This is a genomic window from Nitrospinota bacterium (genome assembly GCA_027619975.1).
Lineage (GTDB): Bacteria > Nitrospinota > Nitrospinia > Nitrospinales > VA-1 > JADFGI01.
In genome coordinates this window covers 1-57,671 of record JAQCGX010000013.1, presented here as the reverse complement: position 1 = coordinate 57,671, position 57,671 = coordinate 1, and the positions used below count along the sequence as shown (strand labels likewise).

55 protein-coding genes, 1 tRNA gene and 2 pseudogenes (1 of these 58 running past the window's edge) are annotated in these 57,671 nt (G+C 49.4%); 24 read left to right on the top strand and 34 right to left on the bottom strand.

What is annotated here, in order from left to right; all coding sequences use genetic code 11:
* A protein-coding gene (gene recN, locus O3C58_06520) for a DNA repair protein RecN (protein MDA0691512.1) crosses the window boundary here: on the top strand, positions 1 to 329 show its 3' end. Its footprint begins 1,366 nt before the window's first position; only the last 329 of its 1,695 coding nucleotides appear in the window; the start codon falls outside the window, past its left edge; its stop codon occupies positions 327 to 329.
* A 285-nt stretch (positions 330 to 614) separates the two neighbouring features.
* Here the strand turns inward: recN and gpmA are convergent, their stop codons facing one another.
* Positions 615 to 1,367, bottom strand: coding sequence for a 2,3-diphosphoglycerate-dependent phosphoglycerate mutase (gene gpmA / locus O3C58_06515; protein ID MDA0691511.1), 753 nt, complete (start codon positions 1,365 to 1,367; stop codon positions 615 to 617).
* 300 nt (positions 1,368 to 1,667) lie between these two features.
* Here gpmA and O3C58_06510 point away from each other — a divergent pair, with 300 nt between their 5' ends.
* The 5 genes from O3C58_06510 (at position 1,668) to O3C58_06490 (ending at position 5,331) form a co-directional block, all read left to right on the top strand.
* Complete coding sequence (locus tag O3C58_06510; protein MDA0691510.1) at positions 1,668 to 2,654, top strand: hypothetical protein; 987 nt, start codon at positions 1,668 to 1,670, stop codon at positions 2,652 to 2,654.
* 157 nt (positions 2,655 to 2,811) lie between these two features.
* Entirely contained in the window at positions 2,812 to 3,216 is a 405-nt protein-coding gene (locus tag O3C58_06505; protein MDA0691509.1) for a hypothetical protein, read from the top strand.
* Between the two features lie 129 nt (positions 3,217 to 3,345).
* Positions 3,346 to 4,356, top strand: a complete 1,011-nt coding sequence (locus tag O3C58_06500; GenBank protein ID MDA0691508.1) for a hypothetical protein — start codon at positions 3,346 to 3,348, stop codon at positions 4,354 to 4,356.
* Positions 4,343 to 4,924, top strand: a complete 582-nt coding sequence (locus O3C58_06495; GenBank protein MDA0691507.1) for a TlpA disulfide reductase family protein — start codon at positions 4,343 to 4,345, stop codon at positions 4,922 to 4,924. The genes O3C58_06500 and O3C58_06495 overlap by 14 nt, the downstream gene beginning before the upstream one ends.
* Before the next feature lie 50 nt (positions 4,925 to 4,974).
* On the top strand, positions 4,975 to 5,331 hold the full coding sequence (locus O3C58_06490; GenBank protein ID MDA0691506.1) for a hypothetical protein: 357 nt from the start codon (positions 4,975 to 4,977) through the stop codon (positions 5,329 to 5,331).
* Between the two features lie 85 nt (positions 5,332 to 5,416).
* Here O3C58_06490 and O3C58_06485 read toward each other — a convergent pair whose 3' ends face one another.
* From O3C58_06485 to O3C58_06465, 5 genes are all read right to left on the bottom strand, one after another.
* Positions 5,417 to 6,127, bottom strand: a complete 711-nt coding sequence (locus O3C58_06485; protein ID MDA0691505.1) for a TlyA family RNA methyltransferase — start codon at positions 6,125 to 6,127, stop codon at positions 5,417 to 5,419.
* 75 nt (positions 6,128 to 6,202) lie between these two features.
* Positions 6,203 to 6,445, bottom strand: coding sequence for an exodeoxyribonuclease VII small subunit (gene xseB, locus O3C58_06480; GenBank protein ID MDA0691504.1), 243 nt, complete (start codon positions 6,443 to 6,445; stop codon positions 6,203 to 6,205).
* 259 nt (positions 6,446 to 6,704) lie between these two features.
* The gene (gene xseA / locus O3C58_06475) at positions 6,705 to 8,207 is read right to left on the bottom strand and encodes an exodeoxyribonuclease VII large subunit (GenBank protein MDA0691503.1); all 1,503 of its coding nucleotides are present in this window, start codon (positions 8,205 to 8,207) and stop codon (positions 6,705 to 6,707) included.
* 258 nt (positions 8,208 to 8,465) lie between these two features.
* Complete coding sequence (folD, locus tag O3C58_06470) at positions 8,466 to 9,317, bottom strand: bifunctional methylenetetrahydrofolate dehydrogenase/methenyltetrahydrofolate cyclohydrolase FolD (protein MDA0691502.1); 852 nt, start codon at positions 9,315 to 9,317, stop codon at positions 8,466 to 8,468.
* A 147-nt stretch (positions 9,318 to 9,464) separates the two neighbouring features.
* The gene (locus O3C58_06465) at positions 9,465 to 10,979 is read right to left on the bottom strand and encodes a sigma-54-dependent Fis family transcriptional regulator (protein ID MDA0691501.1); all 1,515 of its coding nucleotides are present in this window, start codon (positions 10,977 to 10,979) and stop codon (positions 9,465 to 9,467) included.
* Positions 10,980 to 11,369: 390 nt separating this feature from the next.
* Here O3C58_06465 and O3C58_06460 point away from each other — a divergent pair, with 390 nt between their 5' ends.
* The 4 genes from O3C58_06460 to O3C58_06445 all read left to right on the top strand — a co-directional run bounded on the left by O3C58_06460 (position 11,370) and on the right by O3C58_06445 (position 18,706).
* Positions 11,370 to 13,661, top strand: coding sequence for a tetratricopeptide repeat protein (locus O3C58_06460; GenBank protein MDA0691500.1), 2,292 nt, complete (start codon positions 11,370 to 11,372; stop codon positions 13,659 to 13,661).
* Positions 13,662 to 13,663: 2 nt separating this feature from the next.
* On the top strand, positions 13,664 to 15,592 hold the full coding sequence (locus O3C58_06455; protein ID MDA0691499.1) for a tetratricopeptide repeat protein: 1,929 nt from the start codon (positions 13,664 to 13,666) through the stop codon (positions 15,590 to 15,592).
* Between the two features lie 20 nt (positions 15,593 to 15,612).
* Positions 15,613 to 17,358, top strand: a complete 1,746-nt coding sequence (locus O3C58_06450; GenBank protein MDA0691498.1) for a tetratricopeptide repeat protein — start codon at positions 15,613 to 15,615, stop codon at positions 17,356 to 17,358.
* Between the two features lie 199 nt (positions 17,359 to 17,557).
* Complete coding sequence (locus tag O3C58_06445; protein ID MDA0691497.1) at positions 17,558 to 18,706, top strand: hypothetical protein; 1,149 nt, start codon at positions 17,558 to 17,560, stop codon at positions 18,704 to 18,706.
* Positions 18,707 to 18,792: 86 nt separating this feature from the next.
* Here the strand turns inward: O3C58_06445 and O3C58_06440 are convergent, their stop codons facing one another.
* The 3 genes from O3C58_06440 to O3C58_06430 all read right to left on the bottom strand — a co-directional run bounded on the left by O3C58_06440 (position 18,793) and on the right by O3C58_06430 (position 20,706).
* Positions 18,793 to 19,110 (bottom strand): transcriptional regulator, encoded by a 318-nt coding sequence (locus O3C58_06440; GenBank protein MDA0691496.1) that lies wholly within the window; start codon positions 19,108 to 19,110, stop codon positions 18,793 to 18,795.
* Positions 19,111 to 19,112: 2 nt separating this feature from the next.
* Positions 19,113 to 19,436, bottom strand: a complete 324-nt coding sequence (locus O3C58_06435; protein MDA0691495.1) for a type II toxin-antitoxin system RelE/ParE family toxin — start codon at positions 19,434 to 19,436, stop codon at positions 19,113 to 19,115.
* Between the two features lie 118 nt (positions 19,437 to 19,554).
* Complete coding sequence (locus O3C58_06430; GenBank protein MDA0691494.1) at positions 19,555 to 20,706, bottom strand: CDP-alcohol phosphatidyltransferase family protein; 1,152 nt, start codon at positions 20,704 to 20,706, stop codon at positions 19,555 to 19,557.
* Positions 20,707 to 21,201: 495 nt separating this feature from the next.
* On the opposite strand from O3C58_06430, the pseudogene O3C58_06425 reads away from it, so the two are divergent.
* From O3C58_06425 to O3C58_06415, 3 genes and pseudogenes are all read left to right on the top strand, one after another.
* Positions 21,202 to 22,290 (top strand): annotated as a pseudogene (locus O3C58_06425) (inositol-3-phosphate synthase).
* The gene (locus O3C58_06420; GenBank protein MDA0691493.1) at positions 22,267 to 23,088 is read left to right on the top strand and encodes an NTP transferase domain-containing protein; all 822 of its coding nucleotides are present in this window, start codon (positions 22,267 to 22,269) and stop codon (positions 23,086 to 23,088) included. The pseudogene O3C58_06425 and the gene O3C58_06420 overlap by 24 nt, the downstream one beginning before the upstream one ends.
* A 72-nt stretch (positions 23,089 to 23,160) precedes the next feature.
* Positions 23,161 to 23,244 (top strand) — tRNA-Leu (locus O3C58_06415).
* A 599-nt stretch (positions 23,245 to 23,843) separates the two neighbouring features.
* Here the strand turns inward: O3C58_06415 and O3C58_06410 are convergent.
* Positions 23,844 to 25,532: a sulfatase gene (locus tag O3C58_06410; protein ID MDA0691492.1), complete on the bottom strand. Its 1,689-nt coding sequence runs from the start codon at positions 25,530 to 25,532 to the stop codon at positions 23,844 to 23,846.
* A gap of 217 nt (positions 25,533 to 25,749) precedes the next feature.
* Here O3C58_06410 and O3C58_06405 point away from each other — a divergent pair.
* Positions 25,750 to 26,385: pseudogene (locus O3C58_06405) on the top strand (L-lysine dehydrogenase).
* 16 nt (positions 26,386 to 26,401) lie between these two features.
* On the opposite strand, the gene O3C58_06400 reads toward O3C58_06405, so the two are convergent.
* Positions 26,402 to 26,812, bottom strand: coding sequence for a hypothetical protein (locus tag O3C58_06400; GenBank protein ID MDA0691491.1), 411 nt, complete (start codon positions 26,810 to 26,812; stop codon positions 26,402 to 26,404).
* A 299-nt stretch (positions 26,813 to 27,111) separates the two neighbouring features.
* Positions 27,112 to 27,888: an endonuclease gene (locus O3C58_06395; protein MDA0691490.1), complete on the bottom strand. Its 777-nt coding sequence runs from the start codon at positions 27,886 to 27,888 to the stop codon at positions 27,112 to 27,114.
* Between the two features lie 50 nt (positions 27,889 to 27,938).
* Between O3C58_06395 and msrP the strand changes: the two genes are divergently transcribed.
* Positions 27,939 to 28,928 (top strand): protein-methionine-sulfoxide reductase catalytic subunit MsrP, encoded by a 990-nt coding sequence (gene msrP, locus O3C58_06390; GenBank protein MDA0691489.1) that lies wholly within the window; start codon positions 27,939 to 27,941, stop codon positions 28,926 to 28,928.
* 209 nt (positions 28,929 to 29,137) lie between these two features.
* Here the strand turns inward: msrP and O3C58_06385 are convergent, their stop codons facing one another.
* The 16 genes from O3C58_06385 to O3C58_06310 form a co-directional block, all read right to left on the bottom strand.
* Complete coding sequence (locus O3C58_06385; GenBank protein ID MDA0691488.1) at positions 29,138 to 31,234, bottom strand: tetratricopeptide repeat protein; 2,097 nt, start codon at positions 31,232 to 31,234, stop codon at positions 29,138 to 29,140.
* Positions 31,235 to 31,282: 48 nt separating this feature from the next.
* A complete protein-coding gene (locus tag O3C58_06380) occupies positions 31,283 to 31,537 on the bottom strand; it encodes a hypothetical protein (protein ID MDA0691487.1) in 255 nt (84 codons plus the stop codon).
* Positions 31,538 to 31,761: 224 nt separating this feature from the next.
* On the bottom strand, positions 31,762 to 31,965 hold the full coding sequence (locus O3C58_06375) for a hypothetical protein (protein MDA0691486.1): 204 nt from the start codon (positions 31,963 to 31,965) through the stop codon (positions 31,762 to 31,764).
* A gap of 35 nt (positions 31,966 to 32,000) precedes the next feature.
* Entirely contained in the window at positions 32,001 to 32,678 is a 678-nt protein-coding gene (locus O3C58_06370; protein ID MDA0691485.1) for a DUF115 domain-containing protein, read from the bottom strand.
* Between the two features lie 12 nt (positions 32,679 to 32,690).
* Positions 32,691 to 33,905, bottom strand: a complete 1,215-nt coding sequence (locus tag O3C58_06365) for a flagellar hook protein FlgE (GenBank protein ID MDA0691484.1) — start codon at positions 33,903 to 33,905, stop codon at positions 32,691 to 32,693.
* Positions 33,906 to 33,929: 24 nt separating this feature from the next.
* Entirely contained in the window at positions 33,930 to 34,592 is a 663-nt protein-coding gene (locus O3C58_06360; protein ID MDA0691483.1) for a flagellar hook assembly protein FlgD, read from the bottom strand.
* A gap of 58 nt (positions 34,593 to 34,650) precedes the next feature.
* A complete protein-coding gene (locus O3C58_06355) occupies positions 34,651 to 36,219 on the bottom strand; it encodes a flagellar hook-length control protein FliK (GenBank protein ID MDA0691482.1) in 1,569 nt (522 codons plus the stop codon).
* Positions 36,220 to 36,424: 205 nt separating this feature from the next.
* On the bottom strand, positions 36,425 to 37,234 hold the full coding sequence (locus O3C58_06350; GenBank protein ID MDA0691481.1) for an SUMF1/EgtB/PvdO family nonheme iron enzyme: 810 nt from the start codon (positions 37,232 to 37,234) through the stop codon (positions 36,425 to 36,427).
* Between the two features lie 66 nt (positions 37,235 to 37,300).
* Entirely contained in the window at positions 37,301 to 39,037 is a 1,737-nt protein-coding gene (locus O3C58_06345; protein MDA0691480.1) for an ATP-binding protein, read from the bottom strand.
* Between the two features lie 308 nt (positions 39,038 to 39,345).
* Complete coding sequence (locus O3C58_06340) at positions 39,346 to 40,545, bottom strand: type II secretion system F family protein (GenBank protein ID MDA0691479.1); 1,200 nt, start codon at positions 40,543 to 40,545, stop codon at positions 39,346 to 39,348.
* A gap of 25 nt (positions 40,546 to 40,570) precedes the next feature.
* Positions 40,571 to 40,981 (bottom strand): cyclic nucleotide-binding domain-containing protein, encoded by a 411-nt coding sequence (locus O3C58_06335; GenBank protein MDA0691478.1) that lies wholly within the window; start codon positions 40,979 to 40,981, stop codon positions 40,571 to 40,573.
* Positions 40,978 to 41,676 carry a hypothetical protein gene (locus tag O3C58_06330; GenBank protein ID MDA0691477.1) on the bottom strand — a complete coding sequence of 233 codons (699 nt, stop codon included), beginning with the start codon at positions 41,674 to 41,676 and terminating at the stop codon, positions 40,978 to 40,980. The genes O3C58_06335 and O3C58_06330 overlap by 4 nt, the downstream gene beginning before the upstream one ends.
* 24 nt (positions 41,677 to 41,700) lie before the next feature.
* A complete protein-coding gene (locus O3C58_06325; GenBank protein MDA0691476.1) occupies positions 41,701 to 42,870 on the bottom strand; it encodes a PilT/PilU family type 4a pilus ATPase in 1,170 nt (389 codons plus the stop codon).
* A 10-nt stretch (positions 42,871 to 42,880) separates the two neighbouring features.
* Positions 42,881 to 43,954, bottom strand: a complete 1,074-nt coding sequence (locus tag O3C58_06320) for a type IV pilus twitching motility protein PilT (GenBank protein ID MDA0691475.1) — start codon at positions 43,952 to 43,954, stop codon at positions 42,881 to 42,883.
* A gap of 4 nt (positions 43,955 to 43,958) precedes the next feature.
* Positions 43,959 to 44,894, bottom strand: coding sequence for a DUF4115 domain-containing protein (locus tag O3C58_06315; protein MDA0691474.1), 936 nt, complete (start codon positions 44,892 to 44,894; stop codon positions 43,959 to 43,961).
* Positions 44,895 to 45,256: 362 nt separating this feature from the next.
* Complete coding sequence (locus O3C58_06310; GenBank protein MDA0691473.1) at positions 45,257 to 45,703, bottom strand: hypothetical protein; 447 nt, start codon at positions 45,701 to 45,703, stop codon at positions 45,257 to 45,259.
* A gap of 664 nt (positions 45,704 to 46,367) precedes the next feature.
* On the opposite strand from O3C58_06310, the gene O3C58_06305 reads away from it, so the two are divergent.
* The 4 genes from O3C58_06305 to O3C58_06290 all read left to right on the top strand — a co-directional run bounded on the left by O3C58_06305 (position 46,368) and on the right by O3C58_06290 (position 49,115).
* Positions 46,368 to 46,787, top strand: a complete 420-nt coding sequence (locus O3C58_06305) for a hypothetical protein (GenBank protein MDA0691472.1) — start codon at positions 46,368 to 46,370, stop codon at positions 46,785 to 46,787.
* Between the two features lie 59 nt (positions 46,788 to 46,846).
* Positions 46,847 to 47,500 (top strand): hypothetical protein, encoded by a 654-nt coding sequence (locus O3C58_06300; GenBank protein ID MDA0691471.1) that lies wholly within the window; start codon positions 46,847 to 46,849, stop codon positions 47,498 to 47,500.
* An 86-nt stretch (positions 47,501 to 47,586) separates the two neighbouring features.
* On the top strand, positions 47,587 to 48,432 hold the full coding sequence (locus O3C58_06295; protein ID MDA0691470.1) for a tetratricopeptide repeat protein: 846 nt from the start codon (positions 47,587 to 47,589) through the stop codon (positions 48,430 to 48,432).
* Positions 48,433 to 48,635: 203 nt separating this feature from the next.
* On the top strand, positions 48,636 to 49,115 hold the full coding sequence (locus O3C58_06290; GenBank protein MDA0691469.1) for a pentapeptide repeat-containing protein: 480 nt from the start codon (positions 48,636 to 48,638) through the stop codon (positions 49,113 to 49,115).
* A 69-nt stretch (positions 49,116 to 49,184) separates the two neighbouring features.
* On the opposite strand, the gene hpnH is transcribed toward O3C58_06290, so the two are convergent.
* Positions 49,185 to 50,192, bottom strand: coding sequence for an adenosyl-hopene transferase HpnH (hpnH, locus tag O3C58_06285; GenBank protein ID MDA0691468.1), 1,008 nt, complete (start codon positions 50,190 to 50,192; stop codon positions 49,185 to 49,187).
* 189 nt (positions 50,193 to 50,381) lie between these two features.
* Here hpnH and O3C58_06280 point away from each other — a divergent pair, with 189 nt between their 5' ends.
* Entirely contained in the window at positions 50,382 to 50,579 is a 198-nt protein-coding gene (locus O3C58_06280; protein ID MDA0691467.1) for a hypothetical protein, read from the top strand.
* A gap of 24 nt (positions 50,580 to 50,603) precedes the next feature.
* Here O3C58_06280 and yegQ read toward each other — a convergent pair whose 3' ends face one another.
* The 5 genes from yegQ to O3C58_06255 all read right to left on the bottom strand — a co-directional run bounded on the left by yegQ (position 50,604) and on the right by O3C58_06255 (position 55,133).
* Complete coding sequence (yegQ, locus tag O3C58_06275) at positions 50,604 to 51,974, bottom strand: tRNA 5-hydroxyuridine modification protein YegQ (GenBank protein ID MDA0691466.1); 1,371 nt, start codon at positions 51,972 to 51,974, stop codon at positions 50,604 to 50,606.
* A gap of 111 nt (positions 51,975 to 52,085) precedes the next feature.
* A complete protein-coding gene (locus O3C58_06270) occupies positions 52,086 to 52,535 on the bottom strand; it encodes a YbhB/YbcL family Raf kinase inhibitor-like protein (protein MDA0691465.1) in 450 nt (149 codons plus the stop codon).
* 205 nt (positions 52,536 to 52,740) lie between these two features.
* Complete coding sequence (locus tag O3C58_06265) at positions 52,741 to 53,133, bottom strand: cyclic nucleotide-binding domain-containing protein (protein MDA0691464.1); 393 nt, start codon at positions 53,131 to 53,133, stop codon at positions 52,741 to 52,743.
* Between the two features lie 184 nt (positions 53,134 to 53,317).
* Positions 53,318 to 54,070 carry a thermonuclease family protein gene (locus tag O3C58_06260; protein MDA0691463.1) on the bottom strand — a complete coding sequence of 251 codons (753 nt, stop codon included), beginning with the start codon at positions 54,068 to 54,070 and terminating at the stop codon, positions 53,318 to 53,320.
* Positions 54,071 to 54,080: 10 nt separating this feature from the next.
* Positions 54,081 to 55,133, bottom strand: a complete 1,053-nt coding sequence (locus tag O3C58_06255; protein ID MDA0691462.1) for a DUF4325 domain-containing protein — start codon at positions 55,131 to 55,133, stop codon at positions 54,081 to 54,083.
* Positions 55,134 to 55,675: 542 nt separating this feature from the next.
* Here O3C58_06255 and O3C58_06250 point away from each other — a divergent pair.
* From O3C58_06250 to O3C58_06235, 4 genes are all read left to right on the top strand, one after another.
* Positions 55,676 to 56,239, top strand: a complete 564-nt coding sequence (locus O3C58_06250) for a glycine zipper family protein (GenBank protein MDA0691461.1) — start codon at positions 55,676 to 55,678, stop codon at positions 56,237 to 56,239.
* A 233-nt stretch (positions 56,240 to 56,472) separates the two neighbouring features.
* Positions 56,473 to 56,769: a BrnT family toxin gene (locus tag O3C58_06245; protein MDA0691460.1), complete on the top strand. Its 297-nt coding sequence runs from the start codon at positions 56,473 to 56,475 to the stop codon at positions 56,767 to 56,769.
* Entirely contained in the window at positions 56,750 to 57,019 is a 270-nt protein-coding gene (locus O3C58_06240; GenBank protein MDA0691459.1) for a BrnA antitoxin family protein, read from the top strand. Before O3C58_06245 ends, O3C58_06240 begins: the two co-directional genes overlap by 20 nt.
* A 99-nt stretch (positions 57,020 to 57,118) precedes the next feature.
* Positions 57,119 to 57,349 (top strand): hypothetical protein, encoded by a 231-nt coding sequence (locus tag O3C58_06235; GenBank protein MDA0691458.1) that lies wholly within the window; start codon positions 57,119 to 57,121, stop codon positions 57,347 to 57,349.
* Positions 57,350 to 57,671 lie beyond the last annotated feature (322 nt).

Genomic DNA, 57,671 nt, shown 5'->3' with positions numbered 1-57,671 from the left:
CCATTCTGCACGAACAGGACCCTGTGCCGGTGATGGTTTTCGACGAAGTGGATACCGGAATCGGCGGGCAGGTGGCGGAAAAAGTCGGCATCAAGCTCGAAAAGGTCGCCCAGGGCAAGCAGGTGTTCTGCATCACCCATCTGCCGCAAATCGCAGGCTTAGCCTCGGCGCATTATCTGGTGCAGAAAACCGTGAAAGGCAACCGCACCCACTCCAGCATTGAAGAGTTAAACTATGACCAGCGCGTGGAAGAGATCGCCCGTATGTCCGGCGGCGAGAAAATCACTGCGGCCACCTTGAAATTCGCCAGGGAAATGATCAAAAAATAACCCCCGCTATGCAGGAAGAAACGTGGGGCAGACGCTTGCGATCTCCTTTCCATTGCTTTCATGCCCTGAGTACATGAAGTCGTCGCGCGCCGCTAAAAGCAGCGCGGCCGTTATAATATTCCCAAGCTTTCGTGCCCCGCAGGGGTGGATCCAGGTCTCTGGATTGCTTCGCCAGGCTCGTAATGGCGATCAGAAGAAACGTTAAACACCGATGCTGACAAAAATCATTAAAATTCCAACCCGGGTCCAGCGTCACGCTGGTCGCACGGTAATATTTGCTCCGCCCTAGGCGGGGCCGCCTTTGGCCTGCTGGGCCACTTTCTCTGCGGCTTTTTTAGCGGCTTCCGGGTCACCCAGATAATAATGGGTGATCGGCTTCAAGTCGTCGTCCAGCTCATAGACCAGCGGAATCCCTGTGGGAATATTCAGGTTGACGATGTCCTCCTCGCTGACGCCGTCCAAGTGCTTGACCAGGGCTCGCAGGCTGTTGCCGTGCGCACAGATCAAAACTTTTTTCTTATCCTTCAAGGCTGGAACGATCGTTTCAAACCAATAAGGTAAAAACCGATCCACCGTATCACTCAGGGCTTCGGTCCGCGGCAGATCTTCTTTGCTAAGGTCGGCGTAGCGAGGATCTGTGTCCGGTAATCGCTCATCGCCTTCTTCCAAGGCCGGTGGCGGGATCGAGTAGCTTCGTCTCCAGATCAGGACCTGGTCTTCCCCGTGCTTGGCGGCAGTTTCGGCTTTATTGAGCCCCTGCAGGGCGCCATAATGCCGCTCGTTCAACCGCCAGGACCGCACCACAGGAATCCACATCAAATCCATACCATCGAGAGCAATCCAAAGCGTCCGTATCGCCCGTTTGAGCACCGAGGTGAAGGCGACGTCAAAGGTATAACCCTCCGCCTGCAACAGTTTGGCGGCTTCCCGCGCTTCCTCTTGCCCTTGGGCCGTGAGGTCCACATCTTTCCAACCGGTGAAACGATTGTCCAGATTCCATTGACTTTGACCATGACGAAGCAGAACCAGTTTCAACATCCTCAAGCGTCTCCTGAATTGAAGGTTTTTTCTTAAAGTCGGTCTGAAGGATTCAACCTCCCTGTTCTTCCCGAAAACCCTATTTAAACATATTTTTTTGGTCGGGTTTAAATTCATTAAAGAAAAACTGGAAACTACCGAAAGAGCCAGATGATTTGTAACAAATTTCGCACTAACTATTTGACTTATAATTGATTATCTATTATCCTAATTCTAAATTTCAACATTTTTCTTAGGAATATGGGGGTAAATTCTTTTACAACTGCCGATATTTCAATGAAAACTTGAATCACGTGATTTATGGCAAATTCTATTGCGGACTATTACCGGGAAATCAACCCAACCTTCCTCAACAGGGCCTGGCACAACAGCCCGACTCTCGATTTTGAACTCTTTTACAAGGCTGAAAAAAAGGGAGTGAGTCCCCAGTTTATTAAATTCTGCTCTTACAATCCCAACACCCGAGAAAAAATCCAGCAATTGATGACGTCCAAGGACAGTCATACACTTTTTATCCATGAAACGGACCTGATCAAGTACTACGATGAATTCCTCATCGAAAATCTGCGTAAAAATGTGAGAAGAGAAGAACCCTTTAAAAAAATTCTGGTGGATGCCTACCAGATAAACAGAAACATTCTTGAAGAGTATTTTGAAAACATCGGCTCCTCAAGAATCCTCCGGTGCCTGAATAAAGTGGTTCAAATCATGGCATTGTGCATGGCCGAGGGCAATTTAGAGCCCGTCGATGTTTTTGAAACCACCAGTAAAGACAATACCCATCCTGCGCATTGTTCAAACGCCGGTCTCTACAATATATTTTTTGGAGAGCAGTTAAAATTGTCCCCTGCTGAAATCCAGGAACTGGGCCTCGGCGGAATGCTGTATGACATCGGCAAAAAGGGAATTCCTCTGAACGTCCTGGAAAAAGGGGAGGAACTTTCCCCTCAGAATTGGCAGGCCATCCGAAAGCATCCCAGCGCCGGTAAAAAAGTGCTGAACGACATGAAATGCTACAGCCAGAACATATTAAAAATGGCGACGGAACATCATGAAAAGTACGACGGGTCCGGGTATCCGTTTGGAATCCAGGGGAACCAGATTTCGTTTTCGGCTCAGGTGTGCGCCATTTCCGACGTTTTCAACGCCCTGGTTTGCAAACGCTTTTACCACGAACCCCGCACCGCTTTTGAAGCCCTCATAGAAATGAAAAACAACATGCCCGGCCATTTCGACCCTCAGATTTTGGTCAATTTTATCAAAGCCTTTGCCCGCCCCCAGCAATAACTTTCCTGAATTCACTCCTGGGGCCAAATAGCCCCCGCTTAGAAAAACCTTGAAGTCTTAAAAAGTATGACGTAGCATCTGGCTATTGTTAATATCTCTTTACAATTGATCCGATGGCTCACTTGCAACGCATTTTTTTAGTATCTTCAGTGTCCTTTTGCTTGGGCTCGGCTGGAATGTAGCAGTTTCCGAGGCCCATCCATCCGGTCATTCGCACGAGCATATTTTTTCTTCCCACGAAAAACACAACCAAAGCGGTGAAAACTCAGGGGAAGCTAAATTTTATTGCCTCATGCACAAGCATTATTCATTAATGCCCTGTCCGCATAAGCACACGCAAGAAGACATGGCGCATCCGAAACAATTTAAAATCGGTCCGGACTGTGGCGGAAGTTCTCAAAAGTCCCTCCCTGGCAATTCAGCCACGGACCACAACCGGGGCCTGAACGACGCGGTCACTCCTCTTGATCCGCCTGCAATCACCGAAGCTCCTTTTTCCCAAGGGTTGACGCACAACTCCCCCCAGCCCGATCTACCCTGGCACCCTCCTCAATCTCTGTAATAGCAATTCAATCCGTTTAACCCAACACTATTTCGATTCGCCGCCAACTGGTAGCTGTTTCGCAGACTCTTTCTGTGAGATCTGTTTGCAGACGGACGAATCTATATTGCTATTTTTGGAGATTTTGTAATGAAACACGTAACATCCTTGAAAAATATTTGTGTGGTTTTCTCATCCTTTTTATTTCTTCTGACTTTCATTGCATTTGCGGAAGCCACTTGCGGGTCCGCCAATTGTTCTCTGATAAGGGGGTCTCAGTCAGGACTCGTCAATAAAGGCAGGTTTATTTTTGATCTATCCCACAGCTATATCCTTATGGACGATAAGCAGAAAGGGTCGAGTTCCACCTCTGAAGTGTTGACGCCCAAAGTCGATTTCGAAAACCGGACGTTAGAACTGGACCATCATCGAGAAGTTCAAACCATCAACCAACTCACTCAAATGGACGTCAGTTATGGAATAACCGAAAAACTGACGGCCAGCCTGAACGTGCCCTTTCGCAACGATCGTCGTCATGAGCATTACGATGAAGTGAATACAGTTGACGAAAAATTCACCAATGCGGATGGCACGACCGGCATGGGCGATATCACGTTATTGCTAAAATACGCGCTGTTGCAGACCCTCAAACACCAGTTCATCCTGGGCGCCGGGGTGAAGTTTGCTTCGGGAGAATACCAGCTAAGAGACAGCGATGGGACAATCAACGAACCCACATTAATGCCTGGCACCGGGTCTTACGATGCGATCTTATCCGGGCTTTATATTTTCTCTCTCATACCCAACCGGCTGAACCTGTTTACATCCGTATCGCATCGCTTCACCACCGAAAATCCGTTGGATTATGAATTGGGGGACACCACCTTGGTTGATGGGGGCATGATATATGTGTTGACGGACAGTGTCAGTCTCAGCGCGCAAATAAACGCAAGAATTGCAAGGCGCGATGAATTCATTGGTATGCCTGTTCCCAGCACGGGCGGAGAGTTCGTCAATTTGACTCCGGGGGTCACTCTGGCCGCATCGGAAAATTTGTCTCTATATACCCATGTGCAAATACCGATATACCAGAGAGTCAACGAAGTGAACCTGGTCCCCAATTATGGATTATTATTTGGAGCGTCCTATGGGTTTAATTAAATCCATCTTATTTTCGCGAAGTCTTCTGATTTTATTTTTAAGCATTTTTTTATCAGCAATGGCCAAGGCCCCACCCCTTGTGGGTGGGCCGGCGCCACAATTTGAATTGCAGACCGTCGATGAGCAAACCATTAAACTGTCCGACTTCAAAGGTCAGTTTGTCGTTCTTAATTTTTGGGCAACCTGGTGTGTTCCCTGTATGCAGGAAATGCCTGAATTGCAAAAGACTCATCTGTCTTCAGGCAATGACACTATTAAAATAATAGCAATCAATCTTAGCGAATCCCAAAAACGGGTCGATAAATTCATTCAGGATCATCAGTTGAGTTTTTCCGTTTTATTGGATGGTTTTGGCAACACTTCGGAAAAATACAAAGTTAGAAGCTTGCCCGTGACCTATATCATTTCACCAGACGGTATCATACGGGAAGAAATCCAGGGCGGCGGTTTGACCCAGGAAATAATTGAAGCCAAAATTAATCAAATAAAAAATTTCGCTTTTAACGACAACACGGCCTCTCCTGATTCGTCCCTGGAAGCTCATTCAACAGGACGACCTGGCCTATAACTCGAGATATGGTAAGATTAAAGGAAATCCTTTTCTCTGATAGGTTTGAAATGTTTATCGAAGTGGAACCGAATCCAAACACCGAAATCAGTTTCAATATGGTTTACCGGAATGTCTCCGAGGCGCGGGAGGTGTTCTGCATCAAATACCAGGTGGGTACGGAGGATCAGCCGGTGCAGGTCACCGGATGGGATGCCGGTACCAACACCCCCTGCCCGGCCTATGCCTGCAAAGTCGAAGAATCGGGCGACGGCATAGCGCTCCTGATCTACGGCGGATCGGGCGGCATCCGCATGAAACCCTTCGAAGACGAATCCCCCTGGGATGCGATGTCTTCAAACCAATGGGGGGAATCCCACCTCGTCTATCCCGTCGACAGCTTTATTGTCTACAAGGATGAGTTTTAAAAGCGATCATCCCCACACACCCGCCCCGGAACAGATGATGGGAGCCGATGGCCGGCATCACGCCGCAAAAGTGCACATCGCAGACTCATGAAAATACCTGCTTTTGGATTTCTTCGTCGCTGACCGATTCTCCCCGGTCGCTGGCAACGCAATGAATCAGAAATTCCTTGTTTCCCTTTTGGCCGAATATCGGCGAAACCGTGAGAGCCTGCATCACCCATTCCTGAGTTTCCAAAAATGTTTTCAAAGTGAGCAACACGTTCCGGTGCTTGGCGGGGTCCTTGATGATGCCCTTGTTTTCGACTTCATCCTTACCCACTTCAAATTGCGGCTTCACCAAGGCAATCAAATCCCCATGGGATTTGAGCACTTTTATAACGGCAGGAATCACAAGCTTGAGCGAGATGAAGGAAACATCGATCACCACGAGGTCAACCGATTCGCCGAAATCTTCCGGCGTCAAGTGGCGGACGTTTTTTCGCTCCAGACAAATCACACGATCGTCCTTGCGCAGTTTCCAATCCAGTTGACCGTAGCCCACGTCCACCGCAAAAACTTTTTTCGCGCCCTGTTGCAGCAGGCAATCGGTGAAGCCGCCGGTGGATGCGCCGATGTCGGCGGCTATTTTATCTTGCGGAGAAACGGCAAAAACCTGAAGTGCGTGCGCCAGCTTCACCCCGCCACGGCTCACATAAGGATGGAGGTCTTCCAGAACGGTGATCGAAATATCCTGAGAAACCATGCGGCCCGGTTTGTCGGCCACCTCATCGCCCAAACGAACTTTACCTGCGAGAATCAGTCCCTGGGCGCGTTCCCGCGAAAAAACCAGTTTTTTTTTACCAGCAACTGATCCAGCCTGATTTTCGGGGTCTTATTGTTCATCCTTCTCTTTTTCCACCGGAAACAATTCGGTGACCAACTCGCCTTTTTGGTCTGTGGTCAGTTTTTCTATTTTTGCTTCCGCTTCGTTGAGTTTTTTAGTGCAGAGGCGGGACATCTTGATTCCCTCCTCGAAAATTTCCAGGGACTTGTCGATATCGAGTTCTCCTTTTTCCAACTCTTCAACGATATCTTCCAACCGTTTCATTGCTTTTTCCAGTTTTATTTCCGCCATGACGCACCTGATTAAATGTTGTAAATATTATTAGAGCATCTCTAAAAATTGATTAAACACACCTAATCGTCAATTCAAAGAGGCGACTTTTTTAGCAGAACAGGCGACCTACCCTTAAAGGTTATACGGAAGTGCGGAATTTAATTCCGCCTTTCCAGCCTGTCCGCACGGGCTGGAAAGTCCGTGCCACCGATTTAAGAAACCCTTGCTCAACGTTCGATTTCCTTTTAAAAACTAATTTTCAGAGATGCCCATTAGCCTAATTATCTATTACCTTATCCACCGTGCAGGCCAGTCGGCCTTTGGATAGCCGCACCTGGATCGAATCCCCCGGTGACACCTCCTGGCTCGATTTCAAGGCCTTCCCGGCAACAGTGGTGATGCTGTAGCCCCGGTCGAGGATGGTCAACGGACTGAGAGCATTCAGGTTTTTCACGAGCCCGTTAAAACGATTCTTTTCAAGTTGCAGCAGGGACCGGTTTTTTTCGATCAAACGATGGCGCAGGGAAAATTTTTTCTCCTGCAAGCGCAGAATTCCCCTAAGGGGCGAGGCTTGCAACAACCGCTCGATTCGGTCTCGCAATTGCTGATTCTTGAGAACCACCGATTGCCGAAGTCCGCGCACCAGTCGCGGGCGCAAATCTCGAAAGCGCTCTTCCAGCCGTTGCATAGCCCTTTTGGGCGAGGCCTGAAACAGCCGCGCCACCCGGTTTTCCAGATGCTGTTTTTGCAACCCCACTCCCTGGTTCAATCCACGCACCAGCCTGAGATTCAAGTCGTCCACCCGCTGTTGGAGGGGTGCTAAAATGTGCTGCGGGTCGCGGAAAAACCGCCGGTCCACGAGCCGGTTCAAGTGCAGGCGTTGATTTTCAATCGGCCTTTTAACAGCGACCAGCAGTTGACGGGTCATCGTGGCCAGTTGTCCTACGATATCATCCAAAACAGGAACCGTCAGTTCCGCCGCTGCGGAAGGTGTCGGCGCGCGCAGATCGGCGACAAAGTCCGCAATGGTGAAATCAATTTCGTGGCCAACGGCTGAGACCACGGGGATTTCAGATGCGGCGATGGCACGGGCCACGACTTCTTCATTAAAGGCCCACAAATCCTCGATCGATCCGCCTCCGCGGCCAACGATCAACACATCGACATCTTTGACCCTGTTCATCTCGTGAATCGCCTGGGCAATTTCTTCCGCCGATCCCTCGCCCTGCACCTTCACCGGGTAGATCAATACGGAAACTTTGGGGTTTCGCCGCCGGATGATATTGAGAATATCACGGACCGCGGCTCCTGTGGAGGAGGTGATCACCCCCACCTTCCAGGGAAATTCAGGGATCGGTTTTTTGCGGTCGGCATCAAACAAGCCTTCTTTCGCCAATTTTTCTTTTAACTGGTCAAACGCTTTCTGCAACGCGCCGAGGCCCACCGGCTCCATCGTTTCCACGATGATCTGATACTCGCCCCGGGCATCGTAAACCGTCACTCTGCCGAACAATATGACGTGGTCGCCGTCTTCCGACTGATATTTCAGTTTGGACCTGGAACCTTTGAACATGACACAGCGGACCTGGGATTTTTCATCCTTGAGGACGAAATACGCGTGGTTGGAAGCCGGCACCCGGAGGTTGGAGATTTCCCCTTCCACCCAGATCGCGTCAAATTCCGTCTCGAGGATGCCTTTGACGGTGCGGGTCAGCTCGGTGACCGAATACACTCGCGGCTTGTCTTCCTCCGCCTCATTAAAATTTAAGGATAGATTCAAATTTCAAACTCCGGATTTCACTATTCGCACTAAAATCAACCATCGGGATGATTTGCCAAAACAGTATGCCAGAAGAGGGTGGGGAGTAAAAATGATTCCGAACGGAAAAAGTGAAGATGAAGAATAAACGATTGTTATTTATAGCCAGCGGGACGCTGGCCCCAACCAGCCAAGGGGCTGGCCCCAATATTGACGTGCGATGGCTTTATGGCTGACTGAATCCTGATAAGTTCCGAATATTTCATCCTGATATTTTCATCAGGAGGTTTCAAGACCCGCTTCAAACGCTTTCAGCGTATTCTGCATGAGCAGAGCGATGGTCATCGGCCCCACCCCGCCCGGAACGGGAGTGATGAGCGCGGCTTTGGGTTCCACTTCGTCAAAAGCCACATCGCCCACCAGTTTGCCATCCACCCGGTTGATGCCGACATCGATGACCACGGCGCCTTCCTTGACCATATCTCCAGTCACAAAATTGGGTTTTCCTACAGCGGCGATCAACAGATCGGCTGTCCGGGTGACTGCGGGCAGATCCTTGGTACGGGAATGACAGATCGTCACCGTCGCGTTCCTGTGCAAAAGTAACAGCGCCACCGGTTTGCCGACGATATTGCTCCTGCCCAGCACCACCGCATGTTTGCCTTCTATTTCGACGCCATAATGATCCAGCATTTCGATGATCCCCGATGGCGTGCAGGGAGCCAGCACGGCGGACCCCATCATCAGGCGGCCCATGCTGACCGGATGAAAGCCGTCCACATCTTTCGCAGGGTCGATGGCCTCCAGCACCTTGTCGGAGTCGATGTGTGCGGGAAGCGGCAATTGCACCAGGATTCCGCTGACCTGGTCGTTGGCGTTCAATTCAGCCACCAGAGCCAGAAGATCCGCTTCTTTGGTATCCTCCGGCAGGGTGTGTTGAAAGGAAGCGAAACCCAGGTCCTTGCAGGTTTTATTTTTATTGCGGACATACACGGCTGACGCCGGATCTTCCCCGACAAGCACCGTGGCCAGACCTGGAACTCTGCCGGTTTGCTCCCGGAGTCGTTCGACTTCCCGGCCAATGCGGTCCTTTATTTCTGCGGCTACTTTTTTTCCATCGATGAGAGACATGTTTCACTCTTGGCTGGTTAAGACGGCTGGCATGATAACAGAACAGCAATTGCGATGCTATAAAAGGTGGGAAGGTTCAAAAAAATTCGTACATAAATCAGAAAACGTTGTACGGCGTGAGCAAAACCGCTCCAGTCCGGAGCCTGGTCAATCGATTTGCAGTTCCTTTATCAACCGGGAAAGATAGGAACGCTGGACGTCGAGAATTTTTGCGGCCTTGGTGCGATTGCCATTGGTGGATTTTAAAGTATTGGTGATGAAGATTTGCCGAAAGGCATCATTCGCATCCTTCAGGGTCGCGCCAACGCTGACTTCAATGGGCGCATCCTGCGAGTTGAAAGGAAAGGCATCCGGAGTCAGTTCGTCGCCATCAATGAGAACGATCGCCCGTTCCAGGGTATTTTCCAGTTCGCGGATGTTCCCCGGCCAGGAATAACCCATCAGATGCGTCAGCAAACCTTTGCTGATTTTTTTGACCTTCTGGCCTTCCTCGTCATCGGATCGTCGCCTTTGGGGCGTGTGTTTTTTAATAAAATAGGTGACCAGATCGGGAATGTCCTCCCAACGGTTGCGCAAGGGCGGAAGCTCAATGCCAATCACATTGATCCGGTAAAATAAATCCTGGCGGAATTTACCTTCCTGCACCATTTGTTCCAGATCGCGATTGGTGGCCGAAATGATCCTCACGTCCACATGGATGGTTTCCGTTCCCCCAAGACGTATGAAAGATTCCTCCTGAATCACCCGGAGCAGTTTCACCTGCATGTCCGGCGGCATTTCGCCGATTTCATCCAGAAACAGGGTCCCTGTGTGCGCCGCCTCGAACAATCCTATTTTGGCGGTGTCGGCACTGGTGAAGGCTCCCTTTTCGTGACCAAAAAGCTCGCGCTCCAGAATTGATGCCGGCAATGCGCCACAACTCACGGAGATAAAAGGATTGTTTTGTCGCGGGCCGCGGTCGTGGATCAAATGCGCAAATAATTCTTTTCCCGTACCGCTTTCTCCGGTGATCCACACGGAGGCCTTGGAATCGGCCACGCGCTCGGCCAGCTTGATACACTTCTGGATCGCCGGGCTTTCCCCCACGATCGTGTAGCGGCGCATGGAAGTTTCCTTGAGCCGGTCGAATTCTTTTCCCAGGGCCATGCGGTTTTGGGAGGCCTGAAAAAATTTCGGAATCATGCGGGCAAACTTTTTGAGGATCTCGATATCCATATCCGAGAACCCATCACCCGACTTTTTATCGCGGAATTGCACGACACCGATGACTTTTTTATCGACAAAAAGCGGCAGACAGGCAATGGATTGCACCTGATCGTTGCCCTCTTCGCTCACTTTTTTGTACCATCGGGGGTCGTTTTGCGCATCATTCGAGATGATGGCTTTTCCCATCTTGGAAACCGTCCCGGCAATTCCAACTCCCGGAGGAATCTCAATATCCTTGAGTTCCCCCATATGGTCCCCAGACGACTGATAGTATTGCAGCTTTTTGGTTTTTTCGTCCTGCACCAGGAGCAGCGAGGCATGCTTCGCGCCCACAATCTCGGTGGCGGAATTGATGACCATGCTAAGCAGCTCATCAATTTCCATGGAGACGGTTTTGAACTGCGAAGATATCTTGCGGATCGCCTGAATATTGGCCTGGTTATCAATTAGTTTCATGGGTTTCTTAAAAAATTAAGGGCCGAGTGTTTAGCGATGAAAATATGGGTAATTTCGGACATCAATAAACCATAAGTATGCATAAAAGTATACACCTTTTAAACTGAAATTAAAAGTACTAAAAATTCAATGGTTTATAACATTAATTAATGCACGCTTTATGTAAATTTATAATTTTTCGCCAAGATTATCATACAAGCGGACAATAGTTTACAATTTTGATGAGTTAACTTCAAAGATCATGGTTGTGCTGAACCCTCCTTTCCCTGATAATGCATGGCAGAATATCCTTGCTGGCAAGGGCCGCAAATGCCAATTTCTGCGGCCCCAAAGACACTTCTATTTCCTGGTTCCCTAATCAATCTCTGCCTCACGCTGTGATGCTTTGAAATGCCGATGACCCCCGTGGCTCCTTCCGTAAAAACACAGGTCGGGAGTATCCTTGCCCTGATATTACTTGTACTGCTGGTCTATTTTAATTCGCTCCAGGGATCGTTTCATTTTGATGACCGGAATTTGATCGACCGTGAGTGGATTGCCGATCTGGATGCTTTCAATAAAAATGTCCATATCCCGGAATTTGAAAACCGCCCCGTGTTGCTGTGGACCTTTGCTCTCAACAACACCCTGCACAAAAATAAAGTCTTCGGATTCCATCTGCTCAACCTGCTGTTGCATGCGTTCGTTTCCATCCTGATTTTTGTCATTCTTGTGCAAACGCAGAAGTTATTCCATCCGCCCTCCGCCGGAAGAGCTTTGCAAAACATGGTAAAGAATCCCAATTCTCCCTCACCTCTATCCTCTCCCCCTTGGGGGGAGAGGAAGAAACTCCTTCGCCCCTCTGGGGAGAAGGCTGGGATGAGGGGTTCTTCCTCTTACACAAAACTCTCACCCGGCGCCTTCGAGAACCGACCGGGAAATCTCTCGTTGCAACTGCCCTTGTTTGCGTCGCTGTTGTTCGCGGTCCACCCGCTGAACACCGACTCCGTTTCCTATATATCTTCACGATCCGCCGTTCTGGCGACGTTTTTTTATCTGCTCAGCCTGTATGCTTTTCTGAGAGTATTCACTCCCGCTACCCGCCGCTGGCAAAAACCCGCTCAGGTCGGTTGGGGACTCTTGACCGCCGTCGGCATGTATCTTGCGATCGCATCCAAGTTGATCGCCGTGACGCTTCCGGTTCTGCTGGGCCTTTGGTTTTTGATCTTCATCTGCCCCGCCCGCTTTCCGGGGCTTTCAACCGCACTGTTTTCCAGAAAAATGATCGCAGGTTATGCAGGCGTTTTTGCCATCCTTTTGGCGGCGGCTCTGTTTATCGGCCCCGACATTCTTTACACTCCCAAAGATCAGGGGCTGATGCTGTTTGGCAGAATTCCTTATTTGCTGGTCGAAGCCAAGGTGATCATTTTTCATTACCTGAAATTATTTTTCGTCCCCATCAATCTCAATGTAGACATCGGGTTTCCCTTCACCGCTTTTCATTACGATCCTCAAATTGCCCTGGCTATTTTGGGAATCGGCACGCTCCTTTATGTTGCCTTAAAATCCAAAAACACATGGTTCCGGGCCGGCGCTCTCTGGTTCATCCTCACCTTGATGCCCACCTCCAGTCTCGTGCCCTTGAGCGATCTGGCTGTGGAACACAGGATGTACCTGCCAATGACTCTGGGATTGTGTCTTATTATCGGCGGGGCCATCGCCAACCTTCGGACCGCATGGGGATCGGGATTCTTGGTGGTGACAATCGCTTTACTCAGTTTATTGACCCTCGCAAGAAACGGGGTGTGGACCGATGAGGTTCGACTGTGGCAGGATGCGGTTAAAAAGAATCCGCTGTCATCCCGGACCCACAATAACCTGGGCAAAGCTTATTATGAAAAGGGTCAGCTGGACGAGGCGCTGTTTCATTTTAAGAAAAGCAACGAGAATATTCAAAATCACCTAACCAAACAATACAATTTTCAAAACAAGGAAGATGCCCCCTCAATGTCAATCGCGGCTAATATTGCGGAACCGCATTACAACCTGGCGAGCGTGTATCTGGACAAAGGCCATCTGCAACAAGCCGAACGCGAATACCAGACCGCCATCCGCCTGAACCCGAATTATTTCAGCGCGTATTTTGGCCTCGGCTCCGTTTATGCTCGTTTGGGCCAATCAGATCAGGCCATCAATGCCTTCCACACCGCCATTCAGAAAAGAAAATCGGCAACGGGCAAAGAAGACTATCCTCTGGCGCGGCTCAACCTTGGGGAAATTTATGGCCGCACCGGAAAGTTTGACGATGCCATCCGCGAACTTGCTCTGGCAGTCCAGCACGATCCGTCCCTGGTTCTCGGTCATTACAATCTGGGGCTGGCCTACTTGATGACGGGAAAGTTCAGCGAAGCCGAACAGGCGCTCACCACCTGTCTGGCTCTCGACCCCCGTTTCGAGCCTGCGCTTTTCACTCGCGCCAGGGTCACTCAGGCCAAAGGCGAATGGCAACGATCGACCCGGCAGTTTGAAGAATTCCTGGCGGTCAAAGGCGAGGATGCCGGGGCTCATTATCAGATCGGATGGAATTATAATCAGGCCGGACAACACGATCTTGCTGTAAAACATCTTGAGAGGGCTTTAGCGTCCTATCCGCCGCCAAAACTGGCGGAAGAAATTACCCGACTGTTGCGGAAACTGTCCTGAGCATGAAAAATATTACTACCCAGCTGAAAGTTATTGCCGTTTTGAGTCTGCTGGGCATCCTGACTTTTTTCGGCACCTTACGTTCTCCTTTTTTATATGATGACGCACACGCCATTGTGGAGAACCCTCACATCCGCAACCTGTGGGATTTTCAGAACACGATCGGGATTGAAAATATTTTCAACCGCTCGGTGGTTCTCCTGACTTATGCCGTCAATCGAGAAGTCGGACGTCTGGATGCAGGACATCTTGATGTCTTTGGATTTCATCTCGTCAATATCCTGATCCACATTTGTGTCGGCATCGTGCTTTATTTTTTAACCCAGGCCCTGCTCGCAATCGAAACCCGGCAACTGCAAGCCCGGCTCAGGCCCCTGCCTCTGTTTGCGGCATCCATCCACCTGCTGCATCCCCTGACGGTGCAACCGGTCGCGTATCTTTCCAATCGGTCCTCGCTCCTTGTCACCTTGTTTTTTCTGCTCGGGTTTTATTTTTTCATACAAAGCGTCCGCGGATGGAAGCCGGGCGATGAAATGCGCAGTCTGTCCCACGCCGGCATCGCGCTCCTGTTTTTTTTCCTGGGCGCTGGCAGCAAGGAGACCATTGTCACCCTGCCGGTGATGGCGATGGCCTACCTCTGGTTTAAAACTCCGCGCATGGAAACCAACAAATTTGTTATCGTCGGCATGCTCATTCTTTTCCCGGTGCTTGTTTACCTGGGCGCTCGCTACATGCAAATGGGCAATCTGCTCGTTCTGAAAGCCGACCCCGGCTCCCTCATGATCGACCGCGGGCTGTATTTTCTGACGCAGATGAAGGCGCTGGTGTTTTATTATCTGCTGAAATTGTTTCTGCCTTTGAATCTCAATTTTGAGCCGGATGTAATTCTTGTTTCAGGAGTTCTCGATCCTGAATGGATGACAGGCTTTGCAGTCATGGTCCTTTTGGGCGCGGGTTTGTATTTACAAAACTCCAGACTGGCGCGGTTCGCTTTTTTCTGGGCGTTGGTCACCATCCTTCCCACCTCCAGTTTGATCCCCCTCAAGCAGATCGTCAGCGAACACCGGGCGTATCTTCCCGGCGTGGGCATCTGTCTGGCTTTGGGAGTCGGCGGCTTGACGGCAGTCCGTCACCCGGCCAATCGGTCCGTCATGATCTTCACCTTCTTGCTGTTGATTGCGTTATTGACGCTCAATCGCAGTCTCGACTACAGGACGGAAGTTCACCTGTGGCAGGATACGGCGCTGAAATCGCCGCAAAAAGCCCTGGTGCGCAACAACCTCGCCGCCGCCTATCTGGGCGAAAAAGGGTTTGATGAAGCCTTAAAGGAAATTGAGATCACCCTCAAGCTCGACCCGCTATACACGTACGCTCACATCAATCGGGGGCACATTTATTCCCGACAGGAAAACTGGCAAGCGGCAAGAATAGAGTTTGACCGGGGCCTCCTGCTCGGTTCGCCCAAGGCCGAGGCCTTTTTCAACGCCGCACTGGTACGCACTTATTTGAACCAGCCAGAAGAGAGCATCTCGTTTTTCAAAGAGGCCATTAAAATAAAACCGCACCGGGCCAAATATCATTTTGAGTTGGGCAACGTCTACCGTTTTCTCAACCGGCAGGATGAGGCGCTGGCTGAATACCGGCTGACCCTTTCCACTGAACCCGGTCATTTCCAGGCCCAGAACAATATCGGGGTGCTGTTCTGGAACCTGAAACAATATGATCTGGCGGCCCAGGCGTTTCAAAACGCTCTCACGCTTGGAGCGAATAATTCCGAGATCCAAAACAATCTGGCCAGCATCTACATGATTCAGAAACGGCATGGGCAAGCCATCCCGCATCTGGAACAGTTACTGGCTCTGCAACCCGATAACGCCAAGGCGAAAGAACTTCTTAAGGTCGCCACGACGCTTGCGGGAGTGAATCCATGAAATGCGGCAGCAGGCCTGATATGGCAAAATTTAAATATCGGGTGCATTGTTGTTTGCTTATCGCACTTCTGGGAATCGTGATCTATGGCAACCACCTGCACAACGCCTTCCAGTTCGACAGCGTCGCTTACATCGTCAACAACCCAAACCTGGATCACCCCGAAGAAATACTGACCCTTAAGTTTTGGGTCTCGGGGTGGGGTTCCCGAAGTCTCTTGCAGATGTCGCTGGCAGTCAATGCCTTTTTGGGCGGGGATCATCCCTTCGGTTATCATCTTTTCAACCTCACCTTTCATATTTTCAACTCCCTTTTGCTGTTTTTCATCACCGGAAAAGTTTGCCGAAGTTTTTTGCGCGACCCCGCAAACCTGGACGATGCTAAAATTCGCAGTATTTCCCTGGTCACCGCCCTGCTCTTTCTCTGTCACCCGCTACAAACCGAATCGGTGGTCTACATCATCAGCCGCTCCGAAGTGTTGGCGGCGACGTTTTATCTGGGAGGGTTTTTCCTGTTTCAATCCGTTTGGGAACAGAGACGATCCGCATCGGGAACGCTGAAATTCCTCTGGCTTCCCATACTGCTTTTTATTATTTTTGCTCTGGGGTTCAGCGTCAAGCAGACCCTCATCACCCTGCCGGCGATAATACTCCTCTATGCGCTTTGCCAGTGTGACCGGGGCTCCCTCCCGATCCGGTTTTTAATGCGCTGGAAGTGGGTGCTGGCGGGCATTTTTTTTGTGGCCTTTTCACTCCTTCTGAGAAAACTTCTCGCCGATGAAACCTTTCTCATCGGCCCGTCGAACCCGGAGGAAATGGTCGGCAGAAAAAAATACATGCTGAGCCAGCCCTCGGTGCTGGTCTTCTATTATCTGAAACTGTTGTTGTTTCCCGTCAGCCTCAACATCGACCCGGATATTCCGGTGGTGACGCATTTCATGTCCTGGCGGTTTCTCGGCCCCGCAGCTTTACTGGGAGCCTTGCTCTACCTGAGTACCAAATCGCGGATTTATTTATTTGGCATCGGCTGGTTTCTCATCATCCTGTCTCCCTCGTCGTCGATCATCACCCTGCATGACCTGGCGGCGGAACACCGGACCTACCTCGCTTCTTACGGATTTTATTTATTACTGTCTCTGGGGTTGTGGCAGGTCATCTTCAGTCGACCGCAGTTTTCAGAGGCCGCTAAAAAAGCGACGGCGTTTTTTCTGCTGGTGGTTCTGGTGGGTTCTTTAGGAGTGATGACGATCAAACGAAATCTGACCTGGAGGAGTGAGTTGACTTTATGGGAGGACACTCGGAACAAATCCCCGAACCTCGTCCGCCCGTTGATCAATCTGGGACGGGCCTACAGCCTGGCCGGACAAACGGACCGCGCCGTTTTCTATTACGAAGCCTCGCTGAAACAAGCGCCCGGAGTTTTTTCTCTCAATTACAATCTGGGCGAAATTTATTTCGACCAGGGCCGGGTGGAAGAAGCCTTGAAATTATTCAAGATGGCGGAAGCGCTGTCCCCCGAAGTTCCCGAGGTGCATGGAAAACTGGGCGAGGTATATATGAAAACCGCACAGTACGATCTTGCCGATCGTTATTTTAAACGCGCCATCGAGCTGAACCCGAAATACCCCGTGGCACTGCGCAATCTCGGCATCCTCAATTATTTTCATTTGCATCGGCCCGAACAGGCAAAAGTTTATTTTTCCCGGTCTTTGACTCTCGACCCCGATCAACCGGAAGCCGATGAAATTCGGCAATTGATTTCCCCTTAAAATGAACATTTTAAACAATCGTGAAATTGCTGTCGGGATATGGATTGTCATTCTGATCATATGGAGCCTTACTCACCCATCTATTAGAAAATCATTATTTCATGTCCTTAGGGCTCTTACTAAGAGAGTTATACTAGTATCTCTCGGTCTGATGGCCACATATGTTGGCCTCCTTGTATATTGCTTATATGAACTTGAATTGTGGACAACCGCCCAACTCAAAAACACAATTATTTGGAGTGGGTCAGTAGCGGTAGTGTCACTATTCAGGATCAGTGATATCGCCGATGAACCCCACTACTTCAGAACTGCTATAAAAGATATTCTAAAACTTGTAACGGTTCTTGAGTTTATTGTTGCATTTTATGCGTTCTCTTTATGGATTGAACTTTTGATAGTGCCGTTATCAACTTTGGTAGCGGGTATGCTGGCAATCGCTCAAACTGATAAGAAATACGAACATGTTGAAAAACTGCTTAACGGCCTACTAATGTGGTTTGGCATGGGATTAATCTTTTATGCTGCTTTCAAGTTGTTTTCGGACTTTGGATTATTTGCAAAGCCACAAACGCTCACAGATTTTTATCTTCCTCCGACCTTATCACTGTTTTACCTTCCATTCCTTTTCGTAGTGGCACTATATGTTAATTATGAGACTGCTTTTATTAGATTACAGTTTGCTATTAAAAAACCTGCTCTTAGAACCTATGCGAAACGATGCGCAATAATTGCCTTTCACTTCCGCATAGAATTATTGAAAAGATGGATTCGTAACTTAATGCTCACAAAACCTGTAAACAAGCAAGATGTCAAAAATACAATCTGTGAGATTAAAGTCCTCTGGGCACGAGAGCTGAGTCCTGAAGAAATAAACCTTGACCGAGGTTGGTCGCCCTATGTTGCACGAGAATTTTTAACGACGGAGGGGCTTGTTCCAGACGATTACCATCGAAGCGGTGGCAACTGTGAAGATTGGTGTGCAAGCTCAACTTATTTAGAGATCGGTGACGAAATTATACCTAATAATATTGCTTATCTCATTGAAGGAAATGAGACTGTTGCGACAATGCTAAAATTAATTATGAATGTGAGTATCCCAGACATATCACGCGAAGCTAATCAAAAATTTTGTAATATTGCCCAAATACTATTCGCTAAAGCTCTCGACAATGAAATGCCCGAGGGCATTAAGAGAAATCTCTCAAACGAAACTGAGATGACCACTCACTTAAACGAGAAAGAAATAATAATCTTAAAAGAGCTTTGGCCTAGTCACCATATGCAAGGCTACACTATAAAGTTCATCATACAGAATAATAAAATATCTGAAAACCATGCAGTTGATTAACTGCAGTTTAGTCTTTTACGAGCTTCGCCCCTCGCGTGCGGAGCCTCCTTGTACTTGCACCTAAACTCTTCGCCAGAGACGAAGATTCACCGAGAAGTCTGCACTTCCAGTTGCACGCCTTCTTTTTTCTGCAGGGTATAGATGATGCTAAACAGGTTTTTGGCCGTGGGATTGCCGCTGGGGCTGAACATGCGCATGAGGCTTTTCGGAGATTTTTGTGTCACGGCTCCCAGCTTCTCAAAGCCAATGGTGGAATTGATGTAGTCACGCAGGATAATTTTTCCGGTCTCTATATCACCGGCCAGCATGGTTTCGATACTTTCTTTGAGCAGGCCTCTGCGAAACTCGGGGTCACGCAGGGCGCGTGCCTGAATGGTTTCTTTAAAATGTCGTGTGATCGCCATGACTACGGCTCCTTTTTACGCTTTTTATATTCCTGCCAAAGTTCCTTTGCCTGATCAATATCTTTTTGCTGACGCTTCTTGGTACCGCCACCAAGCAAGATAACCAGCTTTTCACCGTCTTTACCCAAATAGACGCGGTATCCCGGTCCCCAGTCAACCCGGCATTCATGAACACCGCTTCCGACGCTTTTTACACTGGAAAGATTTCCGTTGCCTAGTCGCGTGAGATGGGTATTCACTTTCAGCGCGGCTTGAACATCCAGCCCATCAAACCAATCAGCAAAAGGACTGCTACCGTCGGCATAAAGGTATTCTTTTATCTCCATCACAATAGTAACCTATGTGTTACTATTGTGCAAGTTGGATAATTAAAGCTCTGGTGCATAAGCTCTTTCCGTATCATTGTCAAAGCTCATTCTACTCTTATCCACAAGGGCAAATTTTTCAAACCCCGGTTTTAACCCGTGTCGATTTTCTGCGCAGAAACAAAAGATAAACCGATAAAAAATTCACCCCGACCGCGGTCAGCCAGATAAACACATCCAGCCGGTCCAGCAGGGCCAGCACAAACAGGAAATGGGTGAAGTCGCGGTTGGCCAGTTTATCGACAAAATCGCTTTTCTTGCCGCTCTTCCCAGAACTGGCACTCGCCTTGCCTGCGGTAACGGCCGCCCCTATCATTAAAAATGAAATCAGACTGCCAACAGCCGCCAGAGAGCCAAGCACGATGTAAATCATCCCGCCCTGCACATGAAACAGCCCCATGCCGATGGAGAAAAATACCGCGACATGAACAATGTTGTCGCACAGGATATCCAGCTTGCCGCCAAACTCCGTTTCCATGAATTTAATGCGCGCAATTTCGCCGTCCACCCCATCCACCCAGATGGATGCCAGCAATAACCCGGCTCCCATCACCCCCATCTGATAGCCGCCCAGGAAAAAATACCCTGCCGACGCAAGCCCCAGAATAAAACTCAGCACCGTGATCTGGTTCGGTGTGAACCGGGTATTGATCAGCAACCGCGTCATTAATTTGGAAACCGGGCGCGACAACAGCCGGGTGGCCAGACTGTCATTGGCCAATCCGCCCGATTTTTGAAGGATGCGTTCGCCTTCCAGCTCGAAATCACTTTCCGTGGAGATTTTAGGATGACTGGCTTCCGGGAAATACCGCAGGGATTTTTTTTCGCCGGCCAGATTCTGCGCGGTGGGGTTTACGGACGGTTCCCGCATCCGCTCCAGCCCGGCAAAGTCAAAGCCGTCCTTAAATTCCAGCAAGGAGGTCAGGAAACCGTTATCGAGAACAAGGGCGGCATGCTCTTCGTTATTCCCGGCGCCCGGCTTTTGGGTTATCGCTGACCGGATTTGGGTCTTTTCATAAAGCCCCGATCCATTCAGGAAAAGCAATTCCCCGGCTTCCTGCGTGACCTGCTTCAATTCCTGGGAATCCGCTATATATTCCAGTTGCAACGTCACTCTGGGGTCCTGGATGATACGGTTATACAATTCGGCTGCGGACTTGGGGTCGTTGCCCGCAAATAAAATCAGATGCGCAATACCGCCTCTTTGAATATTGAAGACATTTCTCAACAAGAATGGAACCCCCGCGACTCGCCGCCAATACCAATCCTCCCTGTTTTCGTTTTTGGGAGGGGGGGGCAAAAATAAAACCGCCAGGGGACTTTTATTTTGGGTGAGGACTAAAGAATTTTCTGAATTTTTCAACATTTGGTATATAATTCAAACTTCGGCTAATTTGAGTAGAGGATATCAAGACGTTAAATATACGCAAGAGCAAAAACTCATTGAATATGAGTCGATTCGGGTAGTGAATCCTGACACTGCCTATGCAAGGCTGTAAATCTGCTGCCGGACTCGAATCCGTTCCTCCCGGCAACCGACCAGTAAGATCCTCGATTTTTCTGATTCACAGAAAATCTTGATTTTTTAAATTTTTCATGTAACTTTTCAGGTTGCTCTTCGACCTATAATCAGTTGCATTTATTTGTTCAAGACCTTTTTTGCGACAAATATTTTTGCACCGGCTGAAACTTGTAACTTTATCAATATTCTGGGGTCAAATCCAACGTGAATAAAATTAAAATTGCCATCATCGGAATTGGAAATTGCGCCAGTTCCCTGATACAGGGAATCCACTTTTATAAAGGCAAAAATCTCGACGACGCCATTGGCCTGATGCATGGCGAGATCGGGGGATATCGCCCTGAAGATATTCGCGTTGTGGCCTGTTTCGATATCGACAAAAGAAAAGTTGGCAAAGATGTAAACGAAGCCATTTTTGCTCCCCCCAATTGCACCACCGTGTTTCAGGCAGAACTGCCGGAAGCCGGTGTAAAAGTGCGGATGGGGAAAATCCTCGATGGGGTTTCCGAGCACATGGCCGATTATAACGAAAAAAATACCTTCGTCCCGGCCACGGGATCTGAGCCCGACAAAGCAGAAGTTGTGAAGGTTCTAAAAGAGTCGGGAGCGGAGATTCTGGTGAATTATCTTCCCGTCGGCTCGGAAGAAGCCACCCGGTTTTATGCTGAGTGCGCACTGGAAGCAGGAACAGCTTTTATCAACAACATTCCCGTGTTCATCGCCAGCAATCCCGAATGGGCCCGACGATTTGCGGAAAAAAACCTCCCCATCATCGGCGACGATATCAAATCGCAATTTGGGGCCACCATCACCCACCGCGTTCTGACCGACCTGTTCAAAAAGCGCGGCATCAAGCTGGATCGCACTTACCAGCTCAATACCGGAGGCAACACCGATTTTCTCAACATGTTGAATCGCAAACGGTTGGCTTCCAAGAAAACATCCAAAACCGAAGCCGTACAATCGGCGGCGGAGAAGCGGCTGGATGACGACAACATCCACGTCGGCCCCAGTGATTACGTTCCCTGGCAGAAGGACAATAAGGTTTGTTTCATCCGCATGGAAGGCCGGATTTTTGGTGACGTCCCCATCAATCTGGAAATGCGTCTTTCGGTAGAGGATTCGCCCAATTCCGCCGGCGTCGCGATCGACACCATCCGCTGTGCCAAACTGGCTCTGGACCGGGGAGAAGGCGGCGTTCTGCACGGACCGTCGGCTTATTTCTGCAAACATCCGCCGCGTCAATTCACGGACGATCAAGCCCACCACATGACGGAAAACTTCATTGCCGGAAAAACTCAGAAAGGATCCAAAAAATGCCTGATCATCGCCGCCGGCAAGGGCATGCGATTGCGCTCCAGGGGTGCCAGTAAACCGTTGACCCCCATTTTTGGCATCCCGCTGATCGAACGGGTCGTAATGACCGCGATGGAAGCCGGAGCCAATGAGTTTTTTGTGGTCACCGGATATCAGGCCGATGCGCTTCAGGCTTTTCTGCAGGATCTTTCGCATCGTCTGGGAATCCGCATCACCCCGATTGCCAATGAGGACTGGGAAAAAGAAAACGGCCTTTCGGTTCTCAAAGGACAACCTTATTTCCAGGAGCCCTTTTTACTGCTGATGGCGGACCACTTGTTTGACCCGGCCATCGCCAGAGATTTGATGTCTTACCCCCTGGGAGATAAAGAAATCGCCCTCGGCGTCGACCGCAACACCAGCAACCCGCTGATTGATTTGCAGGATGTCACCCGCGTAAAAACAGCTGATGACAATATTCTGGCAATCGGCAAGGGGATCAAAGATTTTGACGCGTTTGACACCGGCATTTTCTACTGCCAACCAGCCTTATTCAACGCCCTGGAGCAGTGTTCCAAGGAAAATGGCGACACCACTTTGTCCGGAGCCATTCAAATCCTTGCACGGGATAACCGGGCCAAGGCCGTTGATATCGCCAACCGGTTCTGGATTGACGTGGATGACCCAAACGCCTTCAAGCTGGCGGAAAATGCCCTCCTGTCCGAAATTGAAGATTCGGCCTCGACCGTTGTGGTACCCTCAAAAAGTGCGGCGGAACCCTCCAGGAAAAATTAATTGAAGACCGCTAGATTAAACATCTAAATTGAGATAATATCAGCAACAGCTCTGATAAAAAAATTTCATAGTGCCGAAGTGGTGAAATTGGTAGACGCGCTGGACTCAAAATCCTGTGGGGGCAACCCCGTGTCGGTTCGACTCCGACCTTCGGCACTCTTAATACAAAAAGGGCCTGCGAAAAATCCGCAGGCCCTTTTTAGTTCGATCAATTTAGAGAAAACCAAAAAACTGATCTCCTGTTACCACAACGCGCTCTTTAACTTGAGTTTTTAGAATACAGGGCACCTCTAAAAATTGACTAAATGCTCCTAATCGTCAATTTAAGGAGATGGTTTTGTTTTAGTGGGACAGGCTTTCCAGCCTGTCCGCACGGGCTAGAAAGCCCATGCCACTGATACAAGAAATCCTTGTACAATGTTCGGTTTCCTGTAATAAACTAATTTTTAGAGATGCCTTACATATATAATCTAATCAGACCCAGGCTTCGACATCCATGCGTATTTATCATTGTTTGCTTGCAGCATGGCCGCCAATCGCTGGCGAAGCCGCCTTCCGCGTTCTGGATGTTCGGTGACAATGTTCATTTGTTCTAGCGGATCCTCTTTCAAATCGTATAACTCCTCCTCTTCTCGACGCGCGTCGACAATGTACTTCCATCCTGCTTCGCGCACACCCAGCAGGTACTGGCCCCGGGCGGCGGCAAAAAAATACGCTCTTGGCGAATGGTTCGGAGAAAAAAGACTGCTGCCCTGTTACTCAGCAGGTGAAGGCTCTCCCAGCATATCCAGCAGGGTAGGCGCCAAATCCACATGCGATCCGACTGTGGGTATTCGATATCCATCAGGGATCAAACGCGGATTCCATAATATGAGCGGCACTTTAACTTCCTCATCGTAAACAGAAAAACCATGTCCTTTGGTGTTATGAATCTGGTGAAAAGCTTCTCCATGGTCTCCAGTTATGACAACCAGAGTATCGTCTGCCAGGTTTTGCTTTTTAAGATAATCCAGAAGCCCGCCAATATATCCATCGACCTCATTCAAGATCGACAGATACCGCTGTAGATCATCTTTGGTCTTGTTTTTTTCATCATTGCCCAATGAATAAGGATGATGCGTCTGATCGGTCCACGCGACCATAAAAAATGGCTGGCTGTCATTGCCTTTGCCATCCAGAAACTGACGGATTTCGTCAAACAGATACTTGTCTCTCACGCCCCACGAGGTATTGCGCTTTGTAGGCGCCAGTTCCAGCTCGGTCTTGACCAGTTGAAAATCGCCGTTATCGAACATGCCCTTACTGGCCCATTGTGGATCACCCGATGCCAGAAACACAGTCTGGTAACCGCGCTCACGCAAAACAGTAGCAACAGATGGGGTCGGAATATTTGCAAGCCGAAAGCTTGGTTGATTATCATAAGATTTCAACGGAGGAGGCGTCGCATGCAGAATCGAAGTCAACGCAAAAGCCGTCCAACCAACGGGGGTGTAGTAACTGTCAAATACCACCGCATTTTTTGTCTCAGCCGCCAAACGGGGGGTGACGGGGGAATCCTTATCATAGACGGTCAGGTAATGGGCGCCCACCGATTCAAGAACGATTAGAATGACATTCTTAATGGGGCGGGCTCGCAATTTTTTCACCAGGGGATCGGAATGGGTCGCGGCTTTAGATGATATGGGGCCGTTGAAATCCAACATGTCATCAGGCGGAAATTCAATTGCCAGGAGGCTGGACTTTGCCCCCATGAATTCCGGCAACGTTGACTTGAGCATTACCCAGTGCGGATTTTCAACGATATACCTGTCTTGAGCAGAGAACCACTTGCTACCGACAATTTGGAACCCAAGGCAAAACCAAAGCACCGTTCCCCCGAAACCAACGGCATATATGTAGGACAAGCGTTTAAAAGACCAGTCACGCGAGGCGCGGCACAGTCCCCAGACGCTCAGCAAATAGAGAATGGGCGCTCCGATCAAAGCCACCAGAACCGAAGGAGTCGCATATGGAAGAACGGATGACTGAAGTTTTGAAACATCGCCACCCGCTCCTAAAGCGAAAAGATTTGCCGTTATCTGAGCGCCAAAGTAGGCGTATATTTGTCGGCCAATCACAGCATACGCAACGCAAAAGGCCCCAAATAAAATGAAACCATAAAATATGTTTTTGGAAATCCATCGATACGCAGAAGTGAAACGCAGAGCCAGTTCCCCCAACAGTCCCGCTCCGAGGGCAAACAGTAAATCCGACTGTGAAATACAAGCCGCCCAGGTGAGATAGATCCAGTCAAAATACACATCCCATGACACGTCCAAATCCCAGATATTCCAGGAGTTGGAAAGTTTCACATACGTCGCCTTGATGATGACCAGAGCGATGGCCAGGCTGACAGAAGGCCATAGCAGTGATAGATTTGGTGAATTAGTTTTTATTTTTTGCATGATACGCGGGACGCAACCTGGTTGAACTTACCAACTCAAATTTCAAAAAGGATTTCATTTTATCCCAGCAATGAACGGAGATTCGTGTCTGGCCCCATCGCCAGGCGCGGCAAACGGAATGGATCCGTCAGCGGAAATTCAAAGATGCCATTCCCATATAAAAAAGCCGCCTGATAACCAGAATTTTTAACCATTTGACCCACCGCTTTCGAACCCGCCCCAGCATCCTCGCGGCATGCTCGGCTATGCGTTCAACTGGTCATCGGAGGGCGTGGTCAACGAGTACCTGGTAGACTGCGAAGTGATCAAGGACGGGAACCGGGCCAAAATTCCCTCCATGGAAGGGCTTGAAACCATCGTCATCGACGGCGTGCAGTTGGAGGCTTTCACCACCTCGGGCGGCCTGGGAACCATGTGCGAGACGTATAATAATAAAGTCACTCACCTCAACTACAAAACCATCCGCTACCCTGGGCATTGCGAATTGATGCGATTTTTTTTCAACGAACTTTTTATGCGGGAAAAGCGCGAGCTGGCTGGAAAAATTCTCGTGCACGCCAAGCCGCCAGTGAATGACGACGTGGTTTATGTGCATGCGGCGGTCGAGGGCTGGAAAAACAAAAAACTTTTCCGCGACGAATTCGTGCGCAGTTATTTTCCCAGAGAAATTGCGGGCAAGATGTGGAAAGCAATATCGTGGACGACTTCCGCATCCGTCTGCGCGGTGCTGGAAATGGTTTCCAAGGGGGCTCTGCCCTCCCGGGGCTTTCTGAAACAGGAAGATATTCCTTTTGATTTGTTTACGAAAACGCGGACCGGCTCATTATTTGAGTCGCATGAAGAGAAATGTTGATGGAGAACTCTTGGAATCAGGAAGTTTCCAGGGGCAGGCTTAATTTCTCAATAACTTGATTCGTGGCTCGAACCTCACCCACCGCCCGGTCAAACAACTCATCCAGCCGATCCCTCATTTCCGGCGACAGCGATACCAGCTTCGAGCGGGCGTCTTTCGAGTTCTCTTCTTCGCGGATAAAATCATGTTCGATGGCGGTTTCAAGATACTTGCCCGCTGTCTGGGCGCTTTTGATGCCAATCATGAATTTCAACGCGTCGGTCTTGCGCACCGGTCGATCGCTCTTCCATAACCGCGTCAATAAATCCCAATAGGCAGAAGAATAAAATTCAGGATCGCCCTTGAATACCTGGAGCCAGTTCTGCCCCACATGATCAATCAAATTCAGATACTCTTTGCGCTGCTCACCTGTGTATTTGAGTTTCATACCCCGCCTTTACTTAAAATTTAAACCACTTAAATGTAACCTACTCAATACATTTTTGCAATAAATGTTGTATTTATTATTAAGGATAATGTTACCTGTATCATTATTTATCAGCCAGCATTGCCCATTAAAGCTAACCCGCCAAGGCGGATTTGCAACGGCTCTCACAAAATACATATAAAATTATATTTAAATTTGACAACAAAAATACATTCAACTACAGTCAAACAGTAATTTTAAAATAATTTAGGAGGGCATACCATGAGAAAAGCATTCCTTGCAAAGCCGGTACCGTTAATTTAAAAATCCTTCACCCACTCGACCCCTTCCGGGTGGTCGATGAAGGGGTTGCGGTTGCCCTGCTCCAGTTCGATGAGGGAGTTTCTCTCCTCTTCCCAACGGTCGGGTGGGTCCGTAAAATGCCAGGTCCGCAATTGGTTTTCCATGTCTTCCGCAATTTTCAACCCGTATTGACGGGACATATAAAAATAAGCGCGGGCGATGTCGCCCCGAGCGCCCGACCGCAGGCCTGACGTCGGCGTGGTTTTATCTTGGCAAAATTGGTATTCCCCCATACCGCCGAACTCATCGGGGGATTCCATCCGCTCCCCATCCTCTCCGGCGATGGCGGGAAACAGGTTGTGCATGTCCGCTTGCCGGGTCTTGAATTTATGAGAAAGAACATTACAGCAACGGGAACCGACGCCCTCTCCCTTTCCATCACCACGGCAAAGAGCCTCATCCCAGCATTTCAGAGGTTTGGCGAAAGTGGCAACGGGAACCGCATGCACCCATTGAAGAATTTTTCGCAGGCTCTTATCTTCAGTCGCTTTCGGCCCATGATCGCAAATTTCAGGGTACACCTGCTGGATCTTGTCGAAGAAACAACCGCAGTGCAGAGTCTTGGGGTGGTTTCCCTGTAAATAGATTTTTTTCAATTGTTTCTTCGCTATTTCAACACTGATCGTCTGGGAAGGCGCGAACAACCCGTCATCCAGCACTTGCGAAATGGCCGGCACCGGGTGGTATAATAAAATGGTGGCAAGGACGGTCAATAAACGCAGTAGAGGGTACATGCGGAAATTATAGCAATTCTTCCTCAGCAACATCCACAAGGATAAATTTCATGAGCCAACTCATCCTCCCGAAAGCCTGGCAGATCCCCGAAAAAGATATCACCCCGGAAGCCGTGTTCAACAACCGTCGGCATTTTTTGAAATTGCTGGGCTTCACCACCGCCGGCATCGCAGGCGCTTTGTTCGCGCCATCGGCGTTCGCTAAAAGCGCAGAGTCCAAACTGGCGGAAAAATTGTTCGCAGAAAATCAGACCGGCCCCTTGCCCCAAGTGCCCAACTTAAAGCGCAACCCCGACTACACCCTTCGTCGACCGATGACGTACGAAAGCGTGGCTCTCAAATACAATAATTTTTATGAATTCACCGCCGAGAAAGATCGCGTCTGGCAAATGATCAACGCCTTCAAACCGCGGCCCTGGGAAATCGAAATCGGCGGGCTGGTGGAAAAACCCGGCAAATACGCCATCGATGACTTTATAAAAATCTTTAATCAGGAAGAGCGCGTGTACCGCCACCGCTGTGTGGAGACCTGGGCGATGGTCGTCCCGTGGAATGGCTTCCAGATGTCGGATCTGATCGATAAAGTGCAACCGAAATCAAACGCCCGTTTTGTCAAGTTCACCAGTTTCGATGATCCCGACGTCGCACCAGGACAACAACGTTTCCGCGACCTGCCCTGGCCCTACACCGAAGCCCTGACGATAAAAGAAGCGATGAACGAATTGACCTTCCTCGCCACGGGAATATACGGGCGCACCCTGCCCGCCCAGCACGGCGCGCCGATCCGTCTGGTGACGCCGTGGAAATACGGGTTCAAGAGTATCAAGTCCATCGTCAGGATCGAATTCACCGATACCAAACCCGCAACCTTCTGGAACACCCTGATTCCGAAGGAATATGATTTTGAGGCCAACGTCAACCCGGATGTCCCGCATCCGCGCTGGTCGCAACGGCGGGAAAAAATGATCGGCACCGGAGAAGTCTTCGCCACGCAGAAATACAACGGCTACGGGGATTTCGTCGCCGAACTTTATGCGTAAAGATACGCTCCCTTTTTCTTAAAGGGAACCTTCCTTCACGTCATCGCGAGCCGCAAAGCGGCGCGGCGATCCAGATCTTCTGGATTGCTTCGCTAACGCTCGCAATGACAAACTATTACTCCCTCTCCCCTTTGGAGGGGAGCACCCAAAGGGTGACGGCTGGGTGAGGGGCGGTAACTCCCCCTTCCATGAAGGGGGCCGGGGGGATTTTATCCCCCACCCTTCTTCCTGCGCGCCTCAGCTAAATTATTTTCTACTAAGGCAACTCGGTGGGCCAATCCCATCTTTTTAACAACGACCAACGCCTTCTCAAAATACCCGATGGCTTTATCGTAGTCCCCCTTGGCTTCCCACGCCACCCCAAGATTGTTCCAGTCGCGGGCCACATCCGGGTGCTTGGGACCGAAGGTTTTTAGATCGCTTGCCAACGCCTTCTCGTAATACTCGATGGATTTATCGTGTTTTCCTTTTCCCTTCCAGGCCGACCCCAGATTGTTCCAATAAGTAGCCACATTCGGGTGTTCTGGACCGAATGTTTTCAAGTCGCTCGCCAGCGCCTTCTCGTAATACTCGATGGCTTTATCGTGTTTTCCTTTTCCCTTCCAGGCCGACCCCAGATTGTTCCAATAGGTCGCTACCTGCGGGTGCTCCGGACCCAAGGACTTTAAATCACTTGCCAACGCCTTCTCGTAATTTTCGATGGCTTGGTCGTATTTTCCCTTTTCCTTCCAAGCCAAACCCAGATTGTTCCAAACGCGAGCCACATTCGGGTGGTTCGGGCCAAAGGTTTTTAGATCACTTACCAGCGTTCGCTCAAAATATTCTATAGCTTGATCGTGTTGCCCCTTGGCATGCCATACCGCCCCTAGATTGTTCCAGGTTGCCGCGACACACGGGTGTTCCGGGCCGAAGGTTTTCAGGTTGACTTCCTGCGCCTTCTCGTAATACCCAATAGCTTTATCGAACTCCCCCTTAGCATCCCACGCCGCCCCAAGGTTGTTCCAACCGCGAGCCACGTTCGGGTGGGACCCACCGAAGGATTTTAGATCGCTCGCCAACGCCTTTTCGTAATACTCAATGGCTACATCGTATTGCCCTTTCTCTCTACACACTTCTCCCAGATTGTTCCAATAAACTGCTACCTGCGGATGGTCCGGGCCGAAGGTTTTCAGATCGCTTTCCAGCGCCTTCTCATAATACTCGATGGCCTTGTCCAGTTTTCCTTTGTCCTTCCAGGCCAATCCCAGATTGTTCCAACGGATCGCCACCTTCGGATGTTCTGGGCCGAGGGTTTGGAGACCACTTGCCAGTCCTTTTTCATGATAGCTTATGGCCTTATCGTGTTGCCCCTTGGCATTCCAGGCCATCCCCAAATTGTTCCAATAAGTAGCCACATTCGCATGGTCCGGGCCAAAGGTTTTAAGATCGCTTGCCAGCGCTTTCTCGTAATACTCAATCGCTTTATCGTATTTTTCTAACGTGTTGGCCATGACTCCCGCTTCGTTCTGGTAGAGGGGGTTTTCGGGAGCCAGTTGCACGGCTTTCTCAAAGTATTGGAGGGCGTTTTTGTAGTCGAGTTTCAGTGCATACACCTGCGCCTTGGCGAAGCGGGTTTTGGCGGTCTTTAAAATCTGTTCGTCTTCATTGCCTTCATTTTCGGAAAGGAGCGTCAAGGCTGCGTCCAGCTTGCCTTGCGAGATCAGGTTCAACGCTTCTTCGAGATCGGTCCCTTTCAATTCATTTTGCAGTTCGTCGATGATTTCTTCAAAACGTTTGACTTCCGCATCGTCATACAACGGTACCCTGGGGTCGGGAGCTTTCCTCAATAGTTGCTGCCGCATCCAAAGAAACAGAGGATCGCTTTCCCCATAGGGTTTGGCGATATGGGCATGATCTTTAAGAAAGCCCTGGGTTTGCTGGGCAAAATACACCGCAGAATCTTTTTCCACGATCCGCCCCATTAATTTATTCACTGGCGCAATTTCGTATCCGGCGGAGAAACGAAAGGTCTGCTCGCTTTCAGGTTGCAGGAAACGCTCGCGCCAGCGTTCGTTCAGGGAATCCAGAAACCCTTCTCTTCCGGGCTTGAGATCGTCCATTTGAATGTTGCCGCAAAAATAACTGGCGAATTTTGCCAGACCGCTTCCCAGATTTGGCGTGCCCAGCGTGATGACGCTTATCACCGGCACGGCTGTTATCAGGTGCTTGTGCCGGCTCAATATGAATTCACGCACCACCAATCCTCCCAGACTATGAGCAATGAACGACAGGGACTGGTAGGGTTTCATTTCCAGCAACTGGTTCAACGTCAGTTCCAGGCTCTGAGCGATTTCACGTATGTTAAATGTCGGGCCTCATTTACTGGCATAACCAAAGGAAAGGACATCGGCGATTTGAAAACCGGCATCCTTCGCCAGTTCCTCCGGCCAGAAGAACGGCGAGTCGCCATCCGAACGCCAGGTGTCTGTGGCATCCCCTGTCAATCCGTGGATGAAGACGATCAGTTTCTCAGCGTTGGGGTTTTGGAAAAACGGTGGGTCGCCGGGCAGGGTGATTTTAGTTTTCTGGGAAGCCATAACGATAGCAGAGAAAGTGTTTTTGGCGATCATACCATAAATCTCCCCTCATCCCAGCCTTCTCCCCATAGGGGAGAAGGAGCTAAATCCCCCCGTCCTTTGTGGTATTTCACCTTGCCTTCATGCCCCGTAGGGGTAGATCCAGATTTCTGGATTGCTTCGTCGCCGTTGGCTTCTCGCAATGACGGCTTGGCGTGCCAAAGTGTTTGATTTTTTCTCTGCGTCCTCTGCTACGCTCTTGGCGGTAAAAATGCCCGTCACCGTTTTTTATTCAGCGCTTTCTTCAACATCCAGGCGACGTTAATTTTCTTCCGGCAATATTTATAGATGGCCTCGCTGAGCGGCATGAACTGGCAATTGTCCGTCAATATCCCCGCCTCACTGCAATTGATGATTGCAATCGGGCCGTCGCGCTTCCAGGTGGTGAACGCCCAGTCGAACCACTGCTTGGACACGGACATGGCTTTAAGCGTCGGCAGGGTCCGTCCGTTGATGTCTATTTCATGAACAATATTTTCCTGCTGACGTTCGTAGGTGGCGGCCAGTTGTTCGTCGGCGTTTTCGCCTTCGCGGCTGTGGGGTTTTTCTGCGGATAGGACAGGTCCTGGCCCACAAACATTATCGGGTTGGTGCCGCTCTGAAACGCCAGATCGTAAGCCACGGACAGCACGGTCCCCCCCGGTGTGAGGTGGCCAAGATGCGGGGCCTGCTGTTGAATCTGGGTGAGGGTGGCAATGTCCGGCGCGAATTTGCTGTAAAAGACAACATTCCCTTCCCAAACGTCGAGCACTTGCGGATGGATGATCGACGGCGCCACCAGGGTCATTCCGCGTGACGGCACGCCTTTAAAAAATTTGGTGATGTCTTCCTGCGGGTCGAGGCAAACCACGAAAGCCGGCACGATGTTGTGGGCCAGCAGGGGCTTGAGCGCGGCGTCACTGGCGATGAGGACAGCTTTATCTTTTGCCTGGACGAGAAAGCGGATGTTTTTATCCAGCGAGGGGCCTGCGCCGATCACAATGCCGGGCAGGTTCGGCAACTTGTTCTTCAAAGAGGCAACGCCGGGGTTGCTCTGGATGGCTCTAAAATTGGCCTGAAAATTCTGTTTCCAGAGTTCGTTGAAACGCAGAAGGGTGGCGGATTTGACTTCCTGTATTTGAGAGTCTCTGTTCATGCGGACACTTTATCAAAAAACAGGTTTAAACAAAGAATGTATTTTCCCAAATAAAAAGGCGCTGGCTTGAAACGCCTGTTGGGTCTGGATCATGGTGACAAATTCGGATGCCAGATCGACGTTCGACAACTCCAGCGAACTGCCCAGCACCGACCCGAACCCGCCGGATTCCGCCGCGCCGATTATCGGCTGGCCGGATTGGCCCGATTCGGCAAACAAGTTTTGCCCGACGCGGCTCAACCCGGTGGGAGCCAGAAAATCTGCCAGGGCGACCTGGAATAAATTATCGGACTGACCGTTGTTGAACAGCCCGGAGATAACGCCTTTGGAATTGACGGACAGGCCGATCAGCGTGCCTGTCGGAAAGCCGTCCTGAACCAGTGAGTTATTGTTCGATTCCGCCGCAAACCCGGTCAACTTACCGTTTGAGGCGCCTGTGGAATCAACCAGGTCCCAGGTCAGGGTTTGAGCGGTCGCTGGAGGATTGGCGCTGGAATAATCGATGACAAGGGTTTGATCGGCAATGGCTCCCCCGTTGATCAAGGAGATTTGTCCCGAGGTGTTAAAAGTGACGGTCCCCGATGCCCCGGAAGTGACGCTTCCCTGTGAAGGGCTGGCCACATAGGACCAGGAATTTCCTGTCGTGGCCTTGGTAAAGGTCATGCTCAGGATAACCTGCGACCCCACCGAGTTGTACAGGGTGATCGGAGAGGTGAAAGTAGTCCCGCCTGAGGACGCGGCGTTGAGATTGGCGCCCATCGTGAATTGGGTGCTCGCTGTCGGCGCAGACTGCACTCCTGCCAGGTCGATATTGCTCAAACTGGAGGAAGTGGTCCCGTTTGTTATTTTAAAACCCTGCAAAACTTCTCCCGTTGGGGCCTGCACCACTCCCTGGTCGTTCATACGAAATTGCCCGTTGCGGGTATAAAAATTTCCGTTGCCATTATTGACCATAAAAAATCCCGACCCATCCACGGCCAGGTCCAGGGCATTCGTGGAGGCCTCGAAAGCTCCCTGGGAAAATGATTGCAGAACGCCTTGCAACTGCGATCCACGGCCTATCTGGCTGGTAGTATCCCCGTTGGCTAAAAGTGCGCTGAAGACCGCCTTGCTTCCCTTGAAACCAACCGTATTCACATTGGCGATGTTGTCGCCTATTACATTCAAGGCCTGGGAATTACTGGAAAGTCCTGATACGCCTGTGAATAATGCACTGATTAACGCCATGAGCCGAACTCCTTTTCTATTATTTTAAATGCCGACACGTGAGATTTCGGTCACAGGTATTTTTTGACCATTCACTATGGCAAAGCTTCCTTTTTCTTCAAAAACCACATCGGTGATTTTTCCGGATATGAAGGTTTGAGACGCGATTTCATCTCCCTTACTATTTTTGGCTTTTACCTCGAAGGTATAGGCTCCGGGTTGAACCGCTTTGCCTTCTGCATCCGTTCCATTCCAAACCGTCTGATTGGCCCCGGCGATCAGATCATTGAGCCGCAAGGTCGTCACATTTTTTCCGGCGCTGTCCAAGACATCCACTTCCACCTGCGCCGCATCTTCATCCAAAGAAAAACTAAGCGTCTTCACTTCCCCGGAATTAAAATCAATCTGTTTACCCGCTGAATCGATATTTTTGCCGATCAGGTTGACCAGGGACGAATTATTGACCGCCTGTTCGAATTTCTGAATCTGTTCCAGGTTGGTGTTGACGTTGGTCATTTGCTCAAGGGCGCTGAACTGCGCCAGCTGAGCGCTGAAATCTTCCGCGCTCTGCGGGTCCAGTGGGTCCTGAGCCTGAAGCTGCGCCACCAGGAGCTGGAGAAAATCCTCTTTGCCCAACGATTGCTTACCGGCAATATTGGCGGCTGTCTCTGTGGGTGCTGTGGCTACGGGTGTCAGACCTATCATCATTTTTTAAATCTCCAGAAATTCTGATTTAAATTAAATTTTGTTCGTTGTGTTGCGTTCTTTAAGCGATGACGCTGATCGACTGGGAATCCCCAAAGAAAGTTCGCGTCGTTCCCACCTCCGCAATGCCTGCTAGCGTTTCAGGGCCGGAATTTTTTCCGGCATCCGGGGAGCCCGCATAATGTGAGAAGCCCTCATTCGGCGTATTTTGTTGCCCTGCCCGGCCTTCGTCGCCACCCACGAGCACGGTGAAGCTGTCTACTTTCAACCCCTGACCGATCATGGAGTCGCGAAGCTGAGCCAAATTATTTTCTATGATCTGTTTGACCGCATGGTTTTCCGCAATGACCACCGTACGCACGGAATCTCCCGATGTAGAAATATTCATCCGCACGGTTCCGAGGGACGGAGGATCGAGCCTGATTTTAATTTCATTTTGCGATCCACTGGTGCGCAAAGAAAATTTGTTCATGATCTGGTTGAGAACTTTTGCTTCCGTCGTTCCCCTGGTGCTCAAGGTTTCAGCGGTGACGGCTTTCGCCCCTTCCGCCGGTTTGGCGGCGGAGTCGGACGCTCCAACCACGCTTTGCACCTTGACCTCAGAAGGCGCCTTCAACCCGTCGTTCCCTTTAGGAGGAGGGTTGGCGTTGGCGAGATTCTGGGAAGGGACGGGAGTGCCTAGACTGGGGTTGGGCTGAATGGACTCTTCCAGTTTCGGAGGCGTTGCCAGGGCTTTTTCCAGCGGCTTTAAATTAAGGTCTGAGGCCGGTTTCTGTTCCGCTTGATTCAATACCTTCTCGATCGAAGCCTGCCGTTGCGGTTTGTCTTCCTGTTTACTGCTATCAGAAAACTGGGACAGGAAATTTGTCTTCCCGTCGGCAGAGCTTTCTCCATTCAATTTCACCAGGATGTCATTCGCCGTATCTTCACTGGCTTTAAGGGTCGCCTGATTGGCCTGCCCGGATTGCAATTTGCTTAAAAGATTTTTGGATTCCTGTTCCGTCAACCCCGCTTTGGCTAAAAGATCGACCGCCTGACCTTCCCGGCCCTTCAGCAGGGAAAGAAGCTGTTGGCGCTGGGCTGAGGGATCGGCAGTAGCTCCCAGATCAAATTTTTCCGGGTTCAGGTTCAATTGTTGAACCAGTGACTGCAGCAACGAATTGACATCGGCGTCTCCCTCTAGATTCAAAAGCTCCAGAAGCGCGTCGATGTTTTCAGGACTGATATTCAATTCTTTTAATTGCTCAACAATGGGGGTTTGGTTTTCCGGGGCAGCAACATTTTGCCCTGTGGGTTCATTGTCCTGAGCCGTGGCGGATTCCTGATAGTTGGCGTCGGGTATTTCTTTTGATTTTTGACTGGCCAACTCTTCCCCTCCGGCAGGGTTGATTTCTTTTGCCGGGCTGTTTTCATTTGGTTCGATCTTTTTTTGCTCGGGCGTTTGCGGCGAATCCGCTCTTTCCGTTCTGGCGGTCGAAGCATCTTTCCTGGCATAGGCTGATTCCCGGACGGCATCCTTCATAAAATTCTGAAACGTGCTGTCACCGAGGCTTAAAATGTCTCCGCCGAGAGACGCACCGCCGATGGTCGGAGTGGGTAAAGTCGAAAGTGTATTTGTCTGGTTGATCACAGGTTTTTATCCAATGTAAAAAGAAACAATCATTTCCACATCGAATAAAAGCAAAAGGTGTGCCAAATCAGGTTTGAACCTGGAAAGGTGTTTTAAAATGGCTGATTACGGATTGTTTTAAATTAGATCGAATAAGATCAAATAAGGCAATAACTTCCCTGTAGAGGAAAAAATATCCGGATTTAAGTGTTTGATCCGATATGCCTTATTTGGCTTGTGGGGCATCGCCCTGAGGGACGGGGGACGCGGCGCAGCGAAAACCCTGCCACACCTTGAAGACTTCGGGCCGTTCGTTGAACCGGTAGGTCGTGCGCATATAATATGCTTTGTAATACCAGTTGCCGCCGCGAATCACCTTACTGATGCCGGTTTCCGGCCCTTGAGGATTATTCACGGGAGACTGTTCGTAATAATCACCGGCGTACCAGTCGGCCACCCATTCCCAGACATTGCCCGCCATTTGATGCACGCCATAAGGAGACCGGCCCTGAGGCAATCCATCCACAGGCTCCATAACATCGAACCCCAGCTTGTCGAATTTACGCCGGAAGGTCACACGATCGTTGGTCGGCCATTGGTTGCCCCAGGGAAACATTCTCTCATCGGTGCCGCGCGCGGCCTTTTCCCATTCCGCCTCGGTGGGCAGACGTTTGCCCTTCCATCGGCAAAAGGCATCCGCGCCAAACCAGGAAACCCGATTGGCCGGGCGGTGTTCCAGTCCGAGGCGCCGCTGGTAGCGGTCATTTTTCATTTCGATGGTAACGGCCTCCCCCAACTCAATGTAGCGCGAGCTGTCTTCAGGATGGGCGTTCAAAAACTCCGAGTACTGGGAACTGGTCACTTCATATTTGTCGATCCAGAATGCGTCGAGTACAACTTCATGCACGGGCTCCTCATCGGTATCGCCCAGACTCTGGTCGTTGTCGATGACGAATCCCATCATGAAAGGTCCTGCTGGAACCTGGGCCATGTCGGCAAAGGAAGAGGGCTTTACATGCGAGAAGCAGGCTGCCAGAAAGAATAATAAAACAGGAAGTGCTAAGAAATGCTTGATCATAAAGAAATAAAATAGAGTAACGGATTATTTTGTGTAGAGAGGCGCTTCCAACTCGGCATCCACCGGATCCTGTCTTGAACCTGCAGCGCCTCTTGGAAGAAATACGGAAAACGTCGTTCCCTTTCCTGCTTGGCTGGCAACATCGATCGTTCCTCCCGTTTGCTGAACAATTCTATAGACCGTGGCCAGCCCCAGTCCTACGCCATTGTCCTTGGTCGTATGAAACGGTTCAAATATTTTTTTTAATTGATCGGCGGGAATGCCACAGCCTTCATCTTCCAGGGTAAACACATAACCCCTTTTATCCGACTGGAACGTCCGGGTATGAAACGAGGTGACTTTATCCAGTTTTATTTTAAGGCTTCCGCCGTTGTCCATGGATTGCAATCCATTGATGCACAGATTCCATACCACTTGTTTTAGCTCTTCTTCATCGGCATTGATTACCAGGTGGTCTGCGGATGCGGCAAAATCGATGCGGTGAGCGGAGGAAAAATCAGCGGAATTTTTTATCAGCAGGGTCACATCCTGAATGAGCTGGGTCAGATCCACCAGAGTTTTGCGATTTTTACGGGGTTGGGAATAGTTCAGAAAATCAGTGAGGATGCCATTGAGCCGGTCGGCTTCCCGGATCACAATCTCCATCAACCGCTTATGCGAGTTTTTCAACTCCAGGCCCTTGCTGAGCACCTGGATCGACCCACTCAGGGATGCCAGAGGGTTTCTGATTTCATGCGCCAGTCCGGCGGAAATCCGGCCCACGGCGGCAAGCTGTTCCGCCTGTGAAAAATTTTCCTGCATTTCCTGGTACTCCGTAAGATCTTCAAATACACAGATAAAACCCTGGCGAGGGGTTTCAGGACTTGAAAACCGGCTCACCTTCATGCGGATGAAAATCGTTTTTCCATCTTTGCGTTTGCATTCCCCTTCGGTTTGCACCGGGTGAGAAACCCCATACGCCAACTTCAAAAAATCCTGCAATATGGTTTCAGAGAGCAAAGTGTCTGAAGGCAGGCCCCGGCTTTCCTCAAGCTGATATCCGGTAATGACTTCAGCGGCTCGATTCATGGAGGTGATGTTGCCTTCATCATCCGTTGTGATCAGCCCGGTCCCCATATCGCGAACCACATTGGTATGAAAGGCCTGCAGCTCCTCAAGGTCATTGCTGGCCACGGCAAGCTCTTCCCTGGCCAGTCGCAGGCGGGAACTCAGGAAACCGCTCAGATACGCGACACAATAATAAGAACCGATATTCAGGAATACCAGGTAAAAAACATAACCGCCTTCAACCACCCTTTCAGGCTCGTGAAACAGATAATGGGGCTGGATAAATTGATAGTATTCCAGATCCATCAACAAGCCATAGAGAATGCTTGCTCCTGAAGCGGCAAAATAACATGCGGTGCGGGATAAAACGAAACTGGCGACAATGATCACAAACAGGAAAAGAAAAGATAGCGGACTTTCGGTTCCCCCCGTCGTGTAGATAATCCCGCCCACCAGAAAAAGGTCGCCAATAATCTGAATGGACGCGGTGGAGGAAAGTTTCCAGATTTTAAAAAACAGGGCGTAAACAATGGACAGCAGGTAACCGCCGCAAATAACAACGGTCAGCGGCGCAAGCGGAGCCGAAAACTGGTTGCGCGACCCCATAAGAAGAAGCAGGATAACAAAGCCCGTCAGGAACGCGACGCGCAGGACCATAACGGTTTTGAGCCGCTGCTGAAGTTCAGGGTCGGAGTTTTCCAAGGCGTGAGGCATCGCGGGTTCGGGTAAGAAACCGGTGAGATTTAAAACAGCCCTCACCGGTCCTCGAATTGAATGGTTTTGAGGACTAGCAGGTTGCTGAAAAACTATTTTTGGGACCTTAAAATGTTAATTTCAAGTTTACTGTTAATTTAAGAAAACCAAGTAACACAGGCGACCTATCCTTAAAGTCAATGCGGAAGTGCGGAATTTAATTCCGCCTTTCCAGCCTGTGCGCACAGCCTGGAAAGGCTGTGCTACTTAAAAGCAAAAACCTGTAAAACTTAACTCGCTGACGGATTTTTCTCTTTTTCAGCAGCCTGCTAGATCGCGTCGCCCATCTTGAATATTGGCAGATACATCGCCACGACAATGAAACCTACAACGAGGCCAAGAAAAACCATCAGCATCGGTTCCAATAGAGAGGTCAGGGCAGCAACCGCGTTATCGACTTCCTCGTCATAAAAATCAGCGACTTTGTGACACATGGTGTCCAGCGATCCGGAGTTCTCGCCAACGTCGATCATCTGAATCACCATCGGCGGAAAAATACTTTCCCTGGATAAGGGGCCGGCAATGTTTTCCCCTCCTTTGATGGCCTCGATGGTCCTGAATACCGCCCTCTCAACGATCTTGTTGCCGGAAGTACGGGCACAAATTTCCAGCCCTTCGATCAATGGGACACCGCTGGAGATCAGCGTGCCCAGGGTACGGGTGAACTTGGCAACGGAAACCTTACGGATCAGCTCTCCGACCACGGGAACTTTCAGTGCCAGTTTGTCGATTTCATAACGACCCCGCTCGGTAGAGTACATCTTGCGGACAATAAAAATAAAAGCCGCAACGCCGCCAAACAGGTAATACCATTTGGTGCGGAAAAAATCACTCACCATCATGACAATCTTGGTGGGACCGGGTAATTCCGCCCCTCCGCTCTCAAACAAAGTGGCAAAAGCGGGAATGACAAAAATCATCAGAAAAGCCACCACACCCACGGCAACAGTGACGATGACGCCAGGGTACACCATGGCGGATTTTACCTTCTGCTTGAGGGATTCGGATTTTTCAATATAATCGGCCAGGCGCTTCAGGATGATATCAAGAATACCGCCCGCCTCTCCGGCTTCCACGAGGTTGCAATACAGGCCGTCAAATGCTGTGGGGTGCTTGCGCATCGAATCGGAGAGATCGCTTCCCTTTTCAATATTGGACTTGACCTGCAGGGTGATCCCTCCTAAGGTTTTATTTTCGGACTGTCTGCCTAAAATATCCAGGCACTGGACGAGGGGAAGCCCGGCATCCACCATGGTGGAAAACTGGCGGGTAAACACAACGATATCCCGACCGGTGATTTTTTGTTTTTTAGGACCGAAAAAATCACTCGAACCGCCCTTTTTCTTGATGGAGTTGATGCGGATTTTCTGGACTTTCAACTTGGCGACTGCGGACTTTTCGTCTTCCGCATCCACCTCGCCTGATTTGATCTGCCCCTTCACCCTGGCTTTATACGTAAATGTTGGCACTGAATATTCCTTTTTTGAACCTGCGTTACACCGGTTTGATGCTTTTGCGTGTATTTTCCAGTTCCGAACCGATTTTGGTCAACACGTCCGTGGTCCTGCGAAGCTTCTCCACCAAACCTTTGACGATGGCCTGCAAATCCTCCGGCAATGTGCTCAGGAGTTCGTCAAATTTCTTTTTATCGATAAATCCAACTTCTACTTCGCCCAGGGCAGACACAGTGGCGCTTCTGACGCTCTTTGTAATCAACCCCATCTCTCCAAACACGTCGCCTTCCTTAAGGGTTCCGAGCACCAGTGTCTTCTTGTCGATTTTCTTGGTGATGCGCACCTCACCCTTCAACACGATATAGGCGTTGTTACTGATGATTCCTTCAGAGATAATCACCTCTCCTTCAGAAAAACGCTGGACAATAGACGTCTCTTTTAACAAATTCATACTTTCCCCATGGCGTGCAAGGACTCTTTAAACACCTTGTAAAAAGTCTCATGATCGGCGATTGATTTCTTCAGAATCTGCGAAAACTTATCCTTGTCTTTTTCATTAATGACCAGATTGACGCTGTAAGAAAATGCTTCCATATTGTTCAAGGTTTTGAACTTATCTCCCAGGATGGCAAAGAAAATATTTCTCCGGGTGGCCATCGGCATTTCTGCGAGGAGTCGGTACACCGGGTTCTTTTCGAGCGCAACACCGCCATAGTTTTCATTGAGGACCACACAATGAAAATGCGTGAACCTCATTTTGTGGATGGCGTGCTCGGAGGATTTGGCGAATTGCAGTTTGAACCCTCTTTCCTCCAAGGCTTCTACCCACAGGTCCTTATTCTTATCATCCAATATCAGAGCCAGCCGGTCATTTTCTTCATAGATCTGTAGTTCATCCTCTTCGTCGTCGAAATCGGTGGAAAGGATAATTTCCAGTGAGTTTTCCGATGAGCTTTCCAATTCATTGAGCGTCCCCTGTTGTTCTTCAGGGGCTGGCGCCGACGACTCTTGAGGACGGGAAAGATGCTGATCTACCCGAACCTTTGCGCGGCACCCAGGGCAGGTCATGGAGAAAGCCCGGTCCTTGGGAATTTTATCTTCGGGAATATTTATCCCCTGTTCACACGCTGTGCATTCTATCTGCATCCGGTCTCCCTCGGAAAATAAGGATCACTTGAGTTGGGTGTCATATTCTTCATCCATAGCCAGCGTGTCAATATCCGTGGTCTTTTCCCCCTTGGAAGCTTTAAGAGTGTCAATCCCCCGCGCCACGATGGTCTTGCGGGAAGCATAAGCCATGGCGGTCTCCTCGGTGATTTTCCCCTCTTTTAACAGTTTGAGGATATGCTGATCAAACGTCCACATTCCATAAGGTTCCCCGTGGGCAATGATTTCGTAAAACGTTTTTCCCTCGGATTCACCGTTGAGGATCGCGTCTTTCACCCTGAGACTGGTAGATAAAATTTCCAGCAAGGCGATTCTTCCGCCTCCCACCTTTGGCAACAGCCTTTGGGCGATGATCCAGCGAACGGTTTCTGCCAGGCGGATACGAATCTGCTGTTCTTCCTCTTTGGAAAACATGCCGATGATGCGGTTGATGGTTTGACCCGCATCGACGGTATGCAGGGTACTCATGACCAGGTGACCCGTTTCTGCGGCGCTCATTCCAATCTCGACGGTTTCCCGGTCGCGCATTTCACCCACGAGAATCACTTTGGGCGCCTGCCTCAGGGCCGCGCGCAAACCACCGGAAAAGGCGTCGAAGTCACTTCCCAGTTCTCTCTGGTTAAACGTCGCTTTCTTGTGCGGGTGCACGAACTCCACCGGATCTTCAAGGGTGATGATATGGATCGACTTTTCCTCATTGATATTGTCTAAAAGCGCCGCGAGGGTGGTTGACTTACCGCTGCCGGTAGCTCCCGTCACCAGAATCAAGCCATTCTTCTCGTTCGCCACTTTGCCAAACTGCGGGGGTAGTTTCAACTCTTCGATCGAAGGAATGCGGGTTTCCAGTTTTCTGAGGACCGTGCTGTAATTGCCGCGTTGAGAAAAAATATTGACCCTGAATCGCACTTTCCCGACCAGAAAATAAGAACAGTCGCAGGACCCTTCGCGGATGAGGGTTTCCGTCAAGCGCCGATCGGAATTGATCAGGTTCAAGGCAAAAAATTCCGCCTGAAATGGCGTGATTTTAGAAATTGAGGATTCCAATGCCACCTCGGTCAACTGACCGGAAGACTCGACTTGAAACGATTTTCCCGCCGTGATGTTGAGGTCGGAAATATTTCCGTGCGATTCCAGCATCGTGGTCAGGATATGGTCAATTTCGGCTTTTCTCATACAGCTCTCATTAAATAAATTCGGGAGGCTTTTTCAAATACTGGATGAACCGGTCTTTGACGATGGCCTTGTCATACGCGTCTTCGGGACTGATTTTCTTGGCATTCAACCCCTCCAGAATGGCGTCATCCAAAGACTGCATGCCAAACTTTTTCCCGGTTTGAATGGCTGACGGAATCTGGAATGTTTTTCCTTCGCGAATCAGGTTGGATACGGCTGGCGTGACCACCAGTATTTCAAGAACCGCCATCCGGCCTTTTTTATCGGTGCGTTTGAACAGGTTCTGAGCCACCACGCCTTTAAGGGTTTCCGAAAGGGTGGTGCGGATTTGCGCTTGCTGGTGAGCCGGGAACACATCGATGACACGGTCAATCGTTTTGGCGGCGCTTTGGGTGTGCAAAGTGCCAAACACGAGGTGTCCGGTGGAGGCCGCTTCGAGAGCCAGTTCAATGGTTTCCAGGTCGCGCATTTCGCCGACCAGTATGATATCCGGGTCTTCTCTGAGCGCCCCTCGAAGAGCGGATTTAAAACCCTGGGTATGGAATCCCACCTCTCGATGGTTGATGATGCAGTTCTTGTTCTTGTGAACAAACTCCACAGGGTCTTCAATGGTGATGATGTGGTTTTTTTTATGGGTGTTGATGTAATCAATCATCGCCGCCAAAGTGGTGGACTTCCCACTTCCCGTCGGACCCGTGACCAAAACCATGCCCTTGTGCAACATGGAGAGTCTATTGATCACCGACGGCAGACCCAGTTGCTCAGCCGTCATGATTTCACTGGGAATTTCTCGAAAGACGGCGCCGATCCCCCATTTCTGCTGAAAATAATTTGCCCGGTAGCGAGCCAGATTGGGGATCTCATAAGCGAAATCGATGTCACCCGTTTCTTCAAAAGTCTTGATCTTGTCCTCGGGAGCAATTTCATACAGAATGCTTTTCAGTTCATCATTGCCAAGCTCCTTGTACTTGACCCGCTCCATGTCTCCATGAACCCTGAGAACGGGCTGGGACCCTGCCACCAGATGCAGGTCTGAGGCACCCTGCTCATTCATCAACTTGAAAAAAGCGTCTATTCTGGCCACGGTTTCACTCGATCAGTTTAGCTGTTATATCAAAGTCCCGGACGACATCACTGGTGCCAAAAGGCAGGTCTATGGATTGCCCGTTTAAAAAAATCCGGGTTCCCCGCCTGTTACCGATGGTCACTCGAAACTTCTCATTCCCATAAATATTTTTACTGGAACCGCCTGGGAGAATAAAATCATCCTCGCCACCATCGTCCACAGTTACGTTAAACCAGGAATTACCTTGAACCTGAATCATTAAATGCAGAGGCTTGGTATTGGCTTCCACTGCTTCGGAGTTTGAATCAGCTTCCATCGGCACTTCCGCAACATAGGGGGAGGGTTTCTCTTTCAATTTGGAATCTGCGGCAACGGGTTTGTTTTTGTTGACTTCCGATTCTGCCCTTGAGTCAACCGGGAGAGCCGGGGGGACTTCTTGTGATAACCCCGCCGCAAGTTCCTGCTCTGGTTGTTCTTCATTACTGACATCAACGTCTTTGGGAATCTCTGGCTCTACGGCATTCAGGGCAGGAGCATTCGCAGACAACTGTTCGGCGCCCTGTTTATTACCCTCCTCAACCAGAGAGCCCACACCCAAATAACCCATCATTAAAATACCCGCCAAACCAATGCCGCCAATGACATATCCAGCCAGATTTTTCTTTCTTGAGTGGATTTTTTCACTTGCGAGGTGGGCGTTCTCGAGTTCTTGTTTGCGAACCTTGCCGAAATTTTCTTCGTAGGCGGTGACCATTTCTTCAGAATCCAGGCCAATAACTCTGGCGTAAGAACGAATATAACCCTTGATGAAAACTTCTCCTGGAAGCTGGTCAAACTCGCTGTTTTCCAGCGCCTCGAGAAAGCGAATATGAACCTTCGTCACTGCGGCGATTTCTTCAAGGGGGACACCCCGGAGTTCCCGCTCATGTTTCAAATACGAACCAAAATTCTCTTCCATAATTGACTATCAGGATTGACTATCTAGGTTGTTGGATGAGTTCCAAATATTTTCTGGAAACACGGGCCCATTCACTTTTGGGCGCCAGTTTGATAACTTTTTTGAAGTGCTCTACAGCTTGATCCATCTGTTTTTTAATGATAAGCAGCTGGGACATTTCATAATAGGCCTGAGTAAACTCAGGGTTGAGGGCCACCGCCTTCTGTAAAGACTCCAACGCTTGATCAAAACGTTCCTGATCTTTGTATGCCAGGGCCAGGTTGAGCCGGATGGCGGCATTATCCTTTAATTCGATCGTCTTTTTCCATTCACGTTCGGCATCATCAAACTGACCCTGATTGTAATAGCTCAGTGCCAGCCAATTATAAACCCGATGCGGCTCGGGTGTCCCCCGGCCGAATCAGATCTTCTTTAAAATTTTCTACGGCGCGACTCCACTCCCCTGTGCGCATATACAACCGGCCCAACTGCCGATAGGCATCTTTGGACTCCTTGTTGATTTCCAAAGTTTGATTGAAAGTTTTTTCCGCATTCACCAGGTCCCCGGCAAGGAAATAGGCCATACCCAAATGCAGGCGAAACAGTTCACTTTGCGGGCTCAGCTCCACCGCTTCCTTGAAACTGGCGATCATCCCCTTTTGATCATTTATAGAACCTTGCTCCAGCCCTTTCTGAAATTTCAACTGCGCTTTAGAAGCGTCGGATGCCATATCACTGGCACAGCCTCCCAAATATCCCAGAAACAATAACCCCGCAAATAATGACAACCAACGGGTTCCATTAAGAGAGTTTACTTTTGATTTATTCATAACCTTTTGTCTTTCTGAAAGTTAGGCCAGTTTTGCAAACCTAAAATTATATCAAAAAGCCCTTCATTTCTCAACCAGCCCCAGAATCATTTTTATTACGGAAAAAACTGCCTGCCAATACTTTATCGAAATAAAACTTAAGAAAACAATAATTATGACGATATTGTTTGAGACGAACTGTGTTTTGGATCACAAAAACAACCACTCGATACCGAGTTTCTGGAACCCATGGAAATTTTCAACAAAATACATAGTGATTTGTTGTAATATACCGTAAATTAGCGAATTACATTTTCAGTATAAAGAATAAATTGCTGAAAAATTCTTAAGTTTATTGAAAAATTTAGAGTTAGAGAACGGTTGGGGCCCTGGTGTCCCCACAATAATAACACTTTTTATGTGAGGGGGTGTTCGGCGGATAAAGATCATGCGTTTCATTCTTTAAAAAAGAAACCAAATTCAATTTGCATATATAGGAGCCAACCATAATGAAAATCAAGCTAATTACGCGATTTTCCCAAGCAACCGCTGTTCTGGTTTTAATTGCGGCTGCGCGGGAAATGCTTTTGCCATAGAAAATAAATCTCGTGTCATTTCTCCTTATTGGCAGTCAGACAGTTCTTCTTATTCATTCATTGCTGTAACCCATCCTTCATTGTCGGGCATGAGATCACAAATCGGGGTGACCATCAATGCCATTCAGAAAGATAAGACCGCATTCGGGACGGCAACTTCGTTCACCCTCACCGCAGGCAGCACGACGAGGGTTTTCATCGTCCGCACCAACCAGACCAGTATCAATGCGACGAGTATTCCCACAGCGCAATTCATTGTCGGATCGACAGCAGCATTCCAGCATGGCCATGTGCGCATCGATCCGGTGGCAACCACCCCTGGATTCAGAACAGGTGAAAATGTTGGGGCCGGTTTTCGCGATGCGACCATGCTCTCCTACTGGGGCGCGGTGGTCATCGAATCCAATACCACGGGGTTCGCCATGGAGTTCATCGGCGATGCGCATGACAGTGCCGCTACAAGCAGCAACCACGGGAGTATAGCTGTGAGTGGTGTCGGCGCTCCGTAGCAAACAATGAATCCACGAATAAGAATCAGCCAAATAGACATATACAAGGAGAACGACTGATGAAAAAATTTTTCATAGCAAGCATGCTTATCCTGACGGGGTTTGTGGCTGTGGCCACAACCGCTCAGGCGCAAATATTATCGGCGCCAATCACCACCAATAGCGCCAGGGTAGCCATTTCCCCCTACGCTCAGACGGTTCCCAGTGACAGTTATACTTTTATTGGGATCAGTCACCCTTCATTGAACTCGGCGTTAACCCAGATCGGAGTGGTTTTAGAGGTTCTGGGTATGACCACAACGGTGAACACCGCCGCCGGAAGATCTGTGACCTTCACAGTAGATGCCGGCGAAACTCATCGAGTCTTTATCGTCGATCAGGGGAACGCCTCCATTAATGCTCTGAACGCGGCCTTCACCGACTCCAGGACTCACCTCATCAGCACAGTTAATACCGCGCAATTTGGCAATGTGAGAGTGGTCGGCATCAATGAAGCGCCGGGAACCGCAACCACCGTGGGATCGACGCGAAAATATGACAATGTTTCCCAGCTCAATATGTGGGGCGTTGTTTATATTCCTGCGAGTGGCACCGGGTTCGCCATGGAGTTCATCGGCGATGCGCACGATTCCACCATTGGGCCCGTGTCTAACGGGATAGCTCCAGTAGGAAGCACCAGAAGTTTTACCGGTGCAGGCCGTGGTGTTAACTGATCGTTTGTGATAATATCCTTTTAAGTCAAGGGGTCAACCATCCTTGGTTGGCCCCTTTTTTTATTCCTACCTGAAGGACGCTTACCATGAAACTTCTTTTCCCCGCTTTAATTCTATTTACATTCCTTTTCGCCTGCACCTCCGAAAACGCGACCATTGACACCGCACAATCCGAGTCCCACTACAAACTAGGAATGGAGTTTGCCAAGCTGTCCCTTTACAAAAACGCCCTCGAAGAATTTGACCTGGCCATCAAACACGACCCCGACAACCTGAAGGTGTACAGCAAAAAAGGCCTGGTGCACTTCGGACTCAAGCAACACGACCAGGCCCAGACGGCATTTGAAAAAGTCCTGTCTCTGGAACCTGAAAACGTTCAGGTCCATATCAATCTGGGAATGGTGTTCTACGTCAAGGGAGAAAAGCAAGAGGCGCAAAAGCGATGGGAACAGGCCATCGCCATTAAGGAGGGGGATAACGACTCCAAGGCTGTCAACAATATTGCCAATATCTACAAGGAAGAAAAAATTTACGATAAAGCCATCGAGTATTACCAGCAGGCCATTGCTCAGGAGCCCAACAACTCCACCTACCTCAATAACCTTGGGGACAGCTTTCGCCTTCAGGGCGAGTTTGAAAAAGCGGAGGCAACCTTTAAAGGGTCGCTTGCGGCGGACCCGAAGGGAATGTTGACCCATTTTAACCTGGGCATGCTTTACCAGGACCAAAAGGCTTACGACAAAGCGGTTGAAGCGTTCCAGAACTCTTTAAAAATCAATCCTTATTACGCCGAAGCCTATTTCCAGATCGCTCTGAGCCACATCGCCAGAAAAGACAAAAAATCCGCTCTCGAGTCCATCGAACTGGCATTAAAAGCCGAGCCTTCCAATTCAAAGTATCGACAATTATTCTCCAAAATGGAAGCGTCCTGAAACCAGCATGACGCTGGACTCAGTGCTAACGTACCAGGGATTTATGGCGCCCCCTCTTCCAGGCGGAAAACCTGTTCACTAAAAAGAACAACTCGTTTATGATGGCCCAAGCTCAAAATAAGTTTCGTCTCTTGCAAACAGGGGCTCAAAATGGCGATTACAAAAACCAAAAAATATCACTTTTTAGACATTCCTTTATTAAAATGAACGAGGAAATAAAAAATCAAGGCGATCTTTCCACGGGAGACTCGCGGGAAATTTCCAAAGAGGAAATTAAATCCATTCTCGATAATCATCTGAACTGGCTGAATTCTAAGGGAGCGACAGGGGAAATCGCGGATTTTAAGAAAGCGCATCTCAAGGGAGTGGTTCTCATGGGAGCCAACTTGCGGGAAGCCAATTTCCAGGAAGCGACCCTGTATGGGGCGTATCTGAAAAAAGCGGACCTGGAACGGGCATCTCTTGAAGGAGCTAATTTGCGCGGCGCCAATCTCCGCTGGGCCAATCTGAAACATGCCGACCTCAGAGGAGCCAACCTGATCCGGGCGGATCTCAGGGAAGCCGACCTGGAACAAACCCGGTTGCAGGGCGCCAACTTGAAAATGGCGGAGGGTTTGACCCGGAAGCAAATTGACGGAGCCCTGCTAGATAAAAGCACGGTGCTTCCAGACTATCTAAAATAATCGTCCAGAAGCTGTTACATTTCGCCTGCAGACAAACCGGAGGTGGGTTTGAAATCCTGTTGACCGGAATTACTGAAAAATCATCCGGGCGGAGTGAACCATGTTTCCAAAGCTGGAAGTCGAATCTTCCACGGAGGTCGCTTCATAGCCGCAGTGCGCTGTGCAGTCGGCACATTTCGGGTTATTGCGGTGACCGTATTTTTCCCATTCGGTGGTTTCCATGAGCTGATCAAAGGTTTCCGTATACCCCTCATCCAGAAGATAACAAGGTTCCTGCCAACCCAGCACCGAATAATTCGGATTCCCCCACGGGGTGCAATTGTAATCGCGCTTGCCCTGTAAAAATTCCTGATAAAATGGTGAATGATTGATGTCCCATCGCCCGTTTTTATTTTTTTTCAGCAGTTCGGCAAAAAATTCGAAGGTACGTTTTCTGCCAAAAAAATGTTCCTGATCCGGCGCATCCGGGTATTGAAATGCAGACGCCACGGTCACCCCGTCCACCCCTAAAGATTTGACGAAATCAAGAAATTCCTCCGCCTTGGCCACGGTCATCTCATCGAAAAACGTGCTGGCGCTGTTGACCCTGTAGCCCATTGACTTGGCTTTACGAATGGCGGCAACGGCTGTTTTGAAGGTGCCCTCCTGAGCTACAATGCGGTCGTGGTCTTCTTCCATGCCATCCAGATGAATGGAAAGCGTGAGCAGAGGCGAAACCGGGAGCTTGCCGAGAAAATTATCCAACAGGAGCGCATTCGTGCACAAATAAACATAACGTCCCTGCGCTATAAGACCCTCGACAATTTCTAAAATCTGGGGATGCATCAAAGGCTCGCCGCCGGCAATCGAAACCACGGGAGCGCCACATTCATCCGCCGCCTTCAGGCAATTTTCCGGGCTGAGGTTTTGCTTCAAAATTTCATTTGGTTTTTGGATTTTCCCACAGCCCACACATTCCAGATTGCACCGGAACAAGGGTTCCAGCATTAAAACCAGCGGATATTTTTTCCGTCTTTTCAGCTTCTGTTGGAATATATAGAAGCCAATTTTTAAAGCCTGTCTGAGAGGTACCGCCATTTAGGATCATCTCCAAATTGCAAAAATAGAATCTATGACAAATACTTGCCGGGATGTAAGCAAAAGTATTATATTTTAATTCCTACAGGTAACAAATTTTTGTTGGTCCACCCTTGAATCCGGAAAACCCAGACACCGGGCCAATCGCTCAAAATCTGGTTAATTTCAAACAGACTCTGTGGAGAAGTTTTGAAAAAAGCAATCCTGTTTTCCATCCTGGTGGTTCTGGCGCTGCTATTGGACGGAACGCTTTCCTATGACATTTTTGATCTGAGAATGCTTTCCTCTGCAGGGTGGCTGGCATTGCTTTTGGTCGCTATCATGTGCGGAACCATCGCCTGGGCGGAATCCACCCAAAAAAGCGAAAAGAAGAACAACCCCAGGTAGAGGAACCTGTGCCGTTAGGCGCTGTTACGCACCGGTCACAGCAGTTGCCATTGGCTGCTTCACCAGGCTCAATAAGGAATTCGGTTCCACGGGCCCTTCGGACTGAATCCAGACCGCACCGTTGCCGCCATGAGCGACGTCAATCGCGCTGCCTTTTTTATCCTGCATGGCGTTGATGCGGAAGCGGTATTGACCTGCTGGAGAAATGTATTCGACCTCATCGCCCACTTCCATGCGGTTTTTGATCTCCACTTCCATCATCCCGTCCGATCGCAAGTCCAGCACCTGGCCGCCAAACACCTGCGGCGGATCGACATCCTGCGGAGAATCAAAACGCTCGGTGTCGTGGTTGGATTTGGAAATAAAAAAAGCGGAGGTGAACCCCCGGTTGGCGGTTTTGTTGATTTCTTCCAAAAGTTGAGGATCAAAAGGTCGGCTTTGAGCCAGGCTGTCAATCGCCGTCCGGTAAACTTTGGTGACCAGCGCAAGGTAATAAATGGATTTGGAACGCCCTTCGATTTTAAAAGACATCACCCCTGAATCTCGCAATTCCTTGAGAAACTCCACCGCTCGGAGATCCTTGGAGTTCATGATGTACGTGCCGTGTTCGTCCTCGTCGATCGGCATCATTTCTCCCGGTCGCTTGGCCTCTTCGATAAAATAATTGCCTTCAAGCAGGCTGCTATTGTGGGAGGAGTCCGTCTCCTTCGAGCTACCGCAAGAGGGTGGGGGAATCTCCCCCTCTTTATGGACATCGTATTCCCAGCGGCAACTGTTGGTGCAGGTCCCCTGGTTGGCGTCCCGGTGATTGAAATAATTCGAAAGCAGGCATCGGCCCGAATAGGCGATACAAATCGATCCATGCACAAAAGACTCCAGCTCCATACCGGGAACTTTTTCATGGATCTCGTGAACCTCCTCCATGGAAAGTTCCCTGGAGAGGATGACGCGCTTGACGCCTTCATCGTACCAGAACTCGACCGACGGCCAGTTCATGGTGTTCGTCTGCACGGACAGGTGAACCGGTACCTTGGGAAATTCTTTGAGAGCAAATCGGATCAAGCCCGGGTCGGACATGATGAACCCGTCCGGCTCGGCTTCCGCATAAAAGGCCAGAGATTTTTTGAACGACTCCACCTTCCGGTTCTGAGGCAGAATATTGGCGGTGATATAGATTTTTTTTCCCAGCTTATGGGTGGTTTCGATCGCCTCTTTCAATGAAGCGTCTTTGAAGCCATTTTCCCGCGCCCTGAGGGAAAACTTGGGGATGCCGGCATAAACCGCATCCGCTCCATAAGCAAAGGCATAACGTAATTTTTCGGGACTGCCCGCAGGGGCCAGTAGTTCAGGAATCATAATATAATAAGAAAAGTTCGCCAGGGGCCGCTGGCCCATTCCTGGACTTCAGGATGTCTCTAATAATTCGATATTTTTCTATCAGGCAACTCGCGGACCTTTATTTTATAAGGCCTGCTCATAGACCGGAAGATTTTTTAGAGATACCCTTTATGTTTTCGAGTAGGTGCTCATGAACTGAGCTCGATCCAGAATATGGCCTTCCATCGCCTGCAACAATTGTCTTTTGGTTGCACCCGGCTGTAACTCCAGCTCCTTATCCAAAGCATAGAGTTTGAATACATAGCGATGGATTCCGCTCGGGGGACAGGGGCCGCCGTAACCAATATTTTGGAAATCGTTCAGCCCCTGCATGATACCACTTTCCAACTGGCCTTCACGCGGCAAATTATCTGGAATCTCTAAAATATGAGCCGGGACATTATATAATATCCAGTGCACCCAGGTTCCATCGCCAGCGTCCGGGTCGTCTAAGATCAATGCCAGGGTCATCGCCTCGTCTGGAACCGATGACCATTCCAGGGCAGGAGAGAGGTCTTCTCCGTCACAGGTGTACTTTTGCGGAATTTCGCCTCCATCCTGAAAGGCCTTACTGGCCATCTGCATCGCCATAGGATAACCCGTTCATTCGTGATGGTTTAAGTTAGATTGCTTTAGAGACTTTGGGAACAGCCTGCACTGTATAACACAAAAACACCTTTCTGCAATACAATTCCAGGTAGAAAGGAGCTGAAAAAACAGCGCTATTTATATTTGCAGCGGATTGTTCGGTATGGAAAATAAAATGGCGTGATATCAACCCTGATTACGTAGCGACAACAGGTTGTTCCCTTGGTTTTTCCTTGGACTCCAGTTTCTCGACCACCTTCAGGGTGGCGCGCAGGCGCTGGGCTAAAATTTTCAGGATGGGCATCAGCGCCTGGGGGTTGTGGTCGGCCAGGGAATCAAAGGCTTCCTGGGTCAGCTTGGTGATATTACAAGGTTCCAGAGCAACGACCGAGCAGGAGCGGGAGAGCCCGTCAATGAGCCCCATTTCGCCGAAAATATCATTCTCTTTGAGAACGGCCAGAATTTTGCGCTGACCCTCGGGGTCCGATTTTGAAACCTCAACCGTGCCGGACTCGATAATAAAGGCACAATCGCTGGCCATGCCTTCGTGGATAATTTCGTCACCTTTTTTGAAAAACAGGGTTTTCATTTTTTTTCACAGAGAAAAAGGTCTGAGTATCAGAATCAAACCCTATATGGAGAAAAAACATCTTATCGCCTGTATTGAATTTACAGCATTACTGCTTATAAATCAAATATTTAGATGCAAGACACGGTTTTATAAAGGTTTTTAAAAGCCATGAATTCAGAGGCCATTGTATTCTAGTTAGCATTCATTTGCCTTTACAATCGGGCGACGCCCTGAAGCCGGATTTCAGCGCCTCCATGAAATTTCCAAAGACGGTAAACTCTTTACTGTCCCTGGGGTAATTCTGGCAGGCAGGCCACTGGTATAATTTCGTTTTCGGGTCGCCGATCAGCCCGTAACTTAAAATAAGATCGTAATCCATTCTCAAGCCGTTTCCCGGCGGCTCGATGGACCCCGGTTCCCGCCGGTATTTCCAGGGGGGAGACGCAGACGGGTCGATCCATAAACCGGCTTTGCTTTTCCAGGCCCGATATTCCAGCTCGCTGAGAAACTCATTCACAGGAGCATGCACACGATAGTGCCAGGCCAACCCCTGACGCAACAACTCCTGATTCAAAACCCGGCCATCGGGAAGAGTCACCTGGCCAATCAGGCGGCCGTACTTATCTACCGTATCGAACTCGACGTTGACCAAATTTTCCATCAGCAGACTTTCGCTGAACAGACGCGCCTGTCTGCCAAACGCCTGGGAAGGTTCGGGGGCGTCCACCTCCATCAGGCGAACTTTGAAAGTTTTTCCATCGCCGATTTGTATTGTGAAGGTATCTCCACTGGAGACATCAACCACTTTGCCGTTTACATTGTTGGCAAAACTCTCCATAGCAAACAGCAGGGCTCCCAACCCGACGATGGTTTTTATCAAAATCCTGATCCAGACAATTTTCCCCTTCACACTTTCTCTGGCTGAAAGCAGGGGAGGGGCCAATGGCGTTTTCATCAGTTAATTTTTAAGAGGATTCACTTGATAAGTCCTGGTTTTCAAAAACCGGCAGACTTTTATCTATCATGAACTGTACGTCGGGGCTGGCATGAATGCTTTCGATAGCGATGGCCGGATGTACAGACGGGAACACATGGAACACTTCATCCACAAACGCCTGCCCGACCGTGGGAATATTTTTGAAATCCAGGACCACCCGCTGAAATTTTTCCACCCCCAGAAGCACGCGTTTCGCCTGGGTTCTGGAAATATACGGATCATCCTCCATCTGACTCAGCTTAATCAGAATTTCTGTGGTGTCGAAAACAGGAGCGCCGGACACCGTATATCGACTGACCACCTGCTTTAATGTCCGTTCCGCATCGAAGCTGATGGCCATCGAAATCCGGGTGCCTTTGGACTTGGAAATTTTTCTTTTTTCCAGGAACCAGTCGTCCCTGACATTGTCCTTGCAATAAAACAGACCATCGGAAAATATCCCGAACACATCGAACAAACGCGAGACAATAAAAATCCCCTGGCCCTGATGACTCTCGGGAACGGTGGTGAATTTTCCTTTCGATAATTGCAGGATGCTTTCGCGAATATCCAGAACTCCAAGAACTTTTTGAATGCTTTGGAAAATACCGGCACCATCGTCAATGATATTAAGCTCCAGAGAATCTTTCTTCCAGATGGTTTTCACCACCACGCCTTTGCCCCCGGAATGCGTGAGCGCGTTGTTGAACATCTGCACAAACGCATACTTGCAGATTTCCTCTACAGCCTCCGGGAGCCGGGCAAAATCCTCACTCAAATATTCCGTCCACACCTGACCCGCGTGAGCGTTCGGTTCGATCTGAAAGATGAGGGTTTTGTCCAATGACGTTTTTAGGTAATAAGCCGCCCCTTTGGTGGTCCCGGTTTTAACGATTCTTTTGTCGCGCAACAGCCGATTCAAATGGCGGTGGACCGTCATCCGGGTCACGCCAAAAGATTCTGCGGTCACGGCCACAATGTCCTTGGCATGACCGGGAATGTTTTCCACAAGGAAAGATCGAATTTCCTGCGCTCGACTCATTACAATAGTTCTCCAAAAAACGGCTGAGGGTGATTATAACTACCTGAAAATTAATTTATATATATCGTACTCAGGAAACTTTTTAAACCGGATTTGCCAACCACCAACCCTTAATTTTACGGACTGGCTTGCGCTCTAAATGGGGCGTTTGCGGAACATCCTGAGTTTATAACTATAGTAACTACCCGTTTATACCTACTCTATCGGGATCTTAATAGATTACTTTAACTAAATTTAGTAAACCTTTATTAGTTAAGCATTTATTTTATTTTTTCCGCTTTTTTCCCGGTCCCTTCCCCGTTGCTTTATTACCGATATTTGCCTCTCCAACCCATTCTTTGAGCCTATGCTCCACTCCCTTCAAAACCGGCTGTTGCAACTACATAGATGAGGCAACTCATCGCTTCTCAAAAAAGAATAAATAATAATGCCTATTTTATTAAAAAAACTATTGACAACAAAAATACATATAAATATACTTATAAAAGTTAGCTATTATTTTTTAGTTCCTGTTGCAGTGATACTAAATTTGGAGGTGGGTCATGAGTTTAAGAAAATCGACAATTCTGATTTCAAGCGTTCTCTTCCTTCTGGCGACCAGCACGTTCGCACAGGCCGACCACAGATACTCAGGAAGCCAGCATGGGTATTCCGACCACAGTAGCCATTCGGTCGTGATTGAGTCCCACGATTATTACCCTGAAGAGCATCATGGATCTTATCGGCATCAACAAGAGCGGCGGCATTACAAAGGACATCACCGTCCTCACTATAAGCGCCACTATTCAAGACACGGGTACGGGCATAACCACGGGACCAGCCATGTCTATATAGAAAAGCATGTGTACAGACATGAGTCTCCGCAGGTGGTGTATCAACAGCCGCAACCGACCTACTACCAACCGGCGCCTGTGAATCAATATTCTTCTTATAATAACGGGAACGTCGTGGGCGACACCTTGATCGGTGGAGCATTAGGCGCGGCGGCAGGCGCGGCCATTGGAGCCGTTACAGGAAGCCCGGCAAAAGGTGCGCAAATCGGAGCCGTCATTGGCGGTTTCGGTGGAATCAGCCGTGGCATTTTGGGACGCGGATTGATCTGGTAGTTGAGCAGACCCCTCCTTCCTGCTCAGGTACCGGAAGATCGACCGAGGGAACCTCCCCCTCCGACCCCCTCCTTTTCCTTAGCGTCTGGATACTTCCAGATGACGGGGAAGCGGAGGGTTCCTTCATTTCAGCTTTTCCCGGCGCTTTCCACTCCCCTCCTTTACTCTTTCCACTCGACAAATGTATATTGCAGTAATATACTTATTTTGTGACGGAAAATTTTGAAATCTTATTGAGATGCACCGGATTTGAGTGGGACGATCACAATTCTGAAAAGAATTGGATAAAGCACGGCGTCACACCTTCGGAATGCGAGGAGATGTTTTTCAACCGTCCCCTGATTGTTCAAGACGATACCAAACATTCAAAGAACGAACGTCGTTTTTACTCCCTGGGACGAACAGAGTTTGGAAGACTTCTGTTCGTTGTCTTTGCCATCCGCAAGGACAAGATTCGGGTGATTTCGGCAAGAGATATGAGCCGCAAGGAAAAGAAGGAGTCTCAATCGCATGAAGAAAAAAGTTCCTGAGTTCCAAAACGAGGACGCGGAAAGAAAGTTCTGGGCAACCCACGACTCCACTGAATTCGTGGATTGGAAAAGAGCGAAAAAGACCGTGCTTCCAAATCTCAAGCCATCGGTCAAGACCATTTCCCTGAGACTGCCCGAATCGATGCTCGAGGAACTGAAACTTCTCGCCAACAAGCGGGATGTTCCCTATCAGTCGCTATTGAAAATATTCCTCTCTGAGAGGATACGAGAAGAGTTGAGGGCCCCGTAGCACAATATACCTAGCCCGGCAATTGCTTGGGCCAGAGGAAAGTATCGCGGGCCAATTTAAATATTGTTAGACCAAAAGCCAATACGGACCGGATAAAAAATGCCAATTCTCAACTTTAAAGAAATACCGGAAGCACATGGAGGAAACGGTACTCAAGACACGTTTGAAATGTTTGCAAGAGATTTTTTTGAATATCTTGGCTACACAGTGTTGCAAGGGCCTGACCGTGGAGCTGACGGAGGGCGCGATATTCTTTTGGAGGAAAAACGCGCCGGGGTAGGCATTGGTGCTGCAAAGGACAGTGCGATCAGAAACTCAAAGCCCCATTAAAAGAACAACGCTTAATAGATCAATGGGAAGACATCCCCGATGTAATTATCCCTACGGTTTATGTGAGGTGGATCATCGGGACAATCAACGAGTTGAGGGCAGGAGTAACTTACTCTGATACTGCATTTGAGAAACTAAAACAGTTTTTACTTGAAGTCTATCCGCATGTCGCTAGACATCTAACCTTGGACGAGAAGCAAAGGCTCAAATCGTTAATGACTATCCCAGCTTGTTTAGGCGGAATGGGAGATTAAGGGCATCTCTAAAAATTAGTTTATTACAGGAAATCGAACACTGTACAAGGATTTCTTATATTGGTGGC

What these genes read in the sequence shown, in the direction of transcription:
- gpmA (MDA0691511.1), bottom strand. Translation starts at nt 1,367, where the DNA reads ATGTTGAAACTGGTTCTGCTTCGTCATGGTCAAAGTCAATGGAATCTG.
- O3C58_06510 (MDA0691510.1), top strand. Translation starts at nt 1,668, where the DNA reads ATGGCAAATTCTATTGCGGACTATTACCGGGAAATCAACCCAACCTTC.
- O3C58_06500 (MDA0691508.1), top strand. Translation starts at nt 3,346, where the DNA reads ATGAAACACGTAACATCCTTGAAAAATATTTGTGTGGTTTTCTCATCC.
- O3C58_06495 (MDA0691507.1), top strand. Translation starts at nt 4,343, where the DNA reads ATGGGTTTAATTAAATCCATCTTATTTTCGCGAAGTCTTCTGATTTTA.
- O3C58_06490 (MDA0691506.1), top strand. Translation starts at nt 4,975, where the DNA reads ATGTTTATCGAAGTGGAACCGAATCCAAACACCGAAATCAGTTTCAAT.
- xseB (MDA0691504.1), bottom strand. Translation starts at nt 6,445, where the DNA reads ATGGCGGAAATAAAACTGGAAAAAGCAATGAAACGGTTGGAAGATATC.
- folD (MDA0691502.1), bottom strand. Translation starts at nt 9,317, where the DNA reads ATGTCTCTCATCGATGGAAAAAAAGTAGCCGCAGAAATAAAGGACCGC.
- O3C58_06465 (MDA0691501.1), bottom strand. Translation starts at nt 10,979, where the DNA reads ATGAAACTAATTGATAACCAGGCCAATATTCAGGCGATCCGCAAGATA.
- O3C58_06460 (MDA0691500.1), top strand. Translation starts at nt 11,370, where the DNA reads ATGCCGATGACCCCCGTGGCTCCTTCCGTAAAAACACAGGTCGGGAGT.
- O3C58_06455 (MDA0691499.1), top strand. Translation starts at nt 13,664, where the DNA reads ATGAAAAATATTACTACCCAGCTGAAAGTTATTGCCGTTTTGAGTCTG.
- O3C58_06450 (MDA0691498.1), top strand. Translation starts at nt 15,613, where the DNA reads ATGGCAAAATTTAAATATCGGGTGCATTGTTGTTTGCTTATCGCACTT.
- O3C58_06440 (MDA0691496.1), bottom strand. Translation starts at nt 19,110, where the DNA reads ATGGCGATCACACGACATTTTAAAGAAACCATTCAGGCACGCGCCCTG.
- O3C58_06435 (MDA0691495.1), bottom strand. Translation starts at nt 19,436, where the DNA reads ATGGAGATAAAAGAATACCTTTATGCCGACGGTAGCAGTCCTTTTGCT.
- O3C58_06420 (MDA0691493.1), top strand. Translation starts at nt 22,267, where the DNA reads ATGACGGAAAACTTCATTGCCGGAAAAACTCAGAAAGGATCCAAAAAA.
- O3C58_06410 (MDA0691492.1), bottom strand. Translation starts at nt 25,532, where the DNA reads ATGCAAAAAATAAAAACTAATTCACCAAATCTATCACTGCTATGGCCT.
- O3C58_06400 (MDA0691491.1), bottom strand. Translation starts at nt 26,812, where the DNA reads ATGAAACTCAAATACACAGGTGAGCAGCGCAAAGAGTATCTGAATTTG.
- O3C58_06395 (MDA0691490.1), bottom strand. Translation starts at nt 27,888, where the DNA reads ATGTACCCTCTACTGCGTTTATTGACCGTCCTTGCCACCATTTTATTA.
- msrP (MDA0691489.1), top strand. Translation starts at nt 27,939, where the DNA reads ATGAGCCAACTCATCCTCCCGAAAGCCTGGCAGATCCCCGAAAAAGAT.
- O3C58_06380 (MDA0691487.1), bottom strand. Translation starts at nt 31,537, where the DNA reads ATGATCGCCAAAAACACTTTCTCTGCTATCGTTATGGCTTCCCAGAAA.
- O3C58_06375 (MDA0691486.1), bottom strand. Translation starts at nt 31,965, where the DNA reads ATGTCCGTGTCCAAGCAGTGGTTCGACTGGGCGTTCACCACCTGGAAG.
- O3C58_06370 (MDA0691485.1), bottom strand. Translation starts at nt 32,678, where the DNA reads ATGAACAGAGACTCTCAAATACAGGAAGTCAAATCCGCCACCCTTCTG.
- O3C58_06365 (MDA0691484.1), bottom strand. Translation starts at nt 33,905, where the DNA reads ATGGCGTTAATCAGTGCATTATTCACAGGCGTATCAGGACTTTCCAGT.
- O3C58_06360 (MDA0691483.1), bottom strand. Translation starts at nt 34,592, where the DNA reads ATGATGATAGGTCTGACACCCGTAGCCACAGCACCCACAGAGACAGCC.
- O3C58_06345 (MDA0691480.1), bottom strand. Translation starts at nt 39,037, where the DNA reads ATGCCTCACGCCTTGGAAAACTCCGACCCTGAACTTCAGCAGCGGCTC.
- O3C58_06335 (MDA0691478.1), bottom strand. Translation starts at nt 40,981, where the DNA reads ATGAATTTGTTAAAAGAGACGTCTATTGTCCAGCGTTTTTCTGAAGGA.
- O3C58_06330 (MDA0691477.1), bottom strand. Translation starts at nt 41,676, where the DNA reads ATGCAGATAGAATGCACAGCGTGTGAACAGGGGATAAATATTCCCGAA.
- O3C58_06325 (MDA0691476.1), bottom strand. Translation starts at nt 42,870, where the DNA reads ATGAGAAAAGCCGAAATTGACCATATCCTGACCACGATGCTGGAATCG.
- O3C58_06315 (MDA0691474.1), bottom strand. Translation starts at nt 44,894, where the DNA reads ATGGAAGAGAATTTTGGTTCGTATTTGAAACATGAGCGGGAACTCCGG.
- O3C58_06310 (MDA0691473.1), bottom strand. Translation starts at nt 45,703, where the DNA reads ATGAATAAATCAAAAGTAAACTCTCTTAATGGAACCCGTTGGTTGTCA.
- O3C58_06305 (MDA0691472.1), top strand. Translation starts at nt 46,368, where the DNA reads ATGAGATCACAAATCGGGGTGACCATCAATGCCATTCAGAAAGATAAG.
- O3C58_06300 (MDA0691471.1), top strand. Translation starts at nt 46,847, where the DNA reads ATGAAAAAATTTTTCATAGCAAGCATGCTTATCCTGACGGGGTTTGTG.
- O3C58_06295 (MDA0691470.1), top strand. Translation starts at nt 47,587, where the DNA reads ATGAAACTTCTTTTCCCCGCTTTAATTCTATTTACATTCCTTTTCGCC.
- O3C58_06290 (MDA0691469.1), top strand. Translation starts at nt 48,636, where the DNA reads ATGAACGAGGAAATAAAAAATCAAGGCGATCTTTCCACGGGAGACTCG.
- hpnH (MDA0691468.1), bottom strand. Translation starts at nt 50,192, where the DNA reads ATGGCGGTACCTCTCAGACAGGCTTTAAAAATTGGCTTCTATATATTC.
- yegQ (MDA0691466.1), bottom strand. Translation starts at nt 51,974, where the DNA reads ATGGGCCAGCGGCCCCTGGCGAACTTTTCTTATTATATTATGATTCCT.
- O3C58_06270 (MDA0691465.1), bottom strand. Translation starts at nt 52,535, where the DNA reads ATGGCCAGTAAGGCCTTTCAGGATGGAGGCGAAATTCCGCAAAAGTAC.
- O3C58_06265 (MDA0691464.1), bottom strand. Translation starts at nt 53,133, where the DNA reads ATGAAAACCCTGTTTTTCAAAAAAGGTGACGAAATTATCCACGAAGGC.
- O3C58_06260 (MDA0691463.1), bottom strand. Translation starts at nt 54,070, where the DNA reads ATGAAAACGCCATTGGCCCCTCCCCTGCTTTCAGCCAGAGAAAGTGTG.
- O3C58_06255 (MDA0691462.1), bottom strand. Translation starts at nt 55,133, where the DNA reads ATGAGTCGAGCGCAGGAAATTCGATCTTTCCTTGTGGAAAACATTCCC.
- O3C58_06250 (MDA0691461.1), top strand. Translation starts at nt 55,676, where the DNA reads ATGAGTTTAAGAAAATCGACAATTCTGATTTCAAGCGTTCTCTTCCTT.
- O3C58_06240 (MDA0691459.1), top strand. Translation starts at nt 56,750, where the DNA reads ATGAAGAAAAAAGTTCCTGAGTTCCAAAACGAGGACGCGGAAAGAAAG.
- O3C58_06235 (MDA0691458.1), top strand. Translation starts at nt 57,119, where the DNA reads ATGCCAATTCTCAACTTTAAAGAAATACCGGAAGCACATGGAGGAAAC.